Raw genomic sequence first — 56,869 nt, forward strand, 5'->3', positions numbered from 1 at the left:
AGGCAACATGACGCTGCGCTCGGTCGTCTGCCAGAACGCCCTGCGCACCGCCCTCGGGCTGGGGGCGGCGCGGCTGGTGGCCGGTTCGCTGGACCTGTCCCACGGCTTCTGGGTGCTGCTCGCCGTGCTCACCCTCGGGCGCACGACCGCGGGGGCCACCTGGACGGCCGTCCGCCCGGCCGCGGTGGGCACCCTGGCGGGCGCGCTGGCCGCCGGGGCGCTGGTGCTGTGGGCGGGCGGCGCCACCGACGTGTACGCGGCGCTGCTGGCGCCGACCATGGTCCTGGCCTTCACGGTGGGGCCGCTGGCGGGGCTCGCCTGGGCCCAGGGTCTGTTCACCCTGGTCGTCTCCACGGCCTTCGCCCAGCTCGCCCCGATCACCTGGCGCATCGGCGAGGCCCGGGCCGTCGACGTGCTGACCGGCTGCGGCATCGGCCTGGTCTGCGGGGTGCTGGCCTGGCCGGCCGGCGCGGCCGGCGAGGTGCGGCGCGGCATGTCCGGGATGCTGCGCCGGGCCGCGCCGCTGGTCCCCGCCACGGTGGCGGCGGCGCTGCCGCCCGTCGCGCCGCCGCGGGCCGGTGCGGCGGAGTCCCCCGAGGCGGGCGGCGGGGCGGGGCCGGACACCCTGCACCGGCTGCGTCTCGCCGAGGCCGCCTACGCGCAGTTCCGCAGCGAGCCCGGGGGCGGCCACCGGGACGGCGGTCCCGACTGGCCCGCGGCCATCAACTGCGGTGTGCACATCCTGGTGGGCGCCCACTGGCTGCCCCGCAACGCGGCCCGGGAGGCGCCCGACGAGGTGGTCGGCCCCGCCGTGGCCGCCTGGGCGCGGGAGGCCGCGGACGCCACGGCGGCCGCGCTCGTCGGTGCGGCGCGCTTCCCGCCGGGCGGTGTGCGGGCCGCCCCGGTGCGCCTCCCGGCGGAACTGGAGCGCTCGGTGCCCGCGAGGGCGCTGCCCCTGCTGACCGACGTGGAGCACTGGCTGGAGTCGCTGGCGGCCGAACTCACGGCCCTGGGCGGCGACGGCCCGGCCCGGGAGCACGGTGATCCGTCGCCCTCGGCGGCGCGCGGCGGCGGCGGGGGGCCGCCGGCCGATGGCGCCGTCGGCGACCACGGAGCTCAGCCGCCCGCGGGGACGCGTTCCAGCACTCCGCCGGCGAAGACGTCGTAGAGGGGCAGGGTCTCCAGATGGACGTAGCCGATGTGGCAGTCGCAGACCGCCAGCGGGCAGGCGCGGGGCCGCAGGGCCGCCCGGTAGCTGCCGTCGTACAGATTGCCCAGCTCGGCCTTGACGAAGTGGCAGCGCCGGACCGTGCCGTCGCCGTCGACGGACACCACCGACTCGCCGGTGCGGCAGGGCAGTCCGGCCGAGCGGTGGGGATGGCGGCTGTACGGGAACAGCGGGTCGATCTCCGTCCAGCGGGCGGCCTCCGGGTCGGTGTAGCGGTGGCCCTCGGCGGCGTTGATCCAGAGGTACACCTCCGCGGGCAGGTCGCCGCGCAGCCGGCGGGCCTCGTCCAGATGGTCCGGCAGGCCGACCATCCCGACGCTGTGGCGCACGCCCGCCGCCGTCAGCTCGCGGCATTTGGCGAGGAAGCGGTCGTAGGGCGTCTGGCCCGGGTGGTAGGTGCACCACAGGGCGAGGGTGTCGCGGTCGGCGTCGGCGGTCCACGCCGTCCGGCAGGACAGGTTGGTCTGGATGGCGACCCGGCGGACGTGCGGGAGATGCGACAGCTCCACGAGCGCCCGGCGGTACCAGGAGCGCACCAGCCCTTCGCCCCAGGGCGTGATCAGCACCGACAGCCGGTCCCGCGTGTTCGCCGCCGCCCACGCGGTGAAGCGCTCCAGGGCCGCGCGGTCGGCCGTCAGCGCGGCCCGGGTGTCGCGGCGCTTGGCGAACGGGCAGTAGGGACAGTCGTAGTCGCAGGAGGCGAGCGGCCCGCGGTAGAGCAGTGTCAGGTCCATCCCGGCATCCCTCACTTGCGCTCGTAGGCGGCCATCGCCGCGCGGACGGCGGGTGAGAAGAGGGCCGGGCCGACGGCGTCGGAGTGGGCGAGCCCCTCGGGCGTCAGCCGCAGGGCGCCGGGCGCGGCGGTGTCGTCGGCGAGCCAGCCCCGGGCGGCGAACTCGGCGAGCTCGGCGGGGAAGTCGTCCCACGGCCCGGTGCCGAACCGTGCCGTGTACGCGGCGACGGGCATGCCCTCCGCCTGGAGCAGCGACTGGAGCAGATGGCGGCGGCGGGCCTCGTCGCCGTCCATCCGGCGGCCGTGGTCGGCCCGTGCGAAGTCGGCCCCGGTCCGCTCGACGTAGTCGTCGACGATGGTGCGGATCTGGCGCATGTCCACGGCGTAGTCGAACGAGTAGTGCAGGTCCGGGGTGTAGGAGCGGGCGCCGCAGCCGAGTCCGACCATGCCGTCCGTCTGGCAGGCGTGGTCGCCGGCCGAGGACTCGGGGGCGCCGGACCGCCGGAACATCCGCATCGAGACCTGGGTGTACCCGGCGTCGAGCAGCAGGTCCCGGCCGTACCGGTACAGGGCGAGGCGCCGGCTGTCCCAGGCCGCGTCGGAGAGCGGTTCGGGCAGGCGGCCGAGACCGGTGAGCGGGCGGACGTAGAGCGGGTAAAGGTACAGCTCCTCGGGGCGCCAGGCGAGCGCCGCCTCCAGGGAGGCGCGCCAGGTGTCCTCGCTCTGGCCGTCGATCCCGTAGATGAGGTCGATGTTGAGCACGGGTATCGCGGCGTCGCGGATGCGGCCGAGCGCGGCCTCGACCTCGGCCCGCTTCTGCGGCCGGACGGCTGAGCGGGCCTCGGCGTCGACGAAGCTCTGCACGCCGAGGCTCAGCCGGGTGGTTCCGCGGTCGGCGAGGACGGACAGCCGGTCGGCGGTCGCGGTGGCCGGCGACGCCTCCACCGACAGGGGCACGGCCCGCAGATCGGCGCCCATGGTGTGCTCGGCGATGTCGCACAGGCGCGACAGCTCGGCGGCGGTGAGGAAGGTGGGGGTGCCGCCGCCGAACGCCGCGGCGGCGAACCGGACGTCCGCGCCGTCCGCCGCGAGCGCGTCGCGGACGGCGCGCGCCTGCCGCTCCAGGGCGTCGAGGTAGGCCCCGGTGAGCCCGTCCGGGGCGCCGATCCGGGTGAAGAGGTTGCAGAAACCGCAGCGGACCTCGCAGAACGGGATGTGCGCGTAGAGCGCGAGGGCGTCCTTGGACCGGCCGGCCCACAGCTCGCCGAGTGCGGGCCGGTCCGCCAGCGGGCGGTAGGCGGTCTTGTGGGGGTAGGCGTAGACGTAGCTCTCGTAGGGCCGCCGGACGGGTGCGGTGCCGGGCTCCGCGGGCGCGCTCGTGGTGGTGGGCGTGGTCATCGCGGGGCTCCTGCGGTGGCGGGCGGCGGGGCGGGAGCGTCCTGCTCCAGGAAGAAGTGCGCGTAGGGGACGGTCCACACCGCGTCGTGGGCGAGCCGGTGGCCGGTGTAGCCGCCGTCCCCGTAGGTGGTGCCGTGGTCGGAGCAGACGACGGCGAAGCAGCGGCGGCGGCTGCGCATCGCGTCGAAGAGGCGCCCGATGTGGCGGTCGACGTACTCCAGGGCGGCGGCGTGGGTCTCCACCGAGTCGCCGTCGGCCGCGCTCGCGCCCGGGGCGTGGAACCAGTTGGGCTGGTGCAGGGCGGAGACGTTGACGAAGAGGAACAGCCGCCGGCCGACCGGCAGCCGGGCCACCACCTCCTCCGCGCAGGCGACCTGCTCCTCGAAGGACGTCGGCGACGCGACCCCGAACGAGGGCTCCCAGTGGGCTTCCTGGAACATGCCGGGCAGCACCGATCCGAGGGCGTCCCTGCGGTTGAAGAACCCGACGCCGCCGACGCAGACGGTGCGGTATCCGGCTTCGGCGAGGCCCGAGACGAGGTCGGGGGTGTCGAACACCCAGGTGCGCTCGGCCGTCGACTCGCTCCCGGCGAAACGTGCGGCGAACAGCCGGGGATGCGGTCCGGGCGAGGCTGGCGTCGGCAGGAAGCCGGCGAACATCGCCTGGTGCGAGGCGTAGGTGAAGCTGCCGGGCGCGTGCCGGCGCTCCCAGGCGCCGCCGGGCAGGTGGGCCGCCAGATGCGGGATGCGGCCCTCGGCGACCAGTCGGCGGGCGACGTCGTACCGCAGGGTGTCGAGGGTGACGAGGAGGATGTCGTCGCGGCCGACGACCTCCCGCATGTCGGGCGCCTCGCGGGAGTCGGGCGGCCCGGGGTTGCGGAGGTCCGTGCCGGGCGCCTCGCGGGAGTCGGGCGGCCCGGGGTTGCGGAGGTCGGTGCCGGATGCCCGGCGAGGGGCGGCGGCGGGGCTCCGCGGGCCGTCGGGTGCCTGGTGGTGGGCGGCGGGGCTCACGGGGCCGGTGCCGGAGGGTGGGCTGTGCATGGGTGGTCCTGTCGTACGGGCGGCGGCGGGGCCGCCGGTGTCATGGGCGCGCGGGTGCGGGGGCGGTCCGGGACCGGGCGTACGCCGCCACCTGGGCGGCGTACGTGTCGGCGCCCGCCGCGGGGCCCTCGGGCAGCCCGGTGAGACCGGGCAGCAGATCGCCGAAGGCGTTGACCTCGCCGACGGTGAACCGCCGCCACCCGGTGGCCGGGAGCACGTCGACGCCGACGCACGGGGTGCCGGGGAAGACCGCCGCGGTGGCCTCGCACATCCGCAGCAGGCCGTCGAAGGAGGCACCGGCCGCGGCGACGGCGGCGCGCACCTCGTCGAGGTCGCCGCGGGCGCCGCCGAGGTGGAGGTTGGTCAGCGGCCCGGCGGCCGTGCGGACGACGGCGTGGGTGGCGCGGCCCGCGACGGCCACCACCCGCAGGTCGGCCGACCTGCCGTGCTGGGAGGCCTTGGGCAGCCAGCGCTCGACGTGGAGTCCGTCGGGCGCGAGGGCGTCGGTGATGGCGCCGATCGTCCGCTCGTCCTCGTAGCGCCTGACGCGCAGCGAGTTGTGCAGTGCGCCGCCGGACGTGCGCTCGACCGAGGTGGTGGCGCGGATCCGGCCGCCGGCGCCCGTCTCGACGGCCATCACCCCGGACGCGGACGAGCCGTGCGCCGGCTTCACGAACACCCGGCGCAGCCCGGGGCGGGCGAGCAGCGCGCGCAGGTCGGGCCAGCCGCGCACCGGCGCCGCCGCCCCCGAGGTCGGGGACGGCGGCACGGGCACGCCCGCGCGGTCGAGCGCGGCGTGGCACTGCCGCTTGTCGAACAGCACGGCCAGCTCGGCCGGTTCGCCGAGCAGGGTGCCCCCGGCGGCGCGCACGCCGTGGGCGATCCCCTCGACGGCCGCCAGGAAGGACCGGTACCAGCGGGCACCGCCCTCGACCCGGGTCGGGTCGGTGACGCCGCGCAGCAGCAGGTCGGTCGGCCGGTCCTCGCCGGGCGACTCGATGCGCACCGCGTCGCCGTCCCGGAACCGGGCGGTGCCGGCGAGCACCCGCGCCCAGGGGACGACGCGCGCCGGCGGGTGGCCGGCGGCGCGCAGGGCCGCCTGGAAGAGGGTGACCCGGCGGTGGCCGGGGTGCCCCACGATCGCCGTGCACGGCGGTGCGGCGACGGGGGCGGGGCTCACTCGGCCACCGCGGTGTAGCGGTCCTCGCGGGCGCCCCGGCCGGTGTTGCCGTCCGAGAGGTCGACCTCGACGCCGTAGGGGGCGAGAGCCTGGGTCAGCCGCTCGGCGACGGGGGCGCTGATGAAGTGGTGGTGGAGGTCGAGCCTGCGCAGATGGGTGAGGGGCTGGCCCTCCAGCAGCGCGGCCGCGCCCTCGTCGCCGAGGGTGCCCATGGAGAGGTCGAGTTCGGTGAGCCGGGCGACGACGGGGGCGCCCGCGAGGGCGGTGGCGATCTCGCTCTGGATCTCGCTGTTGCGCAGGGCGAGCCGCCGCAGCGCGGGCAGTCTGCCTCCGGTGAGGAACGGTTCCAGGTCCGCCACGTGGGCGTCCGCGCCGTACCAGGAGACGCCGAGCCACAGGTCAAGGTCCTCCAGCGCAGGGAGGTCGCTGTCGGCGACGCCGCGGACGACCTCCTTCCGCAGGCCGCCGGTCTCGATCCGCAGCAGCCGCAGCGCGCTGTGGGCGACGGGCGGGAAGACCAGCCCCTCACCGCCGCGCACGCCGAACGCCTCCAGGCGCGGGAAGGCGGTCAGCAGCGGGGTGACGTCGGACTGGTGGATCCAGGAGATCTCGCACTCCTCGTACGTGATGTCCCCGACGAACAGGGCGCGCAGGCCCGGCATCCGGTCCGCCGCGGCGACGAGCGCCGCGACGATCTCCTCGTTGGACGAGTCGTAGGCCTCGGTCCAGCCGCCGACGACGAGTGCCCGGACCTCGGAGAGGTCCACCGTCGCGGCGAACCGGGCGAAGGCGGCGGGCCATTCCTCCTCGCCGTCGTACACGTCCGCGGAGATCCGCCAGGCGACGGAGCCCGCGTCGGGCAGCGGCTCGTCCGGCTTCTCGCCGGGCCCGGGGAAGTCGACGGCAGGGAGCCCGCCCCACTCGCTCATGTGGTGCCCGATGGTCATGCGCGCTGCTCCTGGAATCGGTGTTCGGACCTGGCGACGTCAGTTCTACCAAGCCCCGCCGACAACGCCCCCCGCCCGGTGGGGACAACGCCCCGCCCGCTCCAGGAGGCGGTGCCTCCGGCACGCCGTCGGGGGCCGTTGTCGGACCCCCGCCGTAGCGTGGAACACCGGAACGACCGGTCCGAGCGGGCCGGTGGGAGGGGAGAGTTGTGTACCGGCAGGGGGACATCCTGATCGTGCCCGTCGCGGATGCGGAGGTTCCGGCGCGGTTGGCCGAAGAGGCGGGCGAGCCGCGGGACGGGCGCGGGCGGCTGGTGCTCGCGCTCGGTGAGGTGACGGGCCACGCGCACGCCGTGCCGGGGCCCGGGCGGCTGGTGCGGGAGGGCGGGGAGTTCGGTCCCCAGCTGCTCCATCTGCCGCAGGGCGGGCGGGTGGTGCACGAGGAGCACGCGGTGATACCGCTGCCGAAGGGCTGGTTCCGGGTGGTTCGCCAGCGCGAGTACGTGCCCGGCGCGGTGCGCGTCGTCGCGGACTGACCGCGCCGGCGAGGACCGCGAGCGGCGCTCCCGCGCCTGTGCACCCCCGACGACCGTGAACACGACTGTGAGGACACCTCCATGACCACCGTTCCGCCCGCCCCCGCCCGGACCGCCGCCCCGGGCACCACCGCCGCCACCGGGCCCCGGGCCGTCGACTGGCGCGGGGTGGTCGCGGCCACCGGGCCGGCCGACCGCGCGGCCGCCGAGGCGGGAGTCCGGCTGGCCTACCGTGCGGCCGGCCTGCCCGAGCCCGGCCGGGTGCTGTGGGCCGCATCGCCGCGCGCGGCGGTGGCTCTGCTGCTCGGCGGCGAGGTCACCGGGCGCAGCGTGCGCGAGCAGGTCCGCACCCGCCCCTGGGAGTCCGAACGTGCCCGTGTGCACGCCGAGTCCGGCCCGGGCGGCTACGCGGCGCTGTGGGCGGCCACGGGTGCCCGGCTGTGGGAGCCGGCCCGTGCGCTGGCCGACCGGATCCGGGCCGGGATCGTCGAGGAGCTCGGCGACACGCCCGACGTGCGGCTGCGGCTGCTCGACGCGGTGCTCGGCCAGCACGACGCGGCCTGGCTCGCGGCGCTGGCCGGCCGGGGCGGCGCCCTGGACGGACTGGCGGCGGTGGCCCGGCACGCCGGCTGGTGGTGGCCGTACGAGGACATCGCGGTGATCTGCGAGCGCCCGGCCGAGCTGCACCGGGACGAGGCGGGCCGGCTGGACCGGGGCGACGGCCCGGCGCTCGCCTTCCCCGACGGATTCGCACTGCACGCCTGGCGGGGCATGCCGGTGCCCGCGGAGTTCCTCGCCGGGCTCGGCGACCTCACCCCCGAGGGCATACGCGCCGAGGAGAACGCCGAGCTGCGCCGGGTGATGCTGGAGTTCTACGGCTACGACCGCTACCTCGCCGAGTCGGGCGCCGAGCCGCTGCACCGGGACGGGACCGGCGTCCTGTGGCGGATCCCGCTCGACGGTGACGAGGACGTGGTCATGGTCGAGGTGGTCAACTCCACGGCGGAGCCGGACGGCACCTTCCGGACGTACTGGCTGCGCGTCCCGCCCGCCACCCGCACCGCCCGCGAGGGCGTCGCCTGGACCTTCGGTCTCGCCGCGGACGCGTACGCGCCGCTGCACGAGACCTGACGGGCACGGCACGCACCGGAACCCGACACCGGCGGCCGGCCGTCGATGCCGGCGGGCCGGGGGGCGGCAACCGGCAGGCGACGGCAGACGGCCGGCGGCAGGAGGCCGCGCTCCGGAGGTCAGCGGCAGGAGGGACAGAGGCCCCGGTAGACGATCCGCACCTCGTCGACGGTGAAGCCGAAGCGCTCGTCCGCCGGGAGCCCGGTGAGCCCCGCGAGGGCGTCGCCCGCGGGGTGGACGTCGCGGATGATGCCGCAGCCGGAGCAGACCAGGTGCTGGTGCGGGCGGTGCGCGTTGGGGTCGTACCGCTTGGCCCGGCCGTCGGTGGAGACCTCCACCACCTCCCCGAGCGCGACCAGTTCGCCCAGGGTGTTGTAGACGGTGGCCCGGGAGATCTCGGGCAGCCTCAGCACGGCCTGGGCGTGCACCTCGTCGGCCGTGAGGTGCACATGGTCCCCGTCGAGGACTTCCGCGACGACGCGCCGCTGCGCGGTCACGCGCCAGCCGCGTGTCCGCAGCCGCTCCAGCAGGTCACTCATATCGGTTCACCCTTTCTGGCGTCGCCGGGCACCGGGAATTCACCCGGAGATGTCCGGAACCCGATGGGGTATGAAACGCGCGAGCTTCTTGACCTGGACTGAGTCCATCGTAGGATCGGTTCCGGCAATAGCCAAGGGAGGCGGAGCACCCGGCGCGGCAGGAGTCCGTTCCCGGAGCGCCTGCGACGTACCCCGCGCACCACGATCCCGCCCGTCCGAAAGGATCCACCATGGTCGAGAACCCCGACGCGATCGTCACCGACGCCAAGACGGAGGAGGGCGGTGGCTGCCCCGTGGCGCACGGTCGCGCGCCCCACCCGACCCAGGGCGGCGGAAACCGCCAGTGGTGGTCCGAGCGGCTCAATGTGAAGATCCTCGCCAAGAACCCGGCCGTGGCCAACCCGCTGGGCGAGGACTTCGACTACGCGGCGGCGTTCACCTCGCTCGACCTGCCCGCCGTGAAGGCCGACATCGCGGAGGTGCTCACCACCTCCCAGGACTGGTGGCCCGCCGACTTCGGCCACTACGGCCCGTTCATGGTCCGGATGGCCTGGCACAGCGCCGGCACCTACCGGATCAGCGACGGCCGCGGCGGTGCGGGAGCCGGCCAGCAGCGCTTCGCCCCGCTGAACAGCTGGCCCGACAACGGCAACCTCGACAAGGCCCGCCGTCTGCTGTGGCCGGTGAAGAAGAAGTACGGCCAGGCGCTGTCCTGGGCCGACCTCATGATCCTCGCCGGCAACGTGGCCCTGGAGTCGATGGGCTTCGAGACGTTCGGCTTCGCCGGCGGCCGCGAGGACGTGTGGGAGCCGGAGGAGGACGTCTACTGGGGCCCCGAGAACACCTGGCTGGGCGACGAGCGCTACACCGGCGACCGTCAGCTCGAAAGCCCGCTCGGCGCCGTGCAGATGGGCCTGATCTACGTCAACCCCGAGGGCCCCAACGGCACCCCGGACCCGCTCGCCGCGGCCCGTGACATCCGTGAGACGTTCCGCCGGATGGCGATGAACGACGAGGAGACCGTGGCGCTGATCGCCGGCGGCCACACCTTCGGCAAGACCCACGGCGCCGGCCCCGCGGACGCCGTCGGCCCCGACCCGGAGGCCGCCCCGATCGAGGAGCAGGGCTTCGGCTGGCGCAACAGCCACGGCACCGGCAAGGGCGGCGACACCATCACCAGCGGTCTGGAGGGCATCTGGACCGACACCCCGACGGCGTGGGACAACAGCTTCTTCGACATCCTCTTCGGCTACGAGTGGGAGCTGTTCAAGAGCCCCGCCGGCGCGCACCAGTGGCGGCCGAAGGACGGTGCCGGCGCCGGCACCGTGCCCGACGCCCACGACGCGTCGAAGACCCACGCCCCGACGATGCTCACCACCGACCTGTCGCTGCGCATCGACCCGGCGTACGAGCAGATCTCCCGCCGCTTCCACGAGAACCCGGCCGCGTTCGCGGACGCGTTCGCGCGGGCGTGGTTCAAGCTGACGCACCGTGACATGGGCCCGGTCGCCCGCTACCTCGGCCCCGAGGTCCCGTCCGAGACGCTGCTGTGGCAGGACCCGCTCCCCGCGGTGGACCACGAGCTCGTCGACGACGCGGACGTCGCCGCCCTCAAGGCGCAGGTCCTCGCCTCGGACCTGACGGTGTCGGACCTCGTGTCCACCGCCTGGGCCTCGGCCGCCTCCTTCCGGGGCAGCGACAAGCGCGGCGGCGCCAACGGCGCGCGCGTGCGTCTTCAGCCGCAGATCGGCTGGGAGGTCAACGGGCCGGACCGGCTGGCCGCGGTGCTGCGCACCCTGGAGGGCGTCAAGGCGTCCTTCGACTCCGCGCAGACGGGCGGCAAGCGGGTGTCCCTCGCCGACCTGATCGTGCTCGCCGGTGCCGCCGCCGTCGAGCAGGCCGCGAAGGACGCGGGCGTCGAGCTCACCGTCCCGTTCACGCCGGGCCGTGTCGACGCCTCGCAGGAGCAGACGGACGTGGAGTCCTTCGCCGCCCTGGAGCCGGCCGCCGACGGCTTCCGCAACCACCTGGGCAAGGGCAGCCGGCTGCCTGCCGAGTACCTGCTGCTCGACCGGGCGAACCTGCTGACCCTGAGCGCCCCGGAGATGACGGTCCTGGTGGGCGGTCTGCGGGTGCTCGGCGCCAACGCCGACGGCTCGCCGCTGGGCGTGCTCACCTCGTCCCCCGAGACCCTGACGAACGACTTCTTCGTCAACCTCCTCGACCTGGGCACCACCTGGACGGGGACGGCCGACGCGAACGTCTTCGAGGCCCGGGACGCCGCCACCGGCGAGGTGAAGTGGACCGGCAGCCGTGCCGACCTCGTCTTCGGGTCGAACTCCGAGCTGCGGGCGCTCGCGGAGGTCTACGCGAGCGACGACGCGAAGGAGAAGTTCGCCCGCGACTTCGTCGCGGCGTGGGACAAGGTCATGAACCTCGACCGGTTCGACCTGGTCTGATCCACGCGTGCGGGCCGGCCGGCGGCGGCCGGTCCGCACGGTTCGCGGGGCGGCGCCGCCCCGCGGGAGCAGCACGACCACGGCCCGGTCCCGCGCACGCGCGGGGCCGGGCCGCCGTGTCAGTGGCGCGGGCCGATCAGGCGGGTGCCGTCACGCACCAGGATCGCCGAGGCCGGGCAGGAGTCCGCCGCGTCGAGGGCGCGTTCGTCCGGGGGGATCCGGCCGTCCACGGGCTCCGCGCGGTCCTCGTCGCCGAGCCGGTAGAGGTCGGGCGCGATCCCGGCGCACATGCCCGAGCCCATGCACATCGCGCGGTCCACCTCCGTGGTCCACGTCACCGCTTCACCACCCCACCGGCATGACCCGCGGGCCGCGCACGAGCATCTGGTTCTTCCAGGCCACGTCCCCCGCGAGGTGCAGCGCGGGGAACCGCAGCAGCAGCGCCTCCAGCGCCTCCTGGAGTTCCAGCCGTGCGAGCGGCGCGCCGAGGCAGTGGTGCACACCGTGCCCGAAACCCAGGTGCTGGACGCCGGAGCGGGTGACGTCGAGGCGGCCGGGCGCGTCGAACTTCAGCGCGTCGCGGTTGGCGGCGCCCACCGCCACGAGCACCGGCTCGCCCGCGCGGACGAGCGTGCCGCCGACCTCCACGTCCTCGGTGGCGTACCGGGGGAAGCCGGCTCCGCTGCCCAGGGGCACGAACCGCATCAGCTCCTCGACGGCGCCGCGGATCAGCTCGGGGCGCTCGCGCAGCAGTTTCGCCTGGTCCGGGTGGTCGAGCAGGGCGTGGACGAAGTTCGGGATCTGGGTGGCCGTGGTCTCGTGCCCGGCGACGAGGATGCCGACGCAGAGGTCGACCAGTTCCTGTTCGTCCAGCCGGTCCCCGGTGTCGCGGGCCTCGATCAGGCCCGTCATCAGGTCCGGGCGGGGGCTGCGCCGGTGGTCCTCGATCAGCAGCCGCATGTAGGCGCGCAGTTCGTCCCGGCTGCGCAGGAACTCCTCGGCGGTCAGGGAACTGGTGGACAGCGCCGCGTCGCTCCACACCCGGAAGCGGGCGCGGTCCTCCTCCGGCACGCCGAGCATGCGGCAGATGACGGCCACCGGGATCGGCAGGGCGAAGTCCTCCACCAGATCGGCCGGCGGCCCCTGCGCCTCCAGTCCGTCGAGCAGGTCGCGGGTCAGGGCGCGGACCGCCGGACGCAGCTTCTCCACCTGGTGCACGGTGAACGCCTTGGCCACCAGGGTGCGCAGCCGGGTGTGGCCGGGCGGGTCCATGCTGAGGATGCCGCTGTCCTGGCGTCCCTCGGACTGGCGGGGTTCGTCGTGGCGGAGGGCTTCGGCACGGCTGAAGCGGCGGTCGCCGAGGACCAGCCGCGCGTCCGCGTACCGGGTGGCGAGCCAGGCGGGCTCGCCGTAGGCGAGCTGGACCCGGATCAGACCGGGGCTCTCCCGTGCCCGGCGGTAGGCGTCCGCCAGCCCCAGGCCGTCCGGCTCGTTGAACGGGTAGGGGACGGGCGTCTGTTCGGCCGTGGCCGTCATCGTGTGTCTCCCTGTGTCGGCGGGGTCCCGGGTGCGGAGTCCGGGGCCGGTGTCCCGAGAATCGGCCGCGGCGGCCGAGGGGGTCAACAGCGCCTTGTCGGCCACGGCCGCGCGGCTCCCGGGCGGGCGGGAGGCCGCTCACCGGCCGCCGGACGGCGTGCCGATCTCCACCACCCGGGCCCAGGCGGGCGGCGGGTCGGGTACGGCGTCGGGGTCGTCCTCGTCCCAACCCGCGACGGGGTACGGCCGGGGGAACAGCCCCACCACCGTCCGGCACGGGGGCCGCCGGTCCGGCCAGGGCGTCTGGCCGTCGGTCAGGACGACCACGACGTCGGGTCCCGGCCGGGCGGCGAGCGCCCGGGCGAATCCGCTGCGCAGGTCCGTGCCGCCGCCGCCCGTGAGCGGGATGCCCTCGGCGCGGCACAGCGGGTGGACGACGCCGGCCGCGGCGTCGCAGGAGATCACGCCCACCAGGTCCCTGCGCCCGCCCACGGCGCGGGAGATGGCGGCGATCTCCAGCAGCGCGCTGCCGAGTTCGGTGTCGCCGACGGAGGCGGAGGTGTCGACGACGACGGTGACCCGGGGCGGTCTGCGGCGCAGGGCGGGCAGGACGGCGCCCGGCACCGCGGCCGACCGCCGCGACGGCCGGCCGTAGGTGTAGTCCTCCCCCGCTCCGGACGCGGAGGCCGCCGAGCGCAGGGCGGCTCCCAGCAGGTCGCGCCAGGGCTGCGGCGGGTGGAACGCCTCCTCGGCCCACCGGCGCCACTGGCGGGATCCGGTGCCCGGCCGGCCGGTGATGCCCTGGGCGACCCGGAAGCGGACGGCGTCGCGTTCCTGGGCGCTGAGTCCGTGGGCGCCGTCGGGGCCGAGGTCCCAGTCGCGTTCCGCGCCGTCGGCACCGCTGCCGCAGTCCAGCCAGGCGAGGTGCTCGGTGACCGGGCCGAGGCGGAACTGGCGCAGGTAGTCCTCCATGAGCTCCCCCGGGCCGAGTCCGAGGTCGCCCGGCAGGACGGCGCCGCCGGGCCGTTCCAGTCCGTCGCCGAAGACGTCGTCGTTGATCTCGCAGTCGGCGGCGATGTTCATGCGCAGGCGCTCCGCCGGTCCGAAGGCCCCGGGGCCTCGGGCGTAGCGGTCGCTGCGCCCGTGGTGGTCGCGCAGCAGGTGGGAGACCTCGTGCACCCACACCCCGGCCAGGTCCTCCACCGGTGTGCGGTCCACGAACAGCGGTGAGGCGTAGCACCGCCAGTGCCGGTCGACGGCCATCGTCGGGACGCGGCGGGAGGCGACGGGGTGGAGGGCGAACAGCGCGGTCGCCAGATAGGGCCGGGCCCGCACCGCGTACAGCCGCGCGGCGAGGAGCTTGTCCAGATCCAGCGCTCCGGCGGCGTCGCCGGTCACCGGGGCCGTCACCGGCCGGCCCCGGCCGCGGCGCGGGCCGCCGCCCGGTCCGCCGTGCGCGACAGGGCGACCGCCCCGGCGAGCTGCTCGACGGCCGCGGGCACGTCCCAGTCGTCCTGCCGGAGGGCGGCGAGGGTGGTGGCGGGGACGACGACGAGGTCCGGGGCGCCGGTGCGCAGGGCATGGACGAGCAGGGCCCAGGCCGCGTCCCAGCGGGCCCGGTCGGGGCGGGCTCGGACGGCGGCGACCACACCGTCGAGCGCGGCCTGGCGCAGATCGCCGCGTTCGGGCAGCTCGGCGCCCTCGGGGTCGGCGAGCAGTGTCTCGGGGTCGGGCAGGTCCATCCGGTCCATGCTCGCGAGGAGTTCGAGGCCGGCGCCGTCCCCGACCGTTCCCCTGACCAGCTGGGAGAGGACCTCGCGGGAGGATCCGGCCGCGGTCGCGAAGGCGATCAGGGCGATGGTCGCCTCCCAGCTCCGGGGCGAAGGCCAGGCACCGCCGCGCCGGGTCTCGCTGCCGGGCAGCCGGTGCACGAGCGCGGGGCGGGCGGTCAGCAGCCCGCACACGGCACGCCGGGCGAAGGCGACCGCGCCGGGCAGCTTCGCGGGGTCGAGCCGGGGCGGTGTGGCGCGGGGCCAGGTCCCGCCGAGGCCGCGGACGACGACGTCGTGGTCGTGGGTCCACTGGAGGTGGACGAAGCGGTTGGCGAGCGGAGGGCTCAGTTCCCAGCCGTCGGCGGCCGAGGAGCGCGGGTTGGCCGCCGCCACGACCCGGACGCCGGGCGGCAGGGTCAGGGCGCCGATCCGGCGCTCCAGGACGACCCGGAGCAGGGCCGCCTGGACGGCCGGGGGCGCGGTGGACAGCTCGTCGAGGAACAGCAGGCCGCGCCCCGCCCGGACGAGGCGCACCGCCCAGTCGGGCGGTGCCATCGGGATGCCCTGCTCCGCCGGGTCGTCGCCGATGACGGGCAGCCCGGAGAAGTCGGACGGCTCGTGGACACTGGCGATCACCGTCGTCAGGGGCAGGTCCAGCGCGGTGGCGAGCTGGGTGAGCGCCGCGGTCTTGCCGATCCCCGGCTCGCCCCACAGCAGGACGGGCAGGTCGGCGGCGACGGCGAGGGTCAGGGCCTCCAGCTGGTCGTCGGGCCGCGGTTCGGTGGTGCTGTCGCGCAGCAGGGCCAGCAGCTCACCGGCGACGTCGAGTTGCGGCACGGAGCCGGGAAGGGTGCCGGCGGGGGTTGCGGACGGGTACGAGGGCATGGGTGATCACCTGTGGGTCGGTCGAGGGCCGGTGCGGCCGTGGACGGACGGCCCGGGGACGCGGGCCGGGGCGGGGCGGGCGGGTACGCGGGCGGCCCGTGGGGGCCTGCTCCCGCGGCACAGGGCGCGGGGCATCGCGGAGGGACGGGTGGGCGAGGTCAGCGGTGGGCGAGGCGTGGACGGGTGCGCGCGCCGTCCGGGCGGGGGCGTTCGAGGACGCCGCGGTCGCGTCGGCGGCGTCCCCGGCGGCGCCGCCCGGCCGCGGGGGCCGGTGTCGGCACGGGACCGTCGCCGATCAGGCCCGCCCGGTACAGGCCGTAGGTGATCCTGCGCCGGGCCGCGTCGTGGAGTTCGTCGAGCAGCGGGCCGTCGGGGAGGACCGCGGCGGATCCCAGCAGGGCCTCGACGACGGCCAGCGCTCCGCCGGTGTCGCCGTGGTCCAGCCGTTCGCGGATGCCGGTGAGGCCCTGCGGCCGGCGGTGCGCCTCGTCGATCGCCCGCAGGCAGGGCAGCGGCGGGCCGCCCAGCGCGGCGAGGAGTTCCTCGCGCCGGATCTCCGCCGGGTCGTGGTCGACGGCGGTGAGCACCCCGTCGACGAGCGCGATCCGGTGCCGGGCGCCGCGGCAGTCGACGGCATCGGGCCGTCCGTCCCGGTCCGCTGCCCCGTGCGGGCCGGGCGGGGTGTGCTCCGGCACCAGGGCGGCGGCGACCAGCGGGTGCAGCGCGCCGGGCGTGATCGCGCCGGTGCGCAGCAGTTCGACGTCGGGCGGCACCCAGGTGGCGGCGTCGGGCAGGACGGGAAGCGCCGCCGAGCCGCGCCCCGGTGGGGCGGGCGTGATCCGTGTCCGGACAGGATCGCCGGGCAGGGCACCGCCTTCCGTTGCCAGCAGCAGCCGGTGACGGGCCGTCAGCCGGACGAGGACGCCGCCGCCGGGCAGCCCTTCGGAGCGGAGCAGGATCCGCGCCTCGTCCGCCCAGCGGTCGGCGGCACACGGCCGTCCCCCGCCGTCGGCGGGCGGGAGCGGGGCGTCGTCCGCCGGCGCTCCGGACCCGGCTCTGGTGCGCAGCTCACCGCTCCGGCGGGCGTCCCACAGATGGCGGTGGAGGTCCAGGCGGAAGCGGGGGCTCGGGTGGGGATGGGGGTGCGGTCCCGCGCGGGCGCCGGTGCGGTCGGCGTCCCACAGCGCCAGGCCGATCCGCTGGCCGGCGTCCGCCCAGGCGGGCGGGGTGCGGGCCACCAGGTGCACGGGCCGCGGCCCGCCCCGCCCGTGGGTCTCGTACCGGCCGAGCGAGACGGTCAGGCCGGGGCGCAGCAGTCCGTCGGGCGCGATCCTGGGCATGTGCCAGCGGAGCAGGTCGGGGGCGAGATGGCGGAGGTCGTCCCGCAGCGCGGCGGCGAACTCCCTGCCGTACTCCCGTGCCAGCGGGCGGAGCCGGAGGTCGGTGTCGATGCCCGCGGCGGCACAGGCCCCCGCCCAGTCGCCGGTGAGCCGGCGGGCGGTCGCGGTCTCGATCATGGTCGCGGGCACGGCGTAACGGCGCACGCCTGCCCAGAAGGACGTGGTGGGGTGGACTCCGCCGGCGGCGGGCGAGGCTGTCATCAGCACTCACCTTGCGCGGACGGGACCCCCGATCTGTGCGGAGGGAAAGGGTTCATCGCGGGGAGCGTAGCGCCGCCGCCGCCCGGGTGCCACGGATTTACGGGCGGCGGCACCGCGGGCCGCGGGGGCCCGGGTGCCGCCGCCGTCCGCACGGCCGCGGGGGGGGTGCGGTTCAGCAGGTCGGGACGCCGGGGAGCCAGCCCTCGGGGACGTCGATGTAGATGTTGGAGACGTAGCCGCCGTAGTCCGGCAGGTAGGACCAGGCATCGTTGCTGTAGCCGTCGATCTGCACGAGCTGGCCGCGGACCTGGCACTGGACGCGGACGGTGGTGGGGCCGGCGAGCTGGGCGACCCGGGTGGAGGCGGTGGTGGCCTGCTTGCGGATGTTGACGCCGGTGCCCCAGGTCGGGAAGGAGCGGGTGGCCGCGCCGTCGCCGGTCCACAGGTAGGTGACGGTGACCCAGCCGTTGTCGCCCAGGCCGACGTTGTAGAAGGTGCCGTCGGCGAGGTCGATGCCCGCCGGGTTGAGCACCCGGCGGCCGAATTCGTCGCGACCGCCGTTGTACCCGTTCTCGTAGGCCGCCTGCGCCTCCGGCTTGCCCTGCGGCAGGTCCTTGAAGGTCTCGCGGACGGAGGAGGGGTTCCAGTGGTCGTCGTGGGTGTTCCAGGGGCCGACGTCCCAGACCGGCGCGGTCTCGCACCGGGCCGGGCCGCAGACGCGCACGGAGTACTCGGCGCTGCCCTTCGGGGACAGCCCGCGCCGCGACGGGAGGGCGACGAAGTGGTCGTTGGGCACGATCACATGACCGTTGGCGGTGGTGCCGCCGACCAGGCCCTCGCGGGTGGCGAACACCCGGGCCGAGAACGGCGCGGCGGCCGCGGCGGACGTCTCGGCCCCGGCGGCGGGGGCGGCGAGTTCGGCGCTCAGGCCGAGGCCGTGGATCTCCGGGGTGGTGCCCGCCGGTGCGCCGACGAGCGTGAGGCGGGCCTGGACCTCGGTGACGGCCCGGGGCAGGACGGCGGGCCGGCCGGCGCGCGCCTCGCGCCACTCGGTCCAGCGGCCGAGGCCGTCGCGGCCGCGGACGTCGACCGCAGTCCTGGTGCCGGCGGGTGCGGTGGCGTCGAGGTCCACGGCGATCCGGTTCACGGCGCGGTCGAGCACCCGGGCGGGCAGCACGGCCGTGCCCTGGCCCTGTTGGGCCCGGACCGAGGCGGGGCGCAGGCGGCCGTCCCGCAGCCGCAGGGAGCCGTCGGCGCGGCTGATGTTGGCCTCGTCGCCCGTGCCGGCGGTGAGGTCCGCACGCCAGGACACCGGCCCCGGGGCGCGGTTCGCCCCCGGGCCCTCGGCGGCGGCGGGGCCGGAGCCGAGGGCGAAGGCGGAGAGGGCTGCCAGCGACACGGCGTACACGGGCAGGCGGCGGCGCGCGGAGCGGGGTCTGTCGGTGCGGCGCATGGTGCGCCTCCTTCGGGTCGTGGGGGGTGCGGGGAGCTGCGCGGCGGGGCGGTTCAGGGGCAGTCGGGGACGCCGGGCAGGGTGTTGCCGGGCGAGCTGATGTAGATCTGGGTGATCCAGCCGCCGTACTGCGGCAGATACGCCCACCAGTCGTTGTCGTACGGGGGGACGGTGACGCGCCCGCCCCGGCCCTGGCAGCCCACCAGGACCTCGACACCGGCCGGCAGGGTGGTCAGGTGGGCGGAGCCGGTGTCGGCCGCGGCCCGGACGCGTACGCCGCTCCCCCAGGTGCCGAACCGGGTGCCCGTGGGGCGGACGGCGCCCGGCACGTCGAGGGAGTCGGTGAGGCGGGTGACCTTGCCGTACGCGGTGCCGTAGGGCGTGCCGTCGGGGTGGAGGGTGAGGACGGCGACGACGGTGCGGTCGCCGGGGCCGACGGTGCCGGTGGTGTGGAGCGCCTCGGACACCAGGTCCAGGGCGGCGGCGCGGGTGCCGGGGGCGGACACCGGGGCGGGCGTCCGGGCGGCGCGGGACGCGGGGGTTGCGGTGCAGCCGCCGGAGGTGAAGCCGGACCAGCCCTGCTTGACGGCGTGCGGTCCGTCGAAGGCGGAGGGGATGCCGAAGTACTGGTCGAAGCCGTCGTTCCCGCAGCGGGTGGCGGCGTGCAGCGCGTCCATCACGAACGTGCGCACGGGGGCCGGCGCGGCGTCCAGGATGTGGCGGTAGACGCGGACGGTGTCGGCCGCCGTGGTCGCCGTGTAGCCCCAGTAGCCGGGGTGGGTGGCGGGCGGCGGGACCGTGCCGGTGAGGCCGAGGCGGGAGGCCGTGCGGGTGACGACGGCACTGCCGCCGCGGGTGGCCCAGTAGTGGCTCGCCGCGGCGTCGTCGCTGCTGCGCAGCATGGCGGTGAGGCGCACCCGGTCGGCCTCGGGCAGGGCGGCGGGGCCGCCGTCGCCGAGGACGTCGAGGGCGAGCAGCAGCTTCACCAGCGAGGCGGACCGGAACTGCCGGTCGGCCTCGTGGAGTTCGGTGAACCTGCCGGTCTGCCGGTCGTACACGGCGACGCCCGCCGTGGTGCCGGCGGGGATCTCGGGCATGGTGCGGGCGTCCGTTCTCTCGGCGGCCGTTCTCTCGGCGCCCGCTTCGGCGGCGGTCGCCCGCTCGGCGGGGCCGGGCGCCCGGTGGGGTGCCGGGGAGGCGGCGGCCGGTCCGGTGAGCAGGGCGCCGAACAGGACGAGCAGCGCGGCGGCGGCAGGCACCGTGCCGCGCCGCCGGGGTGCGCCGGGCCGGTGATGCTGGGGCATGGGTCGGAGGCTCCTCGGGGGCGTGGGGGGGCTGATGGGCCGTCGGACGTGCGGTGCGCGGACGCCAGCGTGAGGAGGACCGGCGTCCGGCGCAAGGATTTCGTTCCTGGTCGAAGAAGCCCGTCGCGCGCTTGTCAGGGCATCGTCCTCCCGTTACGTTCCCGACGTCTCACAGCGCCCCCGTCCGGCGCGTCGCCGCCCGGCCTCCTCCCCCACCTAGGAGCAATCGTGAGGTTCCTCAGACGACTTCCGGCCCTGGCCGCCGCCGCGCTGCTGGCGCTGGCCGGTCTCTCGGCATCACCGGCGCACGCCGGGGAGGCCGCGGTGACGGCCGCGCCCGCCTTCAAGGCGCCGTACCCCTGCGGGCAGCGGTGGACCTACAGCCACCACTCGGCGGAGGTCCGCCGCGCCCTCGACTTCGTGCGCGCCGACGGCGGCGCGACGGCGGGCACGCCGGTGCTCGCCTCGGCGGCGGGCACGGCCACCCGGCACTCCCAGCCCAGCGGCGCCGGAAACTACATCGTGGTGGACCACGGCGGCGGCTGGAAGACGTACTACTTCCACCTCGCCGCGTACTCGGTGGCGAACGGCGCCTGGGTGGGCCAGGGCCAGCAGATCGGCACCACCGGCAGCACCGGCAACTCCTCGGGCGCGCACATCCACTACGAGCAGCTCTACAACGGTGTGGGCCAGAACATCGTGATCAACGGCGCCGGGCTGTCCTACCCGGGCAGCTACCACCAGGCGTACCTGACGAGCGACAACGGCTGCGGCGGGAGCGGCACCCCGTTCTCCACCTGGGGCAGCGGTGTCAACGTCCGTGCCGACGCGCGGCTGTCCGCGGCGGTCGTGACCACGCTGGGCGGCCCGACGGCCGTGCGGGTGCTCTGCCAGAAGCAGGGCGACACCGTCAACGCGGAGGGCTACACCAACAACTGGTGGAGCAAGCTCCGCGACCAGAACGGTTTCATCAGCAACATCTACATCGACCATCCCAGCGCCCAGCTCCCCGGCGTGCCGCTCTGCTGACGCGGCGCCGGGCCGCCGGCCGGCGGCGGTGCACGGGGGCGGGACCGTCCGGGCGGGAGCCCGGCCGGTCCCGCCGGCACGCGCACCGGCGACGGCCGAATGACATGGCTGCGCCAAGCGCGCGACGCGCATAGACTGCCGCTCGACCGGCGCCGTCAGGCGCCCCTGACCACCGGGGGTGCGCAGTGCTGCGGGTGGACTTCACCAGCCAGGAGCTGGTCCGGCTGCGCGTCGCCGCCGGCGTGGACCCGCTCTGGGAGACCGCGCTCAGCCTCCATCTGCTCCAGAACCGGGCCGCCCCGCTCACCTTCGGGCCCTGGCGCCGCGAAGTGGGCGCGGCCCTGCGGCGGTCCGGACTGCTGCCGGCCGCCCACGACCTGATGCGGCTCTGCCCCGACGGCGCGTACTTCCCCGACTTCCTGACGCCCGGACGCGGGGACGCCGACATCGACACCGCGCTCGACCTGCTGCTCGCCACGCCCCGGCAGCGGCTGCTCGCCGAACTGACCCGGCTCCACGCCCACACCCGGGGCCCGGTCCCGCCGGGCGTCCGGCTGCTCGCCGACGGCTGTCCGAAGGCGCTGCGCCGGCTCGGCACCTCACTGCGCGCCTACTACCGCGTCGCCGTCGAGCCCTACCTCCCCGCGATGCGGGCCGAGGCCGCGACCGACCGGGCGCAGCGGGCCGATGCGGCACTCGCCCACGGCGCCGAGGGCATGCTCACGGGCTACGACGACCTGCCCGGGTGGGAGTACCGGCAGGGGCGCCTGAGCGCCCCGTATCCCGTGGACCGCGCCCTGCTGCTGCGCGGCAGGGCGCTGACCCTGGTGCCGGCCTTCTTCTGCGTGCGCGCGCCGCTGGTCCTGGTGAACGAGTCGCTGCCGCCCGTCCTCGTCCATCCGCTCGCGCCCGCCCCCGGCTGGCTGGAGCGGCGGCGCGGCGCCCCGGCCGGGCCGGCGGCGCAGCTCATCGGCTCCTCGCGCGCCGAGCTGCTGCGGATGCTGAACCACCCCATGACCACCACCGACCTCGCCGCCGCGCTGCGGCTCGCCCCCTCCACGGCGAGCCGGCACGCCTCGGTGCTCCGCGACGCGGGCCTGCTGCTGTCGCACCGTCAGGGCCTGCGGGTGCTCCACCGCAGGACCCGGCTGGGCGAGGCGTTCCTCGACGGCGGCCTGGGCTGAGCCCGCGCGGACGTTGGTGCCGTGGGGCGGACGCCGGGGATCAGGCACCCGTCTGCGGACGGACCATCAGCACCGCCACGTCGTCCTGCGCCGGGCCCGGCAGGAGTTCGCCGAGCACGCCGTCGCACAGCGCGTCCAGCGGCCGGTCGTGGTCGCGCAGGGCGGCGGCGAGCTTGGCCATGCCGTGGTCGAGGTCCTGGCCGCGGGTCTCGATGAGGCCGTCCGTGTAGAGGGCCAGCACGCTGCCCGGGGGCAGTTCGACGTGTTCGGCCCGGAAGTCCTGCCCGCCGGTGCCGAGCGGCGTGCCGGACGAGCCGTCGAGGAAGGCGACGGACCCGCCGGCCGCGACGACGGGCGGCGGATGCCCCGCCCGGGCCACCAGGCAGCCGCCGGCAGCCGGGTCGTGCACCGCGTAGACGCAGGTCGCCATCTCGTCCTCGCCCATGTCGGCCACCACCGCGTCCAGCGAGCGGAGCATCCGGGCGGGGTCCACGTCGTGCCGGGCGAGGGTGCGCACCGCCGTGCGGAGCTGCCCCATCACGGCCGCCGCGCGCACCCCGTGGCCGACGACGTCCCCGATGACGAGGCCGGTCCGGCCGCCCGGGAGGGTGATGGCGTCGAACCAGTCGCCGCCGACGTCGTGCTGGCCGGCCGGGAGATAGCGTCCGGTGAGTTCGAGTCCGACGACGGCGGGCAGCGCGCTGTTGGTCAGGCTGCGCTGGAGGGTGCGGGCCGCCGCGCGCTGGCGGGTGTACATCAGCGCGTTGTCGATGTTGAGGGCCGCCCGCGCCACCACCTCGTCGATCAGCACCGCGTCCTGGCCTCCGAACGGTTCCCGGCCGGCGAGCCGCGTCACGACGACGGCGCCGAGCACCTTGCCGCGCGCCACCAGCGGGATCAGCCGCGCCGATCCCAGGGTCATCAGGTACTCGCGCAGCCGGTCGGCGCGCGGATCGGTGACGAGCGCCGGCACGTCGGCGCGGCCGAGGTCCATGGGGCGCCCGTCGGCGATGACTCGCTCGTAGAAGGACCCGCCGGGGATGCGGGAGGTCATGCCCGCCACCAGCCGGGCCGTGGGCGCGGACGGGTCGGGGAAGCGCGCGGCCATACGGCGCACCACCCCGCGGGTGGACGCCGCCGACTCGTCGGGGGCGATCAGCTCCTCGAGGAGATGGACGTCGGCCGAGTCGGCGAGCCGGGGCACCAGGAGCTCCACGACCTCCTCGGCCGTCCGCGTCAGGTCGAGGGTGGTGCCGATGCGGGTGCCGGCCTCGGCGAGCAGGGCGAACCGGCGCCGCGCGCGTTCGGCGGCGGCCGCCGCGCGCTGCGCGTGGGTGACGTCGATCAGCGAGGCGATGACCCCGAGCGTGCGCCCGCTGCCGTCCACCAGCGGCGCGTACGAGCAGGACCAGGTGCGGTCGCGGTCCGGGTCGGCGGGGGTCCGGCCGGTGCGGCGGACGTCGACGACGGCCCGGCCGCTCTCCATGACCTCGCGCATCATGGCCTCCAGCGCGACGGCGTTCACCCCCGGCACCACGTCGGTGAGCCTGCGCCCCAGGTGCTCCCGGGCGGAGACCCCGTTCATCCGGGCCAGCGCCTCGTTGACGCGCAGGAAGCGCAGATCGGTGCCGAGGGTGGCCAGGCCGATGGGCGACTGGGTGAAGAGGCTCTCCAGGGCGGCCAGGGAGTCGCGCATCCGCAGGACCTGCGAGGTCTCGACGGCGATCAGCAGCGCTCCGGCGCGTCCCTGCGCGTCGGCGGCCGGGACGATCCACATCTCCATCGTGACCGGGTGCCCGCCGCTGTGGCGCACCGAGAGGGTGCCCACCACCGTCTCCCCCGCGTGGACGCGGCGGGTGAGCTGGTCGGCGAGCTCCCGGTTGCCCTCGGGCACGAGCAGCTCCGACGCGGGCCTGCCGAGCACGTCCGCGGACCGGTGTCCGAGCAGGTCCTGGGCGGCCAGCGACCACTCGACGATGCGGCCCTCCGCGTCCTCGCGCCACAGGGCGATGGGGAGCAGTTCGCGGAGCACACCGGCGTACCCGACAGCGTCCAGGGGCACGTCCGGTGTCCGGCCCGTCCGGGAGTCCGCGTCCAAGGTCGACCTCACAGAAGGGAACTTCTCGTACGAAATCACCCTATCCGAGACCACCGGAACGGACCGTGAGCGATGCCGGACGCCGTCCGGTGCCCCGGGGCCCCGCCGGGCGGGCGGTCAGCCGGCGCCGCGGGGCGCGGTCCGCGCGAGCCAGGCCCCGGTGAAGGCGGCCAGCACCGTGACACAGGCCGTGAAGGTCAGGCCGGCGTCCCGCAGGCCGAGCCACACGGTCAGCGCCCCCACCCCGATGACGGGCAGCGAGATGCCCGCGTAGGCGACCACGAAGAAGGAGGAGACCGTCGCGGCTCGGTGTGCCGCGGGGGCGGCGTCGCCGACCGCCGTCAGTCCCGCGCGGAAGGCGAGGCCCTGGCCGATGCCGCCGCACACACCCCCGAGCACCAGCAGCGGCAGGGACTTCGCCCACAGCGAGGAGCCGACCAGCAGCAGCCCGGCGACCAGCACCAGACAGCCCAGCGGGAGGGCGGCCCGGGCCCGGAAGCGCCCGGTCAGCGCCTGTCCGGCGGTCGAGGCGAGGAAGACGCTGAAGACGACGACGCCGCAGACCGCGAGGTTCTTCTCGCCGAGGGTCTCGGCGAGGAAGCTCGGCGCCACGGCGGTGAACAGCCCGAGCAGGCTGAAGCCGGCGAAGGCCGCCATGGCGGCGGGCGCGAAGACGCCCCGCACCTGGGGCGGCACGTACAGGCCCTGCGGCTCGGGCCGGGCGCCGGGACGCGCGTCCGCGACCGTCTCCGGCAGCGCCAGCACGACGACGGCCGCGACGGCCAGCAGGGCCAGATGCGCCAGGAAGGGCAGGGTCAGCGGCCACGGCGCGTACTCGGCCAGGAAACCGGCGAGCAGCGGGCCGCAGCCGAGGCCTCCCATGTTCGCCGCCGTCGCCGCGAAGCCCGCCCGCGAGCGCCGGCCGGGGGGCGCGAGCTCCATCACGGTGACGGTGCCCGCCCCGCTGAGCAGCCCCGCCGAGAAGCCGGACAGCAGCCGGCCCGCGTAGAGGAGCGTCAGCCCCTCCTCCAGGAGGAAGCAGACGGCACTGGCCGCCGCGAACGCCAGCGCGCAGAACAGCACGGGGCGCCGCCCCGCCCGGTCGGAGTGGTTGCCGGCCAGGAGGAGGGTGAGGATGACGCCGGCCGCGTAGGTGGCGAAGACCAGGGTCACCGTCAGCTCGGAGAAGCCGAGCTCCTCCCGGTAGAGGCCGTAGAGCGGGGTGGGGAGCGTCGTGCCGGCCATCCCCGCCGCGAAGACCGCGGCCGCCGCGAGGTACCCGGGGCGTCGGCGGGAGGTGCGGGTGCTGCTGGCACGCGGGGCGCTTCGGCTCATGCGGCTCACCCTAGGCACGCCCCGCCCCCGCTCCCGGCACCCGCCGCGCGGGCGCGGCCGGGGGCCTCCCGGCGGGGGGGCCGGGTGGGCGGACGGCGGGGCGCCCCCGGCCCGCCGCGGGCCCGCGAAGGGGCCCGGCCCGCCCGGTCCGAGGGGCACTGCCCCTCAGCCGACAAGCCCGGCACGGGCCGGACCCGGAACCGGAGACGCAGCTCACCGGGGGGTCTGCCGGACGGCCCCGGCTCCATGCCCCGGCCGGGCCGGCCGCCGCGAGCGGGCGGCACGCGGGACATCGCCAGGCTGCGCCGGCGCCACCCCGGCACGGGCCGGGCGGGAGCCGGAGCCGCCACACGCGCGGCCCGCACGCGACGAGTCGCGCGCCGCGGCCCGGAACGCAACGGGACCGCACAGCAGCCACCGCGGCCCGCACGGGACACGTGGGCGCCGCAGGCCCCGGCACGGGCCGGGCGGGAGCCGGAGCCGCCACACGCGCGGCCCGCACGCGACGAGTCGCGCGCCGCGGCCCGGAACGCAACGGGGCCGCACAGCAGCCACCGCGGCCCGCACGGGACACGTGGGCGCCGCAGGCCCCGGCACGGGCCGGAGCCGATGCCGGGTCCGGGGGCCGGGGGCCGGGCCCCGGCACAGGCCGGGGGTCAGCGGGTGCGGACGGCGGTGACCGTGAAGCGTTCGACCTCCGCGACGTGGCCGCCCGTCGAGGCGACGACGGTCAGGACCGGGTCACGGGCGCCGGAGAAGGTGACCGTGGACGTCCACGGCTGGTTCCGGCCGCCCGCCGAGAGGCAGCAGGTGGTGCCGAGGACCTTCTCGGTGGACGGCTGGCGCACGTCCACCCGGACGGACTCGTCGACGCCGGTGATCCGCCCGCCCGCGCGCAGCGGCGTGCCGACGGTCGCGCCGTAGGCCGGGGAGGTCAGCGAGAAGTCCGCCTCGTCGGTGCCGACCACCTCCCAGGGCGCGTCGGGACCGGCGCCGTAGCGCACCAGATGGATGACGGCCGCCGTGCCCGAGCCCTCGGTGCCGCTCGGCCCGACGCCGACGCGCGCCTCCCGGCCGGTGACGTCCCGCGAGGTGACCCGGTCGATCCCGGAGAAGCCGAGGTAGCCCTGGGTGAAGGAGAGCGCGGTCTGCTCCGGGTCGCGGTGCCAGGGCTGGCTGCCGTCGGAACGGAACGCGCGCTCCCAGCTCCCGGCCTCGGCGAGGGTGGCGAACGGCCACAGCGGCTGGAGACCGGGGAAGCCGGGCAGCGCCTCGCCCCGGCCGGTGGGCGCCGTGGAGGGCGACGGGGTGGCGGGAGCGTCGTCCGCCGTGGGAGGCGGCGAGGGCGAGCCGGTCCCGGTCGGCGAGGCGGGTGCCGGGCCGGTCGGGGAGCCGGCCGTGTCGCCGGCGGCGTCGGATCCGGAGCATGCCGCGGTGAGCACGAGAAGCGTCGCGGCGGTCAGGCCGAGGAGCCGGGGCGGGAGCCAGGTGCGCATCGATCCCCCAGGGAGGCTGTGCGGTGGGTCACATCGGTCGTACAGCCATGGTGCACCACCCGGGGGCAAGCGCGGGCCCCGGCGCGGCGCCGCCGGGGGCCAAGGCGGCCCGGGTGGCGCGCGGTTCGGGTGTGCGGCGGGCCGGGCGGGCGCCCGCGTGCGCCCGCCCCGCCCACCCGCGCCGCACCGGCCCTACGAGCCGGCCCTGCGCTTGTTCCACACGTCGACCCCGACCGCCGCCAGCAGCACCAGGCCCTTGATGACCTGCTGCCAGTCGGTGCCGATGCCGACCAGGTTCATACCGTTGTTGAGCACGCCGAGGACGAGGCCGCCGATGATGGCGCCCAGCACCGTGCCGACCCCGCCGCTCATGGAGGCGCCGCCGATGAACGCCGCGGCGATGGCCTCCAGTTCGAAGTTGAGCCCTGCCTGCGGCGTCCCCGAGTTGAGCCGGGCCGCGAACACGCATCCGGCGAGCGCCGCGAGCACGCCCATGTTGACGAAGACCAGGAAGGTGACCCGCTTGTCCTTGACGCCGGACAGCTTGGCCGCCGCCTTGTTGCCGCCCAGGGCGTAGACATGACGCCCCACCACCGCGTTGCGCATCACATGGCCGAGCACCAGGAGCAGTCCGCAGACGATGAGCATGATGACGGGCATGCCGTGCCAGCTCGCCAGGGTGAGGGTGAAGGCGGCGACGGCCGCGACCATCGCCACGCACTTGAGCAGCCAGATGTTGCGGGGCAGCACCTCCAGCTCGTAGGCCCGCTGCCTGCGGCGGTCCCGGACCTCGCGCACGACGAGCAGGGCAACGACCGCGATCCCGATGAGCAGCGTCGGGTTGTGGTACGGGCCGATGGCGTCCGTGCGCAGCTCGATGAAGCCCAGGTCGAGGTGGAGGGTGAACGGCAGCGGGATGCTCCACGCCGGTCCCGCCTCGGGCACGACGCCCTTGGCGAGGTTCTGGAAGCCGCCGGGGAACGGGGAGAGCGACTGCCCTTCGAGGGTGATCTGCGTGAGGCCGCGGAAGAGCAGCATCCCGGCGAGGGTCACGATGAAGGACGGGATGCCCAGATAGGCGATGAAGAAGCCCTGCCAGGCGCCCGCGAGGGCCCCGATGACGAGCGAGATGGCGAGCGCGACACCCCAGGGCAGATCGTGTTCGATCATCATCACGGCCGATATCGCGCCGACGAAGGCGGCGACCGAGCCGACCGAGAGGTCGATGTGACCGGCGATGATGACGATCATCATGCCCATGGCCAGGATGAGGATGTAGCCGTTCTGCTGGAGCAGGTTGGAGATGTTGCCGGGCCGCAGCAGCGCGCCGTCGGTCCAGAAGCCGAAGAGCAGCACGATGAGCGCCAGCGCGAAGAGCATGCCGTACTGGCGCACGTTGGTGCGCAGTCCGTGCAGCAGCACCGCGCCGGCGCCGGGCTCGGCCGGCGGTGCCGCCGGCGACTCGGTCGGTGTGGTCGTGGTGGTCATGCCGGCTCAGCCTCCGTGGGTGGTCATCTGGCGCATCAGGACTTCCTGGGTGGCGTCGGCGCGGGCGACCTCACCGGTCAGCCGGCCCTCGGCCATGGTGTAGATCCGGTCGCACATCCCGAGCAGTTCCGGCAGTTCGGACGAGATGACCAGCACCGCCTTGCCCTGGGCGGCGAGCCGGTCGATCACGGTGTAGATCTCGTACTTGGCGCCGACGTCGATGCCCCGGGTGGGCTCGTCGAGGATGAGCACCTCGGGGTCGGCGTGGATCCACTTGCTGAGCACGACCTTCTGCTGGTTGCCGCCGGAGAGGCGGCCGGTCTGCTCGAAGACGGTGGGCGCCTTGATGTTCATGGAGCGGCGGTAGCGCTCGGCCACCGACCGCTCGTGGTGGGCGTCGACGGCGCCGCGGCGCACCATGCCCGGCAGGGAGGCGAGGGAGACGTTGCGGCTGATGGTGTCGATGAGGTTGAGCCCGTAGTGCTTGCGGTCCTCGGTGACGTAGGCGATGCCGGCGTCCACGGCGTCCGGCACCGTACGGGTGCTGACCTCGCGTTCGTGCACCTGCACGGTGCCGGCGACGTAGCGGCCGTAGGAGCGGCCGAAGACGGACATGGCGAGTTCGGTGCGGCCCGCGCCCATCAGGCCGGCCATGCCGACGATCTCGCCCCGCCCGACGGTCAGCGACACGTCGTCGACGACGGTGCGCTGCTGGTCCACCGGGTGGCGTACGGTCCAGCCGCTGACGCGCAGCGCGGTGCGTCCGGCGTCCGGGCCCTCGTAGCGGGTGCGTTCGGGGTAGCGGTGGTCGAGGTCGCGGCCGACCATGGCCCGGATGATGCGGTCCTCGGAGAGCTCCGGGCGGGCGCCGGGCGCGGTGCGCACGGCGAGGGTCTCGATGGTCCGCCCGTCGCGCAGGACGGTCACCGAGTCGGCGACCGCGCGGATCTCGCCGAGCTTGTGCGAGATGACGATGCAGGCGATGCCCTGGTCGCGCAGTTCGCCGATGAGGGCGAGGAGTTTGGCGCTGTCGTCGTCGTTGAGCGCGGCGGTCGGTTCGTCGAGGATCAGCAGCCGCACCTCCTTGGCGAGCGCCTTGGCGATCTCGACGAGCTGCTGTTTGCCGACGCCGAGTTCGCTGATCGGTGTCTGGGGCTTCTCCCGCAGCCCGACCCGGGCGAGCAGCCGGGCGGCCCGGCGGTTGGTGTCGTTCCAGTCGATGAAGCCGCGGGTGGTCCGCTCGTTGCCGAGGAACATGTTCTCGGCGATCGACAGGTGCGGGACGAGCGCCAGTTCCTGGTGGATGATCACGATGCCGCGGCGTTCGCTCGCCCTGATGTCCTTGAAGGCGACCGGCCGGCCCTCGAAGGAGATCTCGCCCTCGTAGGTGCCGTGCGCGTGGACACCGCTGAGCACCTTCATCAGGGTGGACTTGCCCGCGCCGTTCTCCCCGCAGACGGCGTGGATCTCGCCCGGGAGCACGGTGAGGTCCACCTCGCTGAGCGCGGTGACGCCCGGGAAGCGCTTGGTGATGCCGTTCATGCGCAGGACGGGCGCGGCGGTCGTGTCCGGGCCGGCGGCGGGCGGCGGGGCGCTCATGAGAGCTGGCCCTGGGTGAAGTACCCCTGGTCGACGAGGAGACTCGTGTTCTTCCGGTCGATGCTGACCGGCTCCAGGAGGTACGAGGGCACGGTCTTGACACCGTTGTCGTAGTCCGTGGTGTTGTTGACGCGCACCTTCTTGCCGGTGAGGGCGGCGTCGCCCATCTGGACGGCCTGCTTGGCGAGTTCGCGGGTGTCCTTGAACACGGTCTGCGTCTGCTCGCCGCGGATGATGGACTTGACGGAGGCGAGCTCCGCGTCCTGCCCGGTGACCACCGGCAGCGGCTGGGCCGCGGTGCCGTAACCGGCGCTCTGGAGCGCGGAGATGATGCCGATGGAGATGCCGTCGTACGGCGAGAGCACGGCGTCTATCCGCTCCTGGCCGTAGCTGCGGGTGACCACGTCGTCCATGCGCTTCTGCGCGGTCTCGCCGCTCCAGCGCAGGGTGGCCGCCTTGGCGAGGGTGGTCTGCCCGCTGCGCACCGTGAGCTGCCGGCTGTCGAAGTACGGCTGGAGCACCTGCATGGCGCCGTTCCAGAAGTACTTGGTGTTGTTGTCGTCCGGTGAGCCCGCGAACAGCTCGATGTTGCGGGTCCTGCCGCCCGGCGCCGCATCGCCCAGCTCCAGGGCGTCCACGATGTACTGGGCCTGGAGCCGGCCGACGCGCTCGTTGTCGAACGACGCGTAGTAGTCCACGCTGCCGGTGCCCATGATGAGGCGGTCGTAGGCGATCACGGGGATGCCCGCGTCGTCGGCCTGCTCCAGGACGTCGGAGAGGGCCGAGCCGTCGATGGCCGCGACCACGAGCAGCCCGACCCCCTTGGTGATCATGCTCTCGATCTGGGCGACCTGGTTCTCCACCTTGTCGTCCCCGTACTGGAGATCCGTGGCGTAGCCGGCCTTGCGGAACTGCTCGGCCATGTTCTCGCCGTCGGCTATCCAGCGTTCGGACGACTTGGTGGGCATCGCCAGTCCGACGGTGACGCCGTCGCTCTTCTCGGGTTTGTAGCGGCTGCCGCCGAGGGCCTCCTGTCCGCAGGCGGTCAGCGACAGGACGAGCAGTCCGGCCACTGTCGCCGCGACCGGGACCGGGACGCGGCGCGTGGGGGTACGCATGTCGTTCTCCTTCCGGAGCGGGGGCCCGGCGTCGCGCCCCCGGGTGCGAGTCGAACGGGAAGGGGCGCCACCGGCAGGGGCCGCCGGGCCGGGCCCGGGCGCTGACACCACGTCACGTTCGATATTTCGTCACTCGTTCGAGATTGTGGCGTGCAAAGTATGCAGTCCGCACAGGGGGTGTCAACGGGTCGCGCACGGCACGTTCCCGCGGCCGCGGCGGGCCGCCTGGGAGGGCGGCCCGCGGTCCGCCGGGGAGGGGGCCGGCGGTCAGCCGGGAGGGCGGCGTCAGGTTCAGCGGGGAGGGCGGCACCCGGTTCAGCGCGGCGCCCGGTTCAGCGGGGCGGCTCGGCCAGGCTCGCGTAGACGACCACGTTGCCGAGGTAGCCGGTGCCCTCGCGGTAGCCGCCGCCGCAGGTGATGACCCGCAACTCGGGGGCCGCGGTGCTGCGGTAGACCTTGCGGCTGGGGAAGGCGTCCTTGTCGTACGCCTCGACCGCGTACACGGAGAACCGCACGGTGCGGCCGTCGCGGCGGGTGACGGTGATCGCGCTGCCCCGGGCGAGACCGCCCAGCAGGTAGAACACGGCCCGCCCGGCGGGGCTGTCCACGTGCCCGGCGACGACGGCGGTGCCGGGCTCCCCCGGCGCCGGCCCGTCGGCGTACCAGCCGGCCGTGTCGGCCCGTTCCGCCGGGGGCACCTCCAGGGCGCCGTCGGCGTCGAGCCCGAGCCCGGTCATCGGGGCGTCCACGGCGATGGCCGGGATGCGCAGCCGGACGGGGACCGTCCGGGAGCGGGGCTCCGCCGGCGCGGTGGGCGGCGGGCGGAGGCTCTCCGGGACGCCGGTCCGCACCCCGGCGGCGCCGGGGGCGGCGGTGGCCTGCGCGGCGGTGGGCTGGGGAGCCCCGCCGCGCACACCGTTGACCAGCAGCACGATGCCGACGACGAGCACCGCGAGTCGGGTGCGCGGCCGCATGAGGGGGGCGCCGGGCGCGCCGGCCGTCATGGGAGGGGCTTCCGGATGGGCCGTCAGGCGGCGGACGCGGCGCGGCGGCGCTTGGTCGCCATGCCGCCCGCGGCGGCGCCCACGATCAGCAGGCCGCCGACCGCGACCTGGGTGCCGCCCAGCCCGCCGGCGCCGCCGAATCCGCCGCTCACGGCGCCCGCCGGCCGGCCGACGACCTCGAAGCTCGCCTCGACCTTCGTACGCGGCGGGCACTTGACGGTGATGGTGTAGACGCCCGCTTCCGCGCCCTCCGGGACGGTGAAGTCGCCGGCCAGTTCGCCCTCGGCCCCGTCGTCGGTCAGGTTGATCTGGCCGCCCGCCTCGGCCTGGCCCTTGGCGTAGGTGGCGTCCGGCCCGCAGACCTCGGTGCTGACGGAGACGGTCGATCCGGGGTACGCCCGCTGGGGGCTCACACTGACGTCGGACTCACCGGGGACCGCCGCCGTCGCCGAAACGGCCGGCAGACCGACGGCCGCCAGAACGGCCGTGCCACAGACGAGCATCCGTACGCTGCGCATCGCGCCACCTCTCCAACGGCGCGGGGCAGGACGGAACGTCCCGCGGACGAGCCGCGCTCCGGCGCCAAGCCAAGCAGTTCCGGGCGCCCGGCAGCGGCTGCGCAACGCTCGCCGGTGCGCGCCGCACCCGGCGGCCGCCGCGTCGCCGCAGGTGGCGCGGGTGTCGTAGGGCCCGACGGTGGAACGCGGCGCGCATGTGGCGTTCGGGTGGCGACACGCGGAAGGGCGGCGCGGCCCCGAGGCGATGCGGGCGATGCCGACCCGGGGTCAGGAGGAGCGGCCCGGGCGGTAGTCCGCGTCCTCGGTGCCGGGCGGCAGGCGGCTGTGGCCCTCGCTCCAGTGGTTCACCCACCCGCACAGGGAGCAGGCGTACCGCCCGTTGACCCCGCGGATCTGCGTGCCGCAGCGCTTGCACTCGGTGCGGGTGACCTCCGGGGCGGCCCGGGTCACCGGCGGCGCCCCCTCATCCGTCACCGCCACCGCCCGCCTCCGCTCCGGGGGTGTTCGACGACCATCCGCACTGGCGGCTGCACACCCAACGGCCATTCTGCTGCAGGGCACCCGCCCCGCACCGCTGGCACGTCATGTCACGACCTCCTCGGGGAGACTCGTCTGCGCGCATACCCCACCCCCGCCCCGGCGACGCCCGGTTCCCGGACAACGGCCGGTCATCGCCGGTGGAGAGGCGGCCGAATGGCCGATCTCCACCGGTGGTCCGGGCCGGTGCGGGCGCCTGTTAGCGTGTGCGGCCGACGCAAGGGGGCGCGGAGGATGGCGGAGCGAACGTTCAGGATCGGCGGGGAACTGGAGGTACGGCGGCTCGGGTTCGGCGCGATGCGGCTGCCGACCGAGCCCCGGGACGCGCGGGCGGCCGCGGTGGAGGTCGCGCGGCGCGCGGTCGACCTGGGCGTCACGCTGATCGACACGGCCCATCTCTACGGCGGGGGCGCCAACGAGGAACTGCTCGCCGAGGCGCTGCACCCCTATCCGAAGGACCTGCTGATCACCACCAAGGTCGGCGTGGCGCGGACCGGTCCCGGCGGAGAGTGGAAGCTCGACGGACGCCCGGAGCTGCTGAGGGAACAGGTGGGTGCGGCGCTGCGCCGGCTGCGGGTGGAGCGGATCGAACTGCTCCAGCTCCACCGGATCGACCCCGACACCCCGTTCGACGACCAGATCGGCACCCTGCGGGAGTTGCGGGACGAGGGCCTGATCGGCCGCGTCGGTCTGTCCGAGGTGTCGGTCGAGGAGCTGGCCCGCGCCCGGCGGACCGTGGAGATCGCGAGCGTGCAGAACCGCTACAACCTGCTCGACCGCGCCTACGAGGACGTGCTGACGGCCTGTGAGGAGGCCGGTATCGCCTTCCTGCCGTGGCGGCCCGTCGTGGCCGGGACGTCGGGGGAACGGGACGAGGTCGCGGCCGTGGCCGCCGAGACCGGGGCGACGGCCACCCAGGTCGCGCTCGCCTGGCTGCTCGGCAGGTCCCCGGTGGTGCTGCCGATCCCCGGCACCGCGAGCCTCGCGCATCTGGAGGAGAACCTCGCCGCCGCGGATCTCGTGCTCGACGCCGGGCAGCGCGCCCGTCTCGACCGGCTGGCCGCGGACACGCCGCCCGGTCCGGCCGTCTGACCCGGGGCGCTCCGCCGGGCGGGCCCCACCGGGGACCGCCGCGCCCGGACGCGTCCGACGGGGTCCGGCATGGGATGCTGGGCGCCGTCGTGGCAGGTGGCGGCCCCGGACCCGGGTTGTGGACCGGGGCGGTCCGTGCGCCCCGGGCCCCCGCTCCGCACCGGGGCCGGCCCGGGTGCCCTGCCCCCGCGAGAGGTCCTGATCCGGGAGAGCACGCTGAGCACCGTCGTAGCCGAGATCCTGTCGGTCGTCCTGCTGCTGGGGGTGCTGGCCTTCGGTGTCGGCCGTCCCCGGGGGCTGCCGGAGGCGGTCGCGGCCGTGCCCGCCGCCGTCCTGCTGGTGGCCGTCGGCGCCGTCTCCCCCGCCGGTGCCTGGGACCAGGTGCGTGAGCTGCTGCCGGTGGTCGGGTTCCTCGCGGTGGTGCTGGTCCTGGCGCAGCTCTGCGCGGACGAGGGCCTGTTCACCGCCGCGGGCGACCTGGTGGCGCGGATGTGCTCGGGCGGACCTGTGCCGCTGCTGGGCGGTGTGTTCGCGCTGGCGTCCGTCGTCACCGCGGCGCTCAGCCTGGACGCGACGGTGGTGCTGCTCACGCCGGTGGTGTTCGCTACGGCCGCACGCCTCGGGGCGCGGCCCCGGCCGCACGTCTACGCGACGGCGCATCTGGCGAACTCGGCCTCGCTGCTGCTGCCGGTCTCCAACCTCACCAATCTGCTCGCCTTCACGGCGAGCGGCCTGTCGTTCACCCGCTTCACGGCGCTGATGGCGCTGCCGTGGCTGGCGGCGATCGCGGTCGAGTACGCCGTCTTCCGGCGGTTCTTCCGGGCCGACCTGGCGGCCGGGGCGGCGCCGGCGGCCCCGGCGGAGCGGTCCCCGATGCCCGTCTTCGCGCCGGTCGTCCTGGCGCTGACGCTCGTCGGGTTCGTGGTCACGTCGTTCGCCGGGGCGAGCCCGGTGTGGGCGGCCCTCGCGGGGACGCTGGTGCTGGCGGTGCGGGCGCTGGCGCGGCGGCGGACGTCCGTGCGGCGTCTCGCCGGTTCGGCGGCGCCGCTGTTCTGCCTGTTCGTGCTGGCCCTCGGGGTGGTCGTGGGCGCGGTGGTCGACAACGGGCTGGGCGACGCCCTCGGGCGGGTGCTGCCGGACGGCCATTCGCTCGCGGCGCTGCTGGCCGTCGCCGCCGTGGCCGCCGTGCTGGCCAATCTGATCAACAATCTGCCCGCGGTCCTCGCGCTGGTGCCGATCCTCGCCCCGGCGGGGCCCGGTCCGGTGCTGGCGGCCCTGATCGGGGTGAACATCGGGCCGAATCTGACGTACGTCGGCTCGCTGGCCACGCTGCTGTGGCGCCGGGTCCTCCATGAGCACGAGCACCCTCCGCTGCTGCGGGACTTCACCCTGCTCGGTCTGGTGACCGTGCCCGCCACACTGGTGGCATCCACCGCCGCCCTGTGGGCGGCGCTCCACACGATCGGAGGCTGAGACGGATCATGAGCGTCGTCGTCTGGATCACCGAGGGCACCTGGGCCGCGTGCGTGGACGCCGCGCTGCGCCGCACCCCTGCCGGGGAGCGGCTGGTGCTGCTGCACGTCACCGACGACGACGTCGCGGACGCCGCGCACGGCGCGTTCGCGGGGCTGCTGGGGCGCGGGCACGGGCCGCGCGATCCCGGTACGCGGGTCGAGGAGCTGGCGCGCGCCGCGGCCGAGGAGCTGGCGGACCGTGCCGCGGCCCGCCTGGGCCGTCCCGCGGAGCGGATGCTGCTGCACGGGCGGACGGGCCAGGAGGTGGTGGCGGCGTCGGCCGGGGCGGGGCTGCTGGTCTGCGCGCGCGACGGCGACCTCGCGGTCCCGGGCCCGCACACGCTCGGCCCGGCCACCCGCTTCGTGGTCGACCACGCGACCTGCCCGGTACTGCTGGTCTGAGACGGTCCGGCGACCGCGGAAGAGCGGGGGCGGGGCCGCGGCGTCGCGCGGCGGCGACCTCGCGGTCCCGGGCCCGCACACGCTCGGCCCGGCCACCCGCTTCGTGGTCGACCACGCGACCTGCCCGGTACTGCTGGTCTGAGACGGTCCGGCGACCGCGGAAGAGCGGGGGCGGGGCCGCGGCGTCGCGCGGCGGGCCCGGGGGCCGCGGGGGTCAGCGGGGTGTCGCCGCGTCCGCGCACTCGGTCGCGGCCGCGAGGTCCGTCTCGATGCGCCGGGCCGTGCCGGACAGATGGGGCAGGACGTTCTCCCGGAGGTCGCGCACGCTGCGGTGGGCCGCGTGCACGGCGACGTTCATCGCCGCCACGACCCGCCCGTCGCGGTCGTGCAGCGGGACGGCGATGGACCGCAGGCCGGGCTCCAGCTCCTCGTCGGACACCGCGTATCCGTCGCGGCGGGCGGCGTCGAGCGTCCGCCGCAGCTCGTCCGGCTGCCCCGGCGCGCCGGGCCCCGCCCCGGCGAACCGGGCGAGCCGCCGCTCCGCGCCGTCGGGCGGCAGGCCGGCGAGCAGCACCCGGCCCATGGCGGTGACGGGGGCCGGCAGCCGGGTGCCCACGGCCAGGTCGACGCCCATGATGCGGGTGGTGGCGACCCGGGCGACGTAGCGGATGTCGTCGCCGTCGAGCACGGCGATCGACGAGGAGTCGTGGATCCGGCGCACCAGATCGGCGAGGTGCGGGGTGGCCAGGCGTTCGAAGCCGACGGCGGACTGGGCCGCGTAGCCGAGTTCGAGCACCCGGGGCAGCGGCACGAAGGACCGGCCCGTCGCGTCGGTGGCGGCGTAGCCGAGGCGGGTCAGCGAGAGCAGGGCGCGGCGGGCGGTGGCGCGGGGCAGGCCGGTGGCCTCGGCGACCCTGCTCAGCGACAGGCCGCCCGGCGCCCGCAGGACGCTCAGCACGGCGAGACCGCGGGCGAGCGACTGGAGGAAGGCGGGCCCGAGTTCCTCCTTGGCCGCGCGCAGCCGCCGGGCGGTGGCGTCGCCGGTCCCGGCCGCGGGCCCGGGGGCGTCCTCGGGAGGGCGGGCGAGGGCGCCGGTCATCTCGCGGGCGCAGGCGCGCAGCCGTGGCAGGGCGTGGCGGGCCAGGCTGTCCACGGTGTGGCGGCTGGTGTGGCTGACCACGCCGACGGCGCAGACCACCTCGCCGCCGGGGCCGTGGACGGGCAGCGAGACGGCGATGACGCCGGGCTCCACCGTCTGGTCGTCGAGGGCGGTCCCCGTGCGGCGCGCCTCGTCCGCGCGGGCGGCGAGACCGGGCGCCGGCGCGCCCGCGCCGGGTGAGGGCGGCAGGGCCGGGAACGCGCCCTCGGCCGGACCGGCGGCGAGGCGGTGGCGCCAGCGCTCCCAGGCGGCGGCGTCCCAGGCGGCGGCGAACAGCGGGCCGGATGCGGAGCGTTCGGCGGGCAGCAGGTCGCCGACCCGGAAGGCGACGGCCATGGCACGGCTGCGGGGGCACCGCACCACGAACCGGGTCCCGTCGCCGTCCGGGACGGAGACGGAGACGGTCTCGTCGAGTTCCTCGGCCAGGCGCCGGGCCGGTCCGGCGAGTTCCGGGACGCGTCCGGCCGCGAGGTAGGCGTTGCCGAACTCCATCACCCGCGGGGCGAGCAGCAGGTCCTGGCCCTCGGCGCGCAGATGTCCGAGGCGGCACAGGGTGGCGGCGACGCGGTCGAGCGTGGACCGTGCGAGGCCGGTGGCCCGCACGAGGTCGGCGCGGCTCGTCCGTCCGGTCCGGGCGGCGGCGAGCAGCCGCAGGACGGACAGGCCGCGCTCGACGGTGGCCACGGCCTCGCCCGCGGCGTCGGGGGAGGCCGGCGTGGGGCTCGGCGCCATGGGGGCTCCTCGTGCGGCGGCGCGGGGCGCCGTGGAAGCGGACGGCGCGGGGCCGCCTCGTTGACAGACGGCACCCGGCTGGTCAGACTCTTCCGGCCCGACCGAGTGAACCATAGTTCATTGTACGAACACAGTGCGGAGACCTGGAGGGGTTGCTGCCATGGACAAGGTGGTGGCCACGGCCGCCGGCGCGGTGGCGGACATCGGGGACGGCGCCTCGGTCGCCGTGGGCGGTTTCGGCCTCAGCGGTGTGCCGACGGCCCTGATCCGGGCGCTGCACGCGCGGGGCTCCGGCGGTCTGCACATCGTGTCGAACAACTGCGGAGCGCTGGACACGGGCTTGACGGTGCTGCTGTCGGCGGGCCGGATCGCCCGGGTGACCGGCTCCTACATCGGCTCCAACAAGGAGTTCGCCCGCCGGTACCTGGAGGGCGACCTCGAACTGGAGCTCATCCCGCAGGGCACCCTCGCCGAGCGGCTGCGCGCGGGCGGCGCGGGCATCCCGGCCTTCTACACGCCCGCCGGGGTGGGGACGGCGGTCGCCGACGGCGGGCTGCCGTGGCGGTACGACGCGCGGGGCGGCGTCGCGGTCGCCTCGCCGCCGAAGGAGGTACGCGCCTTCGACGGTGTCGACCATGTGCTGGAGACCGCGATCCGGACGGACTTCGCCCTCGTCAGGGCGGCGAAGGGGGACCGTCACGGCAATCTGCTGTTCGCCCGGTCGGCGCGCAACTTCAACCCGCTCGCCGCGATGGCCGGGCGGATCACCGTCGCCGAGGTGGAGGAGCTGGTCGAGCCGGGCGCCATCGACCCGGACGCGGTGCACGTGCCCGGTGTGTTCGTGCAGCGGGTGGTCGCCCTCTCCCCCGCCGAGGCGGCCGACAAGCGGATCGAGCGGCGTACCGTCCGGGAGAAGGCCGCCGGTGCCCTGGACACGTGAGCAGATGGCCGCCCGGGCGGCGCGCGAGCTGCGCGACGGCGAGTACGTGAACCTCGGGATCGGGCTGCCGACGCTGATCCCCGCCCATCTGCCGCCCGGCGTCGAGGTGGTGCTGCACTCCGAGAACGGGATCCTGGGCACCGGCCCGTATCCGCTCGCCGACGAGGTGGATCCCGATCTGATCAACGCGGGCAAGGAGACGGTCACCGTCCTGCCGGGGGCCTCGTTCTTCGACTCCGCGCTGTCCTTCGCGATGATCCGGGGCGGTCACATCGACACCGCCGTACTGGGGGCGATGCAGGTGTCGGCCCGCGGCGACCTGGCGAACTGGGCCGTCCCCGGCGCGCTGGTGACCGGTATCGGCGGCGCGATGGACCTGGTGCACGGGGCCCGCAGGGTCCTCGCCCTGATGACCCACACGGCCCGGGACGGCAGCCCCAAGATCGTCGACGAGTGCACCCTGCCGCTGACGGGCCGCGGCTGCGTCGAGCGGATCGTCACCGATCTGGCCGTGCTGGACGTGGGCCCGGACGGGCTGACGCTGGTGGAGACGGCCCCCGGTGTGGACACCGGCGCCGTGCTCCGGGCGACCGCCGCCCCGGTGCGCGTCCCCGGACGGCCCGCCGGCTGACCGGCCGGGCCCCCGGACGGCACGATCCCGCCCGCCCCGATGACGGCGCCGGGCTGTGCGCGGGCGGGGACGGCCGTACGCTGGCGGTGCTCGGGGCCGTCACGGAGGTAGCCCATGCCCCGCCCCATCTGGACCGGCGCGATCAGCTTCGGCCTGGTCACCATCCCCATCAAGGTGCTGCCCGCCACGGAGAACCACACGATCTCCTTCCGGCAGATCCACCTGGAGGACGGGGGACGCGTCCGCTACCGCAAGGTGTGCGAGCTGGACGGGAAGCAGCTCACGGACGACGAGATCACCCGGGGCTTCGAGTACGCCAAGGACACCCTGGTGGCCGTCACCGACGAGGACCTGGACGGCATGCCGCTGCCGACCGCCAAGGCGATCGAGATCGTGACGTTCGTGCCCGCCGGATCGATCGACCCCGTCCGGATCGGCGCCTCCTACTACCTGGAGGGCGACGGTCAGGTGGCGGCCAAGCCGTACAAGCTCCTGCGGCAGGCCCTGGAGCGCAGCGCCAAGGTCGCCGTCGCGAAGTTCGCGCTCCGCGGCCGGGAGCGCCTCGGGCTGCTGCGGGTGAAGCAGGACACGCTGGTGCTGCACGCGATGCACTGGCCGGACGAGATCCGCTCGCCCGAGAGCCTGGCGCCGGAGCCGGTGGAGCTGAGCGACGAGGAGGTCGAGGGCGCGCTGGCGCTCATGGACACCATGTCCGAGGAGCACATGCCGGAGCTGACCGACCACTACCGCGAGGCTCTGGAGGACGTGATCGCCGCCAAGGCGGAGGGCAGGGAGCCTGCCGCGGCCGGGGGCGAGGAGAAGCCGGCGGGCGAGGTGGTCGACCTGATGGCCGCGCTCGACGCCTCGGTGGCCGCCGCCCGGGAGCGGCGGGGCGAGGGCGGGGACGCCACCGTGCACGAGATGCCCGCCCCGGAGAAGTCCGGTCGGGGCACGGCGAAGAAGGCCGCCGGGAAGAAGGCGGCGGCGAAGAGGGCGACCGCGAAGAAGAGCGCCGCCGGGAAGGGCGCCGCGAAGAAGACGGCGTCCGGGAAGACGGCAGCGCGGCGGCCCCGCCGCGCGTCCTGAGCGGCCGTCGCGCGAAGGGGCGCCCCTTCGTGCGGAGCGCGGGCCGGGCTGCCGCCGTGCTCCCGTTCCGGGGCGCCGCCGTCGGCGGCGCCCCGGAACGGGCGGTCAGGCGGTGGTCCGCTCCACGGGGATCCACAGTTCCGCGTCGGCGTGCGTCCCGTCCTGCGACAGCCGGGTGCACAGCAGTTCGGGGCCGGGGCGGCTGCGGTAGGGATTGGACGGGAACCACTGGGTGAACACGTCGCGCCAGAGGTACTGGAGCGTGTGCGGGAACGGCCCGGAGCTCTCGAACACCGCCCAGGTCCCGGCGGGCACCGGCATCGTGTCCATGTCGTCGGGGACGTCCCCGCCCGTCACCGCCGCGTGCCAGTACTCCAGTTCGGTTCCTTCGGCGCGGCTCTCCTCCAGCTTGTCGCTGACCGCGACGATGCCGCGCGGCTCCTGGTCGGACAGGTCCTCGATGCGGCCGATGGTCTCCCGGCCGAGGCCGCGGATGAAGTCGCCGATCGCCGGGTTCATCCCCTCGTGGACCAGGGGGACGCGGGCTCTGCGGCCCGCCAGACGGAAGGCGTCCTTCTCGACGACGCGGTAGCGCATGGTGTTGCTCCCTTCGACGGTGAGGCGGAAGGAGAGCCGTGGCTGGGACGCGAGCGTCGCGCCGGACCGCCTGACCTCGCCGGGACCGGTCCCGTGCAGGGCGCGGAAGGCGCGTGCGAAGGCCTCCCCCGAGGTGTAGCCGTACCGCACCGCGATCTCCAGCAGTGTGCGGTCCCCGGCGAGCACCTCGGCGCCGGCCACCGTGAGGCGCCTGCGCCGTACGTACTCCGACAGGGGCATCCCCGCCAGCGCCGAGAACAGGCGCCGGAAGTGGTACTCCGACGTCGTCGCGATCCGGGCCAGGTCCGCCACCTCGATGCGCTGATCGAGATGGCTCTCGATGTGGTCCATGGCCTGGTTGAGCCGTTCCAGCACCGCGGCCTCCTTCCCTTTCGTGCCCTCACCCTAGGAACGGCGCACCCGGCCGCACCCGACGATCCGTGCCCGTTGCGGTCGGGTGCGGATCGCCGGGTGCGGCCGGGTGCGGTACCGGCCGCTCAGGCCGCCGGCGTCCCGCCGGGACGGCGGGCGAGGCAGGTCAGGTGCTCCTCCGTCATGCCCTCGGCGGGCACATGGACGCTGGTGCCCGAGCGGACGACCTCCAGGCCGGCCTCCCCGAGGCGCCGCACCCAGTCGTCCTCCGTCCAGCTCGTCACGACGATCCGCCGTCCCAGGAAGTCGACCTGGAGGTCCTCGAAGTCCCCGGGCACGGTCATCATGACGAAGTACCCGCCGGGCACCAGCCACCCGGCGATCCGGGAGAGCACGGCGCCGAGTTCGGCGCGCCCCATCTGGAGCAGCGAGAAGAACGCGACCACCGCGTGGTAGCCGCCGGCCGGCGGCTCGAAGTCGCGTACGTCGGCCTGTTCGAAGCGTGCTCCGGGGACCTGGCCGCGGGCGAGCGCGACCATGGTCGAGGAGACGTCGATGCCGGTCACCTCGCAGCCGGCGGCGGCGAGCACGGCGGCCGCGGGGCGGCCGGTCCCGCAGCCGGCGTCCAGCACCCGCGCGTGCGCGGGCAGCCGGTCCGCCAGCCAGGAGAGCGCCTCGTCCCGTGCCGGGATGTCGGCGAAGACCCGCTCGTAGTCCGCTCCGAGCGCGTCGAACGCCTCCGCCGCCGTGTCCGGCACCCGCTCGCCCATGAGGGCTCCTTCCGTCCGTCCCGTCCCGGGACCGTCTGCGCCGGGGCCGGTCCGGGCCCCGTCGGGTTCACCCGTACCCAGACGGGCGGCCGGGGAGTCCGGCCGCCCGCGGCGGGGCGGGATCAGCGGATCACGGGGCGGGGACGGTGTCCTCGAACGCCGTGCCCGCGGCCCGGTAGGCGGCGACCTTGGCGGCCACCTGGGCGGGGCTGAGGACCTGGTCCTTGACGTGCAGGACGTAGTCGACCTTCTGGTCGTAGGACCGCGGGGTGGTGGACGTCTGGCCGGCGAGGTCGATCAGCCACTGGTTGAAGTTGATGGACATCGGCCGCTCGGGCAGGTACCGGGCGTCGTGGCGGCCGAACTCCTGGCCGTCGACGTAGTAGACGATGGCGGTGTCGTCGATGGTGACGACGAGGTCGTGCCAGCCCGCGTAGCTGGCCCGCACCTCGGAGTGCTGGTTGACGGCCTCCCACGGGTCGGGCCGGTAGGTCTCCCACGAGGTGGTGTAGAGGATGTTGGCGGGCTCCCCCCAGCCGCCGTTGGGCAGGTACTCGAAGTCGTACTCGGCGTAGTCGTCGGCCATGGGGGCCTTGAGGTCGTTGATGGTGAAGAAGGTCTGCACGACGCGGTCGCCGTCCGGCCCGGAGAGCGGGGCGTCGGAGAAGCGGACGCGGGAGGCGTAGGTGCCGTTCCTGAACTTGGTGGCGCGGGTGAGGATCTCGGTCTGCCGGGTGGACTCGGGGGTGCCCGCGGTGGAGGTGCGCAGGTTCATGACCGAGTTGGTGCCCTCCTTGGCGAAGGTCACGTTCTCGGGGGCCCAGGCGGCGCCGGGGACGCCGGGGCCGCCGGAGTTGGACCGGACGCTCCAGCCGTGGGCGCCCACGGCGGGGTCGGTGTGGCCGGTGTAGTCGAAGTCGTCGAAGAGCGCGGCGCCGGTGGGCGGGTCGGTCGGCGGGTCGGTGGGGTCGGGGCCGGGTCCGCCGCCGGAGGGGGCTGTTCCCCAGACCTGGACGCCGCCGACGGTGGCGGTGACCTTGGACCAGTCGGCGTAGCTGGTGCGCTCGGCCGCGAACGAGTAGTCGTCGCTCTGGTTGAGGCCCTGCCAGTCGGTGCGGTGGAAGCGCAGTTGCATGTCGCCGGTGTCGGCGCCGGGGGCGAGGGTCCCGGCGGCCGCGGTGAAGCCGATCTCCAGATAGCGGTCGGCGGTGGCGGTCGGACTCGCGAGGGTGCCGAAGGTGCCGGTGATGCCGGCGCAGCCCCGGACGGCCCAGGAGCAGGCGAACCGGTACGAGGCACCGGACTCGGCCTTGAAGTAGTAGCGCAGCTTGACCTGGCTCAGCGCCACGTTCGAGGTGCCGGTGTTGCGGACCTTGAACCAGGGCTCGGCCTGGTCCGCGCCGGTGGCGCTCTGGCGGTACTGGACGCTGACGGACTCCGACGCGGCGGCGGCCGGGAGCGCGGTGAGCGCGCCCGCGCCGAGACCGGCCACGACGGCGGCGGCGAGCGCGGCCCGCAGCCGTACGCGCCGGGCGGAACGGGGACCGGCGGGCGGTGTGCCGTCGGCGGATGGTGCGGGGAGGGAACCCGTGGGGCGTGTGCGGTCGTTCATGGAGGTCCTTTCATCGGGTGGGGGCGGGTGAAAGGCGGCGCGGCACCCGGAGGGTGTCGAGCCGGGTCCGGTGGTGGTGCAGGCGCCGGCGGAAGCCCGGCCAGTCGCGGCGTCCGGTCCAGGCGGTCTCGGCCAGGGCGCAGAGCCGGGGGAAGGCGAGGTATTCGGCGTGCGCCGCGGTGGGGACGTACTCGGTCCAGAGCTGGCCCTGGGTCCCGAGGACCCGGGCGCTCTCCAGCGGGCCCCAGTGCGCGGGCGCGGGGTCGGTGCCGTGGACGGCGCGCAGGTCGACGACGCCCCCGGGCTGGCCCGGGGGTTCGTCCGGGCCGGCGGACTGGGGGTAGTCGAGGTAGGTGGAGCGGTGCGGGGCCATGACGACGTCGTGTCCCCGGCGGGCGGCGGCGCGGCCGTGGTCGGCGTCGAGCCAGGCCATGACGGTGAAGTACGCGGGCAGGTCGGCCCCGTCGCCGGTCCAGGCGACGGGGGTGCGCCCGGCGTCCAGGACATGGCGGCCGACCCGGTCCATCAGCCAGCCGTGGAGCGCGCCGGGCCCCGGGAGTCCCTCGTCGGCGACCCGGCGCAGCGCGGACGGGGCCGCGTGCCATTCGGTGGTGGGGCACTCGTCGCCGCCGATGTGCACATGCGGCGAGGGGAAGACGTCCATCACCTCGTCGAGGACGGTGCGGCAGAAGCCGAGGGCGTCGTCGTGCACCCCGAGGACGGTGTCGCAGACGCCCCAGCGGTCCCAGACGCCGAGCGCGCGGCCGGGGTGGTTCCCCAGACGGGGGTAGGCGGCGAGCGCGGCGCGGACGTGGCCGGGCATCTCGATCTCGGGGACGACGGTGATGCCGCGCTCGGCGGCGTGCCGTACCAGTGCGGTGAGTTCGGCCGTGGTGTAGGCGCCGCCGTGGGGGTGGCCGCCGACCTCGGTGAGCCGGGGCAGGGCGGGGACGGGCATCCGCCAGCCCTGGTCGTCGGTGAGGTGGAGGTGGAGGACGTTGAGCTTGTGCAGGGCGAGGAGGTCGACGTAGCGGTGCAGGAAGTCCACCGGGCGGAACCTGCGGGCCACGTCGAGCATGGCGCCGCGCCAGGGGAAGCGCGGGGCGTCGGTGATCGCGACGCCGGGCACGGTCCACGGGACTCCGCGCACGGGCTCGTCCGACAGGGCCTCGGGAGGCAGGAGCTGACGCAGGGTCTGGACGGCCGCGGTCAGTCCCCGGGGGCCGCCGGCGGACAGCCGCACTCCGCCCGGGGCGACGGTGAGCCGGTACCCCTCCGCGCCGAGCCGGCGCAGGGCCGGGTCGAGGGCGAGGCGGACGGCGCCGTCGGACCGCTCGGGCAGCGCGAGCCCGGTGGCCGGGGCGAGCAGGGTCCGCAGCAGCCGGGCCGCGTCCTCGGCGCCGGGGGCCGCGGCGAGCGCGGTGTCGGCGTCGAGGGTGAACGAGCCGGGTGCGGGGGCCAGGTGGGCGGGCTGCGGGACGAGGCGGGGCAGGGAGGCGCGCGGGGCGGTGCTCTTCACGGGGACCTCGATGGGCGGTAGGGAGAGCCGAGGAGGGCGGACGCCTCCACCTCACCTGACCAATTGGTCAACTGGTCAGACGCAATGAGCAGAAGGTGGCATAGACCAATGGGGCCGTCAAGCCCTCAAGCCGCCTTTGCTCACCGCCTTTTCGGTGCCCCGTCCGGACCGGATAGGATGAACCACGGCATCTGACCAGTTGACCAGTTCTGCGGTCGGACACAGGTACGGCCTGGCACGAGGGGGCGCCCGGGATGAACGACAGCTCCTCCGGCAGGCTGCTGAAGCGGGAACGGGTGCGCGAGCACCTGCTCGGTCTGATCGAGGTCCGCCGCCCCGGCGACCCGATCCCCTCCGAGCGCACCCTCTGCGCCGAACTCGGCGTCTCCCGGCCCACCCTGCGCGCGGCGGCCGACGAACTGGTGGCGACGGGAGTGCTGGTGCGCGAACACGGACGCGGCATGTTCGTCGCCCCCGACAAGATCACCCAGCGGCTCGCCCCGGACGACGCCGCCTTCACCGTGCCGCGGGCGTCCGGGAGCTGGTCGGGCACCGTGCTGGAGACCGCGCTGCGGCCGGCGGGGGCCCGGATCGGCCGCCGGCTGGAGATGTCCCCGGCCGCCGGGCTGCGCTACATCGCGCGGCTGCGCCTGGTGGACGGCGTCCCGATGGCCATCGAGCACCTGCACATCCCGGCCGGTCTCGTGCCCGCCGCGCTCGCCCCGGCGGAGCTGGAGTCGGGCGAGCTCTACGACCATCTGCGGGACAACCACGGCGTCCGCGTCGAGGAGGCCACCCAGTCGATCGAACCGACCGTGGTCGGCGAGGCCGAGGCGGCGCTGCTCGGGGTGCCGGTGCTCTCCCCCGCCCTGCTGATCGAACGCCTCACCCGCGACTCGGCCGGACGCCCCGTCGAGTACGTCCACTCGATCTACCGGGGCGACCGCTACCGGATCGTCTCCCGGCTGGACTTCACCCGGGACGGCACGGTGACCTCCTCCGCCGAGGGGACTGCATACTGACTGGCGTTCGCACGGGGACACCGGAGGGGCGCGCGATGGAACTCAAGCGGGAGCGGGTCCGGGAGCATCTGCTCACCGTGATCGAGGGCCGCCGCCCGGGTGACGCCATCCCCTCCGAGCGCACCCTCTGCGCCGAACTCGGCGTCTCCCGGCCCACCTTGCGCGCGGCCGTGGACGAACTCGTGGCCACCGGGCTGCTGGTGCGCGAGCACGGACGCGGCATGTTCGTCGCCCCGTCGAAGGTCACCCAGGAACTGGTGTCCGGCGGTGCCGCGTCGACGGCCGCGGCGGGCGGCTGGACGAGCAGGGTCCTGGAGCTGCGGACGGCTCCGGCCGGGGCCCGGATCGGCCGGCGGCTCGACGTCTCCCCCGCCGCCGTGGTGGTGCGGGCGACCCGGCTGCGGCTGACCGGCGGGGCGCCCATCGCCCTGGAGCACCTGCACATCCCCCGGGACCTGGTGCCGGGACTGACGGCCGACGGGCTGGAGGGCGGCTTCCACGCCCTGCTGCGGGAGCGGTACGGCATCCACCCCGCACACGCCGTCCAGTCCATCGAACCGACCGTGCTGAGCAGGGAGGAGGCCGGCCTGCTGGAGGTGCCGGAGCTGTCGCCCGCGCTGCTCTTCGACCGGACCACCACGGACGGGGACGGCCGCCCCGTCGAGTACCTCCGCGCCCTCTACCGGGGCGACCGCTACCGGATCGTCTCCCGGCTCGCCCTCGGCGACGGATCCGCCGACCGCCCGGCCCCCGGGACACCGCCCGCCGGGGCACGGGTCGACGGCACCGCCCGGGGGGGGCGGGGGGCGGCTGACGGGGCGCGCCACCCGTGCGGGCGGGAGCGACTGACGGGGCGCGGGCGCGCCGCCCGTGCGGGCGGGCCCGCCTGGACCGGCCGTCGTGCCGCGCCAAACCCCTCGGCGGCTTTCCCGCGGCCGGTGCCGGTACGCGCCGGACCCCTCGGCGGTTCTCGCGCGTCCGGTGCCGGTGCGCGCCGGACCGCTCGGCGGTTCTCGCACGTCCGGTGCCGGTACGGACCGGACCCCTCGGCGGTTCTCGCACGTCCGGTGCCGGTACGCGCCGGGCCGCCGGCGCGGCCGACACGCGGGCTGTGCGCGGGCTGTGCGAACGCCCGGCGCGCCCCGTGCGGGCGGGCCCGCACGCGGCGGTTCGGGTCGCGCCGGCCCACCGGGCCTGACCGGTGGGGCCCCGGCCATGCCCGGTGGGCATGGCCGCGTGCGCACGGCACACTCCCTCTCGTCCCGTCGCCCACGCCTCCAGGAGCCCCGCCCATGGCATCGCCGCCCTCCGCACGGACCGGCTCCCGACCCGGCGGCGGCGGGGCGGAGGCGCGGCCGCTGCTGCGCGACGCCGCCTTCCTGCGGCTGTGGAGCGGCACCACGGCATCGGGCCTGGCGACCTGGGCACTGCCCTTCGTCCTGGGCCTCGCCGTGCTCGACGACACCCTCACGCCGGGGGTGCTCGGACTGCTGCTGGCCGCCCGCACGGTGGGCTTCCTCGCCGCGGTGGCCGTCGGCGGGGTGCTGGCGGACCGGCACGCCCGGCGCTCCGTCGTGCTGTGGTCCTCGCTCGCCGCGGCGGCCTCGTCGCCCCTGCTCGCCGCCGGGCTCGGACGCTCCGACCTACTCATGGCGTCCGCGGCGGCCTTGGCGGGAGCGGGGCAGGGAGCATGCCGGCCCGCCTTCCAGGCGCTCACCGCGGAGATCGTGGACGCCGGGCGCCGGACCCGTGCGAACGCGGCGCTCACCCTCGCCGTGCGCGGCACCACCCTCGCGGGGCCCGCGGCGACCGCCCTGCTGGCGACCGTCGTCGGCACGGCGGCGCTGCTCCTGGGCATCGGAGCCCTCTGGCTGATCGCGGCGTTCGTCCCGGGACGGCCGAAGACGCGCCCGGCGGACGGGGCGGACGGGGCGGGCGCGGCGGACGGGGCGGGCGCCGACAACGCGGCGGGCCCAGCGGACGCGGCGGGCCCAGCTGGCGCGGCGGACGCTGACGACGCGCAGGACCCCCGGGGCGCGCGGGACCCGCAGCACACCCGGGACCCGCAGGACGCGGGAGGCCCGGCCTCCGCGGGCGGCACCCACCCCGGCGGCCAAGGGGTGCCGGCGCGCCGCACCCGACGGCCGGGCCGGAGCGTCCGTCCCGTCGTGCCGGCCCCGGCGGGCGGCACGCGCCGCGAGGAGGCGACGGCACCTCAGCTCCTGGCGGCACCGGTCGGCGGCGAGCCGTCCCCGGAGCGTGAATCCCCTGCGCGGAGGAGGAGTTCGCTCTGGCGGGAGTTCGGGGAGGGACTGCGGGAGGCGCGGCGGCATCCGTGGTTCATGGCCGGGCTCGGCGCGCTGGCGGCGGTCGCGGCGACCGCCTACTCGGTGACCGCCGTCGTGCTGCCGGTCATCAGCCGCGACCGCTACGGCGGGGAGTTCGTGCTGGCCGCGGCGACGACCGCCTACACGGTCGGCGCGCTCGCCGGGGCCCTGGTGGCGGCCCGGCTGCCCGCCCCCTCCCAGGGCTGGGTCGCGCTGGCGGGCCTGGCGACGTCCGGTCTGGCGCCGCTGAGCCTGGTGCTGCCGCTGCACGCGGGCGTGGTGCTCGCGGCGTACGCGGTCGCCGGGGCGGGCATCGAGCTGTTCAACGTGCCCTGGTTCACGGCGACCCAGCGCGAGATGGCCCCCGACCGGCTGGCGCGGGTGTCGTCGCTCGACTTCCTGGTGTCGTACGGGCTCGCCCCGGTGGGCCTCGCCCTGATCGCCCCCGCCGTGGCGGCGGCCGGTGCCGCCCCGGTGCTCCTGGTCTGCGCCGTCACCTGCTTCGCCGCCCCCGCGGCCGCCGCGTTCGCGACCGGCGCCCGCCATCTTTCGCGCCCCCGCGGGAACTTGTCCGCCGCCGCACCCGACAACTGAAGCGTGGACACAAGGGTGTCCTGGAGCAACGGGAGCACCAGGAGGCGTGTGTGGCGAGCGAAGTCTTGGGCACCCGGCGGCCGTCGGGACCGGCCGTCCGCGGTGAGGACGACGAGCACGACGGCGCCCGCCCCGAGGGCGCCGGCACCGGGCACGGCGCCGACGACGACTGGTACGCGGACGACAGCCTGTGGACCGACTTCGCGCCGGCGATGTTCTCCCCCGCCCGGGGCGAGGCGGTCGGCGAGCTCGTCGACGGCTCGGCGCTGCTGGACCTGCCGCCCGGGTCCCGGATCCTCGATCTGTGCTGCGGACCCGGGCTGTTCGCGGTGCCGCTGGCGCTGAAGGGCCACCGGGTGACGGGCGTGGACCTCTCCCCCTCGATGCTGGAGCGCGCCCGGACCGCCTGCGCCGCAGCGGGGGCGGACGTCCGGCTGGTGCGGGCCGACATGCTGACGTTCACCGAACCCGAGTCCTACGACGTGGTGCTCAACGTGTTCACCTCGTTCGGCTACTTCGCCGACCCGGCCGACAACCTCGCGGTGCTGCGCAACGCGCTGCGCAGCCTGGTGCCCGGCGGGCGGCTGATCGTGGACGTCATGGGCAAGGAGGTGCTGGCCGGCTGGATCGGGCGGCCGCAGGCCGTCGACCTGCCCGACGGGTCGTACGTCGTGCAGCGCGACACCGTCCTCGACAGCTGGCGGCGGCTGCGCACCGACTGGACGCTGGTGCGCGGCGACCGGGCGCGGACCGCCTCGATCCTGTCCCACCTCTACAGCGCCGCGGAACTGCACGGCCTCTTCGCCGAGGCCGGCTTCACGGAGGTGGAGTGCTTCGGCGACTTCGACGGGGGTCCCTACGACCAGACGTCGCGCCGTCTGGTCGTCACCGGCGTCCGGAGGGCGCTGTGACGGCGCCCGGCGGCCGCGCGCCGCTGCGGACGCCCGTAGCCGTGCCCGTGCCCGTACCCGTGCCGGTGCACGACCACATCACCGACGCGCTGAAGGACCCGGCGTTCGTGCGCCTCGGCGAGGGCGTGGTGCTCGCCCGCTTCGAGACGATGAAGGTGTACGCCGCCCTCGGCGCGGTGCGCGAACTCCTGGCCTCCGGCCGGATCTCCCCCGGGCACACCCTGGTGGACAGCTCCAGCGGCATCTACGCGCTCGCCCTGGCCATGGCCTGCCACCGCCACGGGCTGCGCTGCCACATCGTCGCGTCGACCACGGTGGACGCCGCGATGCGCGCCCAACTGGAGGTGCTGGGGGCCACGGTCGACCAGATGCCGCCCTCGCAGAGTCTGCGGCTGGACCAGGAGCGGCGGGTCCGGCATGTGCGGCGGCTGCTCGCCGAGCGGCCCGGCCTGCACTGGATGCGCCAGTACCACGACCGGGTCCACCACGCGGGGTACCGCGAGCTGGCCCGGCTCGCCGCCGCCGCGCTCCCCGGACGCGAGATCACCGTGGTCGGCGCGGTGGGCACCGGTGCGTCCACCGGCGGGCTCACCCAGGCGCTGACCGACGAGGGGCGGCGGGTGCGGCTGGTGGGCATCCAGCCGTTCGGCAGTGTCACGTTCGCGGGCGAACGGTTCAGCGACCCGGACGCGATCATCGCGGGGATCGGCAGCTCCATCCCGTTCGGCAACGTGCGCCACGAGCTGTACGACACCCTGCACTGGCTCGACTTCCGGCACGCCATGGCGGGCGCGGTGGGCCTGCTGCGCGAACACGCCGTCTTCGCCGGCCTGTCGACGGGCGCCGCGCACCTGGTCGCGGCGTGGGAGGCGGCCCGGCACCCGGGGCGGACGCATCTGGTGCTCGGCGCGGACACCGGGCACCGCTACACCGAGCGGGTGTTCGCCCGGCACGCGGAGGCCGACGACCCCCGCACCCTGCGGCCGGTACGGGCGGCCGGCCCGGCCGAGGTACGGCCCCCGTGGTCGGTCATGGAGTGGGCCGGCCGGCCCGCGCCGGAGAGCGCGCGGCTGCGCGAGGACCCGCCGCCGGTGGCGGCGCCCGCGGTGGGAGGAAGGACCGTATGACGATCGCCTCGCTGGAGTCCCTGTCGTTCGGGCTGGGCCGGACCGCGGAGGCGGCGGCCGCCGCCGGGCACCGGCTCTGCCTGCTGACCGCCGACCGCTCCGTCTATCTGCACGAACTGTCCGTGCTGCCCGCCGGGGCGGTGACCGTCGTCGACGTCGACACCTTCGACCGGGACGCCGTCCGGCGCGCGCTGGGGGCCCTGCCCGGTCTCGCGGGCCTGATCAACACGACCGACACCTGGAGCCTGCCGGCCGCCGAAGTGGCGGCGGAGTTCGGCCTGCCGGGCCCGGACCCGGCCGCCGTGCGCGTCCTGCGGGACAAGGCGGAGGTCCGCCGCCGGCTGCACGCGGCGGGTCTGAGCGCGGGCGCCGCCCTGCCGGTGGCCGCCGATCCGTCGGCCGCGGGCGAGGTGGTCCGGCGGATCGGGCTGCCCGCGGTCGTCAAGGACCGCTCGGGCACCTCCTCGCGGGACGTGTGGATCACCCCCGACAAGGACGCGCTGCGCCGGGCGCTCGCCGAGGCGGGTGAACGCGGCCTGGACGGACGGCTGTTCGCCGAGCCGTACCTCGCCGGTCCGCTGTACAGCGCCGAGACGCTCGGCTTCGGCGGCGAGACCCGGCTGCTGGGCGTGTTCAGCCGCCAGACCTCCCGGCGGCCGGCCGTGCGCGAGGAGGCGGCGGCGTTCCCCGTGGCCCTCGGCGCGGAGTTGACGGCCGAGGTCGCCGGCTGGGTGGGGCGGGTGCTCGCGGCGGCCGGCCACACCGACGGCTTCGCCCATGTCGAGTTCGTCCTCACCGCCCAGGGGCCCGAACTCGTCGAGATCAACCGCAGGATCGGCGGCGCGCTGGTCGGCGAGGCGCTCTGCCGCGCGCTCGGGACCAATGTGTACGAGGCGCTGGTCGCCACCACCCTCGGCCGCCGGCCGGCGCTGCTCGACGGCCTCCGGGCGGACGGCGCGGCCGGGTACGACGGGGACGCCGTCGCCTTCGTCCTCGTCTACGCGGACCGTCCGGGGACGCTCACCGGCTGGGACGGCCTGGACGGGCTGGCGGCGTTCCCCGGCGCGGTGCGCTGGTACCCGACCCGGGAGCCGGGCGCCGTCCTGGCGCACACCGGTGACCAGCGGGGCTGCACGGGCATGGTGTGGGCCGAGGGGCCGACGGCCGAACTCGCCATGCACCGCGCGTGGAGCGCGGCCGTCACGGTCCGCCCGCTGATGCGCGACGCCCCCGCCGGCTGACACCGGCCCGGCGGGACGGGCCGACCGGCGCTGCGCCCCCGCCGGCCGGGCGGGACGGGCGGCCCGCCGCACCGGCGGGCCGCCCTCGGCGTCAGCGCAGGACCTGCCCGAGCAGGGGGTCCCCGGGGAGCACCGCGTCGTCGGTCCAGGCCGTCACCAGATCGCGCCGGGCACGGGCCACCCGGGAGCGGACGGTGCCCACCGGGCAGCCGGCGGCCCGTGCCGCCTCCGCGTACGACAGACCCACCACCTGGGTGAGGACGAACGCCTCGCGGCGCCCGGACTCCATGGTGCGCAGGGTGTCGTAGACGGCGATCGACTCCTCGAAGCCCGGCAGATGACGGGGCTGCGCCCGGTCCGCCGCCGCCTGCCAGTCGGCGGTGTCGGCGATCAGCGGCCGGGCGGCGGCGGCACGGTAGCGGTCGACGGCCACCCGGCGGGCGATGGCGAGCAGCCAGGTGCGGGCGCAGGAGCGGCCGGCGAATCCGGCCAGTCCCGACAGGGCCCGCAGATAGGTCTCCTGGGCCAGGTCGTCGGCGCCGGGGACGTCGGACGTGAGGTGCGCGAGGAACCTCCGCACGTCGTCGTAGGTCGCCCTGACGAAGCGTTCCGCGGCGTCCTGGTCGCCGCGCGCGGCCTGGAGCGCCCAGGCGGTGATATCGATGTCACGAGAGGTGCTGCGGTAGGGGCTGCGGTGCCGCGGCTCGGTGAGCACGCGGCGCTGCGCCGGCAAGCGGGCAAGCGTCATCGCGGGAAGTCCTTCGGGTCGTGACGGGGCCCGCGGCATGCCGCGCACCGGGCGGGCGGTGCTCGCGGCCCCGTCTCCCTGACCCCGGCCGCCGCGCGGTCCTGCGCACGGCGGAGCCCGGGCGGACCTCGTCGGCAGGAGGCACGCACACGGCGGGGGGGGAGGGCAGGGCGGTCGGGTGACGTCCGTTCAGGCGGGGCACGGCGGGCCGCGGCGGGGCACCCAGCGCAGCACGAGCAGGGCCCGGGGCAGCACCGGGCGGGGCGCGTCGACGAGCGGGGTGACCGTCTCCGGGACGGTCCAGCCGCGCACGGCGTGCACGACGACGCGCAGGCGCGAGGAGACGAACAGCGAGAGGGAGCGCACCAGTCCGTCGGCGGCGACCTCGCCGCGCCACAGCCACCATCCGCAGAGCAGTCCGGCCAGCAGATGGACGGCGGTCATCATGACGGAGGCGGCCGGCACCATGCCCTCGTGGGCGGTGTGCAGGGACGGGTCCTCCGCGCCGGGCGGCAGGACGGGCAGCGGGGCGTGGTGGTGGCCGCCCGCGGGTGCGCCGCCGTTCCGGGGGCAGGGGTGGGCGGCGGCGAACAGGGCGTGCAGGGCGAGCTGGCCGAGGGTGCTGGCGCCGAGCGCCACCGGGGCGCGCCGGGGCAGGAGCCACAGCAGCCAGCCGCCGGCGCCGGTCAGGAGGAAGGCGAGGCACAGGGTGTAGGGGGGCAGGGGGCAGCGCGAGGAGAGGGCGTGTCCCAGGCCGGACACCACGACGCACACGGCCGCGAACACCGCCGCGTGCGTGAGGCGGAGTGCTGATCCGGCTCCCATGAGCGTCATCGTGCCAGCGCCGACGCTTGAGCAATACTCTAGTGAACGATGCGTCAGATGTGATTCAGGCCATAGTGCGGGACCGGGAACCCGATGCCCCCTCCATCCGACTACTGGTGCAGTGCGGGCACCTGACGTCCGCACCCCGCAGCCGCGGCCACGGCCCGCACCGCTGGAGGATCCCCGCTGATGGAACCGACCCGCGAGCCCGCCCAGTCCCCCTCCGCGCCCGTACCGGAGCGCGTCGTCGCCCCGCGTTCCGGGCGCGAGGGGCCGACCGTCACCGACCCCGCGGCAGCCGCCGCGCCCGCCCCCCGGTCCGCCGCCGACGGGCCGGGCAGATCCCGTACCGACCCGGGCCCACCCGGCGCCGGCCGGCCGGGGCCCGGCCGGATCACCCTGCGCTCCGACCTCCGGGCGTCCCTGCCGGACGGGCTGCTCGCCCTGCTCGTCACCGCCGTCGTGTTCGTCGTCATCTTCGTCCGCATCGAGGCGAAGACCTCCTCGACGCTGACCGTCATGCCGTTCATGGAGGACACCGGGGCGTTCTGGGTGTACTTCCTCAGCCAGGCGTTCGGCTGGTCCGCGCTGCTCTGGGCGTGGGGCACGGTCGTGCTCGGGCTGCTGCTCTCGGGGCCCAGGCCGGGCTGGATACGGCTGTCGGGGCCGTCGCTGGAGCGCCTGCACCGCACCACCAGCCTCAACACGATCGCCCTGATCTTCGCGCACGCGCTGCTGTTCGCGGTGGAGCTGATCCGCCACGACAAGAGCGCCTGGTACGCGCGCGCCTGGACGGCGTTCGTGGAGTCGTTCGTACCGGGCGGCTACGACTCCGGCACCGGCGCGACGGCCATCCCGATCGGGCAGGCCGCGCTCTATCTGGCGATCCCGCTCGGCCTCCTCTTCTATGTGCGCCACCGCTTCGGGCCGAAGACCTGGCGGATCCTGCACCGTTTCGTGATCGTGGTGTACGTGCTGAGCGTCTGGCACACCCTGCTCTACGGCACGAACGTCTGGTACGACGGCTGGTTCCGGAACACCGTGTGGCTGCTCCAGCTCCCGATCGCGGCGCTGTTCCTGGTGCGGCTGATGAAGCCCGCCAGGCGCTCCGAGCGGCTGGGCGCCCCGGCCGGGTCGCCGGCGCTCTGGTCGCTGCGGGCGACGGGCCGGGTGGCGGCGGCGCTCGTGCTGATCGCGCTGGTCACGGTCATGGTCACCGGCCGGGACGGCGGACGCACCGTCCCCCCCGCCGACACCTCGTCCTCGCACAACCACGACTGAGACCGGCCGTGAACCGGCCGCGCCCGGGGAGGGTTGTCGCGGCCGGGGGTGCCCCGTAGGGTGACAGCAAGCGCTTTCTAAGCACTTCAGCACGAGGAGCACTGCCATGTCACCCCAACCCGCCCGGCTGCGGGCCGCCGTCGTCGGCACCGGAGCCATCGCCCGGGGCTCCCATCTGCCCGCCCTGGCCGAGCACGCGGACGAGGTCGGCCTCGTCGCCGCCGTCGACGTGAACCCGGCGATGCTCGACGACTTCCGTGCCGCAGCGGGCACGGACGTCAAGGGCTACACCCGGCTCGACGAGATGCTCGCCGACGCCCGCCCCGACCTGGTGCTCCTCGGCTCGCCGCCGGCCTTCCACCGCGAGCAGACCGTCCAGGCCCTGAACGCCGGCGCCTGGGTGCTGTGCGAGAAGCCCCTGTGCCTGTCGCTCGCCGAGTACGACGCCATCGCCGCGGCCGAGGCCCCCGGCGGGGCCGCGGGCCCGTACGCCTCCGTCGTCTTCCAGCACCGCTACGGCTCCGGCGCCGCCCACGCGCGCGAGCTGCTGACCACCGGAGCGCTGGGCAGGCCGCTGGTCGCCCACTGCCAGACCACCTGGTACCGGGACGCCGCCTACTACTCCGTGCCCTGGCGCGGACGCTGGGCCACCGAGGGCGGCGGGCCGTCCATGGGACACGGCATCCACCAGATGGACCTGATGCTGCATCTGCTCGGCGACTGGACGGAGATCCGGGCCATGGCCGGCCGGCTCGTCCACGACGTGGAGAGCGAGGACGTCTCCACCGCGCTGGTCCGCTTCGCCGACGGCACCATGGCCACGGTCGTCAACAGCGTCGTCTCGCCGCAGGAGGTCAGCCGGATCCGCGTCGACTGCGCCGACGCCACCGTCGAGCTGACCCATCTGTACGGCCACAGCAACGACGACTGGGTCTACACCCCGGCCCCGCACGCCGCCGGGGACGCGGCACGCGTCCGCTCCTGGCGCACGCCCGCCGCGAACCGGCCGAGCTCGCACGGCGCCCAGCTCGGTGAGGTCCTCGCGGCCATGCGCGCCGGCACCCGGCCGCCCGGCAGCGGCGCGGACGCCCGCAGGACGGTCGAGTTCGTGGCCGCGCTCTACAAGTCGGCCTTCACCGGCCGCCCGGTGCACGCCGGGGAGATCGTCCCCGGCGACCCGTACTACCCGGCCATGCACGGCGGCGACCCCGCGTGGGCC

Annotated in this window: 48 protein-coding genes and 1 pseudogene (2 of these 49 running past the window's edge); 20 read left to right on the forward strand and 29 right to left on the reverse strand. The window is 75.7% G+C overall.

What is annotated here, in order from left to right; all coding sequences use genetic code 11:
• Positions 1-1,168: the 3' portion of an FUSC family protein gene (locus JE024_RS01225; RefSeq protein ID WP_244882490.1), read on the forward strand. 335 nt of this gene lie to the left of the window's left edge; only the last 1,168 of its 1,503 coding nucleotides appear in the window; its start codon lies beyond the left edge, outside the window; its stop codon occupies positions 1,166-1,168.
• Here the strand turns inward: JE024_RS01225 and JE024_RS01230 are convergent.
• From JE024_RS01230 to JE024_RS01250, 5 genes are all read right to left on the reverse strand, one after another.
• Positions 1,117-1,962 (reverse strand): STM4011 family radical SAM protein, encoded by an 846-nt coding sequence (locus JE024_RS01230; protein ID WP_205371771.1) that lies wholly within the window; start codon positions 1,960-1,962, stop codon positions 1,117-1,119. The two genes, JE024_RS01225 and JE024_RS01230, sit on opposite strands and share 52 nt — an antisense overlap.
• Positions 1,963-1,973: 11 nt before the next feature.
• Positions 1,974-3,359 carry an STM4012 family radical SAM protein gene (locus JE024_RS01235; protein WP_205371772.1) on the reverse strand — a complete coding sequence of 462 codons (1,386 nt, stop codon included), beginning with the start codon at positions 3,357-3,359 and terminating at the stop codon, positions 1,974-1,976.
• Positions 3,356-4,198: an STM4013/SEN3800 family hydrolase gene (locus JE024_RS01240; protein WP_205376297.1), complete on the reverse strand. Its 843-nt coding sequence runs from the start codon at positions 4,196-4,198 to the stop codon at positions 3,356-3,358. The genes JE024_RS01235 and JE024_RS01240 overlap by 4 nt, the downstream gene beginning before the upstream one ends.
• Positions 4,199-4,439: 241 nt before the next feature.
• A complete protein-coding gene (locus JE024_RS01245; protein WP_205371773.1) occupies positions 4,440-5,579 on the reverse strand; it encodes an STM4014 family protein in 1,140 nt (379 codons plus the stop codon).
• The gene (locus JE024_RS01250) at positions 5,576-6,526 is read right to left on the reverse strand and encodes an STM4015 family protein (protein WP_205371774.1); all 951 of its coding nucleotides are present in this window, start codon (positions 6,524-6,526) and stop codon (positions 5,576-5,578) included. Before JE024_RS01250 ends, JE024_RS01245 begins: the two co-directional genes overlap by 4 nt.
• Positions 6,527-6,735: 209 nt before the next feature.
• Here JE024_RS01250 and JE024_RS01255 point away from each other — a divergent pair, with 209 nt between their 5' ends.
• Together JE024_RS01255 and JE024_RS01260 are read left to right on the forward strand one after the other, a co-directional pair.
• Positions 6,736-7,062 (forward strand): DUF8820 family protein, encoded by a 327-nt coding sequence (locus tag JE024_RS01255; protein WP_205371775.1) that lies wholly within the window; start codon positions 6,736-6,738, stop codon positions 7,060-7,062.
• 81 nt (positions 7,063-7,143) lie between these two features.
• A complete protein-coding gene (locus tag JE024_RS01260) occupies positions 7,144-8,193 on the forward strand; it encodes a DUF6745 domain-containing protein (protein WP_244882492.1) in 1,050 nt (349 codons plus the stop codon).
• Positions 8,194-8,312: 119 nt separating this feature from the next.
• On the opposite strand, the gene JE024_RS01265 is transcribed toward JE024_RS01260, so the two are convergent.
• Positions 8,313-8,732, reverse strand: a complete 420-nt coding sequence (locus JE024_RS01265) for a Fur family transcriptional regulator (protein ID WP_205371776.1) — start codon at positions 8,730-8,732, stop codon at positions 8,313-8,315.
• Between the two features lie 230 nt (positions 8,733-8,962).
• On the opposite strand from JE024_RS01265, the gene katG reads away from it, so the two are divergent.
• On the forward strand, positions 8,963-11,191 hold the full coding sequence (gene katG / locus JE024_RS01270) for a catalase/peroxidase HPI (protein WP_205371777.1): 2,229 nt from the start codon (positions 8,963-8,965) through the stop codon (positions 11,189-11,191).
• 119 nt (positions 11,192-11,310) lie between these two features.
• Here katG and JE024_RS01275 read toward each other — a convergent pair whose 3' ends face one another.
• The 7 genes from JE024_RS01275 to JE024_RS01305 all read right to left on the reverse strand — a co-directional run bounded on the left by JE024_RS01275 (position 11,311) and on the right by JE024_RS01305 (position 19,535).
• Entirely contained in the window at positions 11,311-11,499 is a 189-nt protein-coding gene (locus JE024_RS01275; RefSeq protein WP_205376299.1) for a ferredoxin, read from the reverse strand.
• A gap of 34 nt (positions 11,500-11,533) precedes the next feature.
• Positions 11,534-12,727: a cytochrome P450 gene (locus JE024_RS01280; RefSeq protein ID WP_205371778.1), complete on the reverse strand. Its 1,194-nt coding sequence runs from the start codon at positions 12,725-12,727 to the stop codon at positions 11,534-11,536.
• Between the two features lie 138 nt (positions 12,728-12,865).
• Entirely contained in the window at positions 12,866-14,137 is a 1,272-nt protein-coding gene (locus tag JE024_RS01285) for a vWA domain-containing protein (RefSeq protein WP_244882494.1), read from the reverse strand.
• Entirely contained in the window at positions 14,134-15,384 is a 1,251-nt protein-coding gene (locus JE024_RS01290; protein WP_205371779.1) for an AAA family ATPase, read from the reverse strand. The genes JE024_RS01285 and JE024_RS01290 overlap by 4 nt, the downstream gene beginning before the upstream one ends.
• 158 nt (positions 15,385-15,542) lie before the next feature.
• Positions 15,543-16,985, reverse strand: a complete 1,443-nt coding sequence (locus JE024_RS01295; protein WP_205371780.1) for a hypothetical protein — start codon at positions 16,983-16,985, stop codon at positions 15,543-15,545.
• 172 nt (positions 16,986-17,157) lie between these two features.
• The gene (locus JE024_RS01300; RefSeq protein ID WP_205371781.1) at positions 17,158-18,438 is read right to left on the reverse strand and encodes a DUF8814 domain-containing protein; all 1,281 of its coding nucleotides are present in this window, start codon (positions 18,436-18,438) and stop codon (positions 17,158-17,160) included.
• A 53-nt stretch (positions 18,439-18,491) separates the two neighbouring features.
• Entirely contained in the window at positions 18,492-19,535 is a 1,044-nt protein-coding gene (locus tag JE024_RS01305) for a serine hydrolase (protein WP_205376301.1), read from the reverse strand.
• Between the two features lie 435 nt (positions 19,536-19,970).
• On the opposite strand from JE024_RS01305, the gene JE024_RS01310 reads away from it, so the two are divergent.
• Both JE024_RS01310 and JE024_RS01315 read left to right on the forward strand, forming a co-directional pair.
• Complete coding sequence (locus JE024_RS01310) at positions 19,971-20,771, forward strand: peptidoglycan DD-metalloendopeptidase family protein (RefSeq protein WP_205371782.1); 801 nt, start codon at positions 19,971-19,973, stop codon at positions 20,769-20,771.
• 194 nt (positions 20,772-20,965) lie between these two features.
• Positions 20,966-21,955 (forward strand): helix-turn-helix domain-containing protein, encoded by a 990-nt coding sequence (locus JE024_RS01315; RefSeq protein WP_244882495.1) that lies wholly within the window; start codon positions 20,966-20,968, stop codon positions 21,953-21,955.
• A 40-nt stretch (positions 21,956-21,995) separates the two neighbouring features.
• Here JE024_RS01315 and JE024_RS01320 read toward each other — a convergent pair whose 3' ends face one another.
• From JE024_RS01320 to JE024_RS01360, 9 genes are all read right to left on the reverse strand, one after another.
• On the reverse strand, positions 21,996-24,065 hold the full coding sequence (locus JE024_RS01320; protein WP_372449750.1) for a SpoIIE family protein phosphatase: 2,070 nt from the start codon (positions 24,063-24,065) through the stop codon (positions 21,996-21,998).
• 105 nt (positions 24,066-24,170) lie between these two features.
• Positions 24,171-25,388, reverse strand: coding sequence for an MFS transporter (locus JE024_RS01325; protein ID WP_205371784.1), 1,218 nt, complete (start codon positions 25,386-25,388; stop codon positions 24,171-24,173).
• A 656-nt stretch (positions 25,389-26,044) separates the two neighbouring features.
• The gene (locus JE024_RS01330; protein WP_205371785.1) at positions 26,045-26,884 is read right to left on the reverse strand and encodes a hypothetical protein; all 840 of its coding nucleotides are present in this window, start codon (positions 26,882-26,884) and stop codon (positions 26,045-26,047) included.
• A gap of 192 nt (positions 26,885-27,076) precedes the next feature.
• Positions 27,077-28,372, reverse strand: a complete 1,296-nt coding sequence (mmsB, locus tag JE024_RS01335; RefSeq protein WP_205371786.1) for a multiple monosaccharide ABC transporter permease — start codon at positions 28,370-28,372, stop codon at positions 27,077-27,079.
• A 6-nt stretch (positions 28,373-28,378) separates the two neighbouring features.
• Entirely contained in the window at positions 28,379-29,971 is a 1,593-nt protein-coding gene (gene mmsA / locus JE024_RS01340; RefSeq protein WP_205371787.1) for a multiple monosaccharide ABC transporter ATP-binding protein, read from the reverse strand.
• The gene (chvE, locus tag JE024_RS01345; protein WP_205371788.1) at positions 29,968-31,089 is read right to left on the reverse strand and encodes a multiple monosaccharide ABC transporter substrate-binding protein; all 1,122 of its coding nucleotides are present in this window, start codon (positions 31,087-31,089) and stop codon (positions 29,968-29,970) included. The genes mmsA and chvE overlap by 4 nt, the downstream gene beginning before the upstream one ends.
• A gap of 332 nt (positions 31,090-31,421) precedes the next feature.
• The gene (locus JE024_RS01350; RefSeq protein WP_244882497.1) at positions 31,422-32,093 is read right to left on the reverse strand and encodes a class F sortase; all 672 of its coding nucleotides are present in this window, start codon (positions 32,091-32,093) and stop codon (positions 31,422-31,424) included.
• Between the two features lie 23 nt (positions 32,094-32,116).
• Entirely contained in the window at positions 32,117-32,611 is a 495-nt protein-coding gene (locus JE024_RS01355; protein WP_205371789.1) for a hypothetical protein, read from the reverse strand.
• A gap of 267 nt (positions 32,612-32,878) precedes the next feature.
• Positions 32,879-33,091, reverse strand: a complete 213-nt coding sequence (locus JE024_RS01360; RefSeq protein ID WP_244882499.1) for a DUF2089 domain-containing protein — start codon at positions 33,089-33,091, stop codon at positions 32,879-32,881.
• Positions 33,092-33,382: 291 nt separating this feature from the next.
• On the opposite strand from JE024_RS01360, the gene JE024_RS01365 reads away from it, so the two are divergent.
• From JE024_RS01365 to JE024_RS01375, 3 genes are all read left to right on the forward strand, one after another.
• Positions 33,383-34,240, forward strand: coding sequence for an aldo/keto reductase (locus JE024_RS01365; RefSeq protein WP_205371790.1), 858 nt, complete (start codon positions 33,383-33,385; stop codon positions 34,238-34,240).
• Between the two features lie 216 nt (positions 34,241-34,456).
• Positions 34,457-35,713 (forward strand): SLC13 family permease, encoded by a 1,257-nt coding sequence (locus tag JE024_RS01370; RefSeq protein ID WP_244883108.1) that lies wholly within the window; start codon positions 34,457-34,459, stop codon positions 35,711-35,713.
• Positions 35,714-35,721: 8 nt separating this feature from the next.
• On the forward strand, positions 35,722-36,156 hold the full coding sequence (locus JE024_RS01375; RefSeq protein ID WP_205371792.1) for a universal stress protein: 435 nt from the start codon (positions 35,722-35,724) through the stop codon (positions 36,154-36,156).
• Between the two features lie 214 nt (positions 36,157-36,370).
• Here JE024_RS01375 and JE024_RS01380 read toward each other — a convergent pair whose 3' ends face one another.
• On the reverse strand, positions 36,371-38,047 hold the full coding sequence (locus tag JE024_RS01380; RefSeq protein ID WP_205371793.1) for an IclR family transcriptional regulator domain-containing protein: 1,677 nt from the start codon (positions 38,045-38,047) through the stop codon (positions 36,371-36,373).
• 160 nt (positions 38,048-38,207) lie between these two features.
• Between JE024_RS01380 and JE024_RS01385 the strand changes: the two genes are divergently transcribed.
• From JE024_RS01385 to ku, 3 genes are all read left to right on the forward strand, one after another.
• Positions 38,208-38,987 carry a CoA transferase subunit A gene (locus tag JE024_RS01385; RefSeq protein ID WP_205371794.1) on the forward strand — a complete coding sequence of 260 codons (780 nt, stop codon included), beginning with the start codon at positions 38,208-38,210 and terminating at the stop codon, positions 38,985-38,987.
• Positions 38,971-39,618 (forward strand): 3-oxoacid CoA-transferase subunit B, encoded by a 648-nt coding sequence (locus JE024_RS01390; protein ID WP_205371795.1) that lies wholly within the window; start codon positions 38,971-38,973, stop codon positions 39,616-39,618. Before JE024_RS01385 ends, JE024_RS01390 begins: the two co-directional genes overlap by 17 nt.
• A 114-nt stretch (positions 39,619-39,732) precedes the next feature.
• On the forward strand, positions 39,733-40,704 hold the full coding sequence (gene ku / locus JE024_RS01395; protein ID WP_205371796.1) for a non-homologous end joining protein Ku: 972 nt from the start codon (positions 39,733-39,735) through the stop codon (positions 40,702-40,704).
• A 105-nt stretch (positions 40,705-40,809) separates the two neighbouring features.
• Here ku and JE024_RS01400 read toward each other — a convergent pair whose 3' ends face one another.
• From JE024_RS01400 to JE024_RS01415, 4 genes are all read right to left on the reverse strand, one after another.
• Complete coding sequence (locus tag JE024_RS01400; protein WP_205371797.1) at positions 40,810-41,676, reverse strand: AraC family transcriptional regulator; 867 nt, start codon at positions 41,674-41,676, stop codon at positions 40,810-40,812.
• A gap of 122 nt (positions 41,677-41,798) precedes the next feature.
• The gene (locus JE024_RS01405) at positions 41,799-42,443 is read right to left on the reverse strand and encodes a class I SAM-dependent methyltransferase (RefSeq protein ID WP_205371798.1); all 645 of its coding nucleotides are present in this window, start codon (positions 42,441-42,443) and stop codon (positions 41,799-41,801) included.
• Positions 42,444-42,573: 130 nt separating this feature from the next.
• Positions 42,574-44,055 (reverse strand): cellulose binding domain-containing protein, encoded by a 1,482-nt coding sequence (locus tag JE024_RS01410; RefSeq protein WP_205371799.1) that lies wholly within the window; start codon positions 44,053-44,055, stop codon positions 42,574-42,576.
• Between the two features lie 10 nt (positions 44,056-44,065).
• Complete coding sequence (locus JE024_RS01415; protein ID WP_205371800.1) at positions 44,066-45,574, reverse strand: beta-N-acetylhexosaminidase; 1,509 nt, start codon at positions 45,572-45,574, stop codon at positions 44,066-44,068.
• A gap of 254 nt (positions 45,575-45,828) precedes the next feature.
• Between JE024_RS01415 and JE024_RS01420 the strand changes: the two genes are divergently transcribed.
• From JE024_RS01420 to JE024_RS01440, 6 genes and pseudogenes are all read left to right on the forward strand, one after another.
• Positions 45,829-46,596, forward strand: a complete 768-nt coding sequence (locus JE024_RS01420) for a GntR family transcriptional regulator (protein ID WP_205371801.1) — start codon at positions 45,829-45,831, stop codon at positions 46,594-46,596.
• A gap of 35 nt (positions 46,597-46,631) precedes the next feature.
• Positions 46,632-47,396: pseudogene (locus JE024_RS40815) on the forward strand (GntR family transcriptional regulator); the annotation flags it as partial.
• A 138-nt stretch (positions 47,397-47,534) separates the two neighbouring features.
• Positions 47,535-49,517 carry an MFS transporter gene (locus JE024_RS40820; RefSeq protein ID WP_372449851.1) on the forward strand — a complete coding sequence of 661 codons (1,983 nt, stop codon included), beginning with the start codon at positions 47,535-47,537 and terminating at the stop codon, positions 49,515-49,517.
• Positions 49,518-49,729: 212 nt separating this feature from the next.
• Entirely contained in the window at positions 49,730-50,428 is a 699-nt protein-coding gene (locus JE024_RS01430) for a class I SAM-dependent methyltransferase (RefSeq protein ID WP_205376305.1), read from the forward strand.
• Positions 50,425-51,555 carry a pyridoxal-phosphate dependent enzyme gene (locus JE024_RS01435; RefSeq protein ID WP_372449751.1) on the forward strand — a complete coding sequence of 377 codons (1,131 nt, stop codon included), beginning with the start codon at positions 50,425-50,427 and terminating at the stop codon, positions 51,553-51,555. The genes JE024_RS01430 and JE024_RS01435 overlap by 4 nt, the downstream gene beginning before the upstream one ends.
• Positions 51,552-52,796 carry an ATP-grasp domain-containing protein gene (locus JE024_RS01440; protein WP_205371803.1) on the forward strand — a complete coding sequence of 415 codons (1,245 nt, stop codon included), beginning with the start codon at positions 51,552-51,554 and terminating at the stop codon, positions 52,794-52,796. The genes JE024_RS01435 and JE024_RS01440 overlap by 4 nt, the downstream gene beginning before the upstream one ends.
• 91 nt (positions 52,797-52,887) lie before the next feature.
• Here the strand turns inward: JE024_RS01440 and JE024_RS01445 are convergent, their stop codons facing one another.
• Entirely contained in the window at positions 52,888-53,544 is a 657-nt protein-coding gene (locus tag JE024_RS01445; protein WP_205371804.1) for a sigma-70 family RNA polymerase sigma factor, read from the reverse strand.
• A 189-nt stretch (positions 53,545-53,733) separates the two neighbouring features.
• Complete coding sequence (locus JE024_RS01450; protein WP_205371805.1) at positions 53,734-54,369, reverse strand: hypothetical protein; 636 nt, start codon at positions 54,367-54,369, stop codon at positions 53,734-53,736.
• 189 nt (positions 54,370-54,558) lie between these two features.
• Here JE024_RS01450 and JE024_RS01455 point away from each other — a divergent pair, with 189 nt between their 5' ends.
• Positions 54,559-55,650 carry a ferric reductase-like transmembrane domain-containing protein gene (locus JE024_RS01455; protein WP_205371806.1) on the forward strand — a complete coding sequence of 364 codons (1,092 nt, stop codon included), beginning with the start codon at positions 54,559-54,561 and terminating at the stop codon, positions 55,648-55,650.
• A gap of 106 nt (positions 55,651-55,756) precedes the next feature.
• Positions 55,757-56,869 carry the 5' portion of a Gfo/Idh/MocA family protein gene (locus JE024_RS01460; RefSeq protein WP_205371807.1) on the forward strand. It continues 30 nt past the right edge of the window, so only the first 1,113 of its 1,143 coding nucleotides appear in the window; it begins with the start codon at positions 55,757-55,759; the stop codon falls past the right edge of the window.

The sequence above is a fragment of the Streptomyces zhihengii genome, from assembly GCF_016919245.1.
Classification (GTDB): domain Bacteria; phylum Actinomycetota; class Actinomycetes; order Streptomycetales; family Streptomycetaceae; genus Streptomyces; species Streptomyces zhihengii.

Coding starts and splice junctions, on each gene's coding strand:
- JE024_RS01330 (WP_205371785.1), bottom strand. CDS start 26,884: ATGCGCACCTGGCTCCCGCCCCGGCTCCTCGGCCTGACCGCCGCGACG.
- chvE (WP_205371788.1), bottom strand. CDS start 31,089: ATGCGTACCCCCACGCGCCGCGTCCCGGTCCCGGTCGCGGCGACAGTG.
- katG (WP_205371777.1), top strand. CDS start 8,963: ATGGTCGAGAACCCCGACGCGATCGTCACCGACGCCAAGACGGAGGAG.
- JE024_RS01445 (WP_205371804.1), bottom strand. CDS start 53,544: ATGACGCTTGCCCGCTTGCCGGCGCAGCGCCGCGTGCTCACCGAGCCG.
- JE024_RS01350 (WP_244882497.1), bottom strand. CDS start 32,093: ATGACGGCCGGCGCGCCCGGCGCCCCCCTCATGCGGCCGCGCACCCGA.
- JE024_RS01250 (WP_205371774.1), bottom strand. CDS start 6,526: ATGACCATCGGGCACCACATGAGCGAGTGGGGCGGGCTCCCTGCCGTC.
- JE024_RS01300 (WP_205371781.1), bottom strand. CDS start 18,438: ATGCGCCGCACCGACAGACCCCGCTCCGCGCGCCGCCGCCTGCCCGTG.
- JE024_RS01280 (WP_205371778.1), bottom strand. CDS start 12,727: ATGACGGCCACGGCCGAACAGACGCCCGTCCCCTACCCGTTCAACGAG.
- JE024_RS01455 (WP_205371806.1), top strand. CDS start 54,559: ATGGAACCGACCCGCGAGCCCGCCCAGTCCCCCTCCGCGCCCGTACCG.
- mmsA (WP_205371787.1), bottom strand. CDS start 29,971: ATGAGCGCCCCGCCGCCCGCCGCCGGCCCGGACACGACCGCCGCGCCC.
- JE024_RS01365 (WP_205371790.1), top strand. CDS start 33,383: ATGGCGGAGCGAACGTTCAGGATCGGCGGGGAACTGGAGGTACGGCGG.
- JE024_RS01240 (WP_205376297.1), bottom strand. CDS start 4,198: ATGCGGGAGGTCGTCGGCCGCGACGACATCCTCCTCGTCACCCTCGAC.
- JE024_RS01295 (WP_205371780.1), bottom strand. CDS start 16,985: ATGACAGCCTCGCCCGCCGCCGGCGGAGTCCACCCCACCACGTCCTTC.
- JE024_RS01275 (WP_205376299.1), bottom strand. CDS start 11,499: ATGTGCATGGGCTCGGGCATGTGCGCCGGGATCGCGCCCGACCTCTAC.
- JE024_RS01375 (WP_205371792.1), top strand. CDS start 35,722: ATGAGCGTCGTCGTCTGGATCACCGAGGGCACCTGGGCCGCGTGCGTG.
- JE024_RS01430 (WP_205376305.1), top strand. CDS start 49,730: ATGTTCTCCCCCGCCCGGGGCGAGGCGGTCGGCGAGCTCGTCGACGGC.
- JE024_RS01325 (WP_205371784.1), bottom strand. CDS start 25,388: ATGAGCCGAAGCGCCCCGCGTGCCAGCAGCACCCGCACCTCCCGCCGA.
- JE024_RS01290 (WP_205371779.1), bottom strand. CDS start 15,384: ATGCCCTCGTACCCGTCCGCAACCCCCGCCGGCACCCTTCCCGGCTCC.
- JE024_RS01305 (WP_205376301.1), bottom strand. CDS start 19,535: ATGCCCGAGATCCCCGCCGGCACCACGGCGGGCGTCGCCGTGTACGAC.
- JE024_RS01405 (WP_205371798.1), bottom strand. CDS start 42,443: ATGGGCGAGCGGGTGCCGGACACGGCGGCGGAGGCGTTCGACGCGCTC.
- JE024_RS01235 (WP_205371772.1), bottom strand. CDS start 3,359: ATGACCACGCCCACCACCACGAGCGCGCCCGCGGAGCCCGGCACCGCA.
- ku (WP_205371796.1), top strand. CDS start 39,733: ATGCCCCGCCCCATCTGGACCGGCGCGATCAGCTTCGGCCTGGTCACC.
- JE024_RS01260 (WP_244882492.1), top strand. CDS start 7,144: ATGACCACCGTTCCGCCCGCCCCCGCCCGGACCGCCGCCCCGGGCACC.
- JE024_RS01265 (WP_205371776.1), bottom strand. CDS start 8,732: ATGAGTGACCTGCTGGAGCGGCTGCGGACACGCGGCTGGCGCGTGACC.
- JE024_RS01230 (WP_205371771.1), bottom strand. CDS start 1,962: ATGGACCTGACACTGCTCTACCGCGGGCCGCTCGCCTCCTGCGACTAC.
- JE024_RS01385 (WP_205371794.1), top strand. CDS start 38,208: ATGGACAAGGTGGTGGCCACGGCCGCCGGCGCGGTGGCGGACATCGGG.
- JE024_RS01420 (WP_205371801.1), top strand. CDS start 45,829: ATGAACGACAGCTCCTCCGGCAGGCTGCTGAAGCGGGAACGGGTGCGC.
- JE024_RS01410 (WP_205371799.1), bottom strand. CDS start 44,055: ATGAACGACCGCACACGCCCCACGGGTTCCCTCCCCGCACCATCCGCC.
- JE024_RS01355 (WP_205371789.1), bottom strand. CDS start 32,611: ATGCGCAGCGTACGGATGCTCGTCTGTGGCACGGCCGTTCTGGCGGCC.
- mmsB (WP_205371786.1), bottom strand. CDS start 28,372: ATGACCACCACGACCACACCGACCGAGTCGCCGGCGGCACCGCCGGCC.
- JE024_RS01380 (WP_205371793.1), bottom strand. CDS start 38,047: ATGGCGCCGAGCCCCACGCCGGCCTCCCCCGACGCCGCGGGCGAGGCC.
- JE024_RS01440 (WP_205371803.1), top strand. CDS start 51,552: ATGACGATCGCCTCGCTGGAGTCCCTGTCGTTCGGGCTGGGCCGGACC.
- JE024_RS01450 (WP_205371805.1), bottom strand. CDS start 54,369: ATGGGAGCCGGATCAGCACTCCGCCTCACGCACGCGGCGGTGTTCGCG.